A 57223-nucleotide genomic window follows, 5' to 3' on the forward strand; every position below is an offset into this window, starting at 1 on the left:
TCGTCGCTCTTCAGCCAGCGCTGCGCGCCGCCCCAGGCGACGAGCTGCGCGCCCGGCAACGCGTCGAGCGGCGCGGCAGCCGGCACCGACACGCGCCACAGCGGGCGCGGATCGTCGAAGAACGGCAGCGCAAGGTCGCGCAACCGTGCCCAGAACGCGTCCCCGGCGTCGTCCATCGGATCGCCGCCGATCGTGTCGCGCGCGGCCTTGACCGAGCCGTCGCCACCCTCGATGCGCACGCGCAGCACGCCGTCCGCGTGGCACGCGCCCGCGAGCGGCAGCCCCGCGCGCCGCCATGCGGCGACGCGCTGAACGGCTTCGCCGGCCGCGAGCGTCAACGCGAGATCGCCGGTCGCGCGCGGTTTCGGCAGCACCTTCAGCGACACCTCGGTCACGACGCCGAGACAGCCGAAGCTGCCCGCGAGCAGCCGCGACACGTCGTAGCCCGCGACGTTCTTCATCACTTCGCCGCCGAACCGCAGGTGCTTCGCGTGGCCGGTGATCACGCGGCAGCCGAGCACGAAGTCGCGTACCGCGCCGGCCCACGGGCGGCGCGGTCCCGACAGCGCCGCCGCGAACATCCCGCCGACCGTCGCCGCGCCGCCGAACGACGGCGGCTCGCACGGCAGCATCTGGCCGGCCGTGTCGAGCATTGCTTCGAGATCGGCGAGCGGCGTGCCCGCGCGCGCGGTGACGACGAGCTCGGTCGGGTCGTACGAGACGACGCCGCGATGCATGCGTACGTCGAGCGTGCGGCCTTCGACGGGGCGGCCGAGGCACGCCTTCGTGCCGGCGCCGCGGATGTGCAGCGGCTGGCGATCGTGGATCGCCGCGTCGACCTGCGCGACGAGCGCCGCGCTGTCGTCGATCGATTCGATGTCGCGTCGCATCAGAAGCGCTCCAGTTCGGGAAACGGCAGCTGGCCGTGATGGACGTGCATCGCGCCGAATTCGGCACAGCGGTGCAGCGTCGGGATGTTCTTGCCGGGATTGAGCAGCCCCTGCGGGTCGAACGCGGCCTTCACCGCGTGGAAGAACGTGATTTCGTCGGCGTTGAACTGCACGCACATCTGGTTGATCTTCTCGCGCCCGACGCCGTGCTCGCCGGTGATGCTGCCGCCCGCCGCGACGCACAGCTCGAGGATCCTGCCGCCGAGCGCTTCCGCGCGATCGAGCTCGCCGGGCCGGTTCGCATCGAACAGGATCAGCGGGTGCATGTTGCCGTCACCCGCGTGGAACACGTTCGCGACCGGCAGCCCGTATTCGGCCGACAGCGCGGCGATCCCTTCGAGCACGCGCGGCAGCTCGCGACGCGGGATCGTGCCGTCCATGCAGTAGTAGTCGGGCGACATGCGGCCGACCGCGGGAAACGCGTTCTTGCGGCCGGCCCAGAAGCGCTGGCGCTCGGCCTCGTCGCGCGCGACGCGGATCTCGGTGGCGCCCGCGTCGCGCAGCAGCGCGGCGACGCGCTCGGCATCCTCGTCGACGTCGCTCGCCGCGCCGTCGAGTTCGCACAGCAGGATCGCCTGCGCATCGACCGGGTAGCCCGCATGGATGAAATCCTCGGCCGCGCGGATCGCGAGGTTGTCCATCATCTCGAGGCCGCCGGGAATCACGCCCGCGCCGATGATTCGCGCGACCGCGACGCCGGCCTCGGCGACGTCGTCGAAGCTCGCCATCAGCACCTTCACGCTCGGCGGCTTCGGCAGCAGCTTCACGGTCACTTCGGTGACGATGCCGAGCATGCCTTCGGAGCCGGTGAACAGCGCGAGCAGGTCGAAGCCGGGCGCGTCGAGCGCATCGGCGCCGAGCGTGAGCGTGTCGCCGTCGATCGTCAGGATCTCGACCTTCAGGATGTTGTGCACCGTGAGCCCGTATTTCAGGCAGTGCACGCCGCCCGCGTTTTCGGCGACGTTGCCGCCGATCGAGCATGCGATTTGCGACGACGGATCGGGCGCGTAGTAAAGGCCGTGCGGCGCGGCCGCCTGCGAGATCGCGAGATTGCGCACGCCGGGCTGCACGCGCGCAATGCCGGCATCGGGGTCGATGTCGAGAATCCGGTTGAACTTCGCCATCACCAGCAGGAGGCCTTTTTCGAGCGGCATCGCGCCGCCCGACAGCCCCGTGCCCGCGCCGCGCGCGACGACCGGCACGCCGTGCGCGGCCGCGACGCGCAGCACCGCGCGCACCTGGTCGACCGTGTCGGGCAGCACGACCGCGAGCGGTACCGTGCGGTACGCGGCGAGGCCGTCGCATTCGAACGGCTTGAGCGCCTCGCGTTCGTGCAGCACGTCGAGGCCGGGCGCCGCCGCATGCAGCGCGGCGACGAGCGTGTCACGGTCGACGGTCACCAGCGCGCCGTCGATCCGTTCGTCGTAGATGAAACTCATCGGTCTGTCTCCACCATGCAGGCGGCCGCGCGATGCGCGGCACGCCGGAAGGAAGGGATTCTTGGCGGGCCGCGCGGGCGTGTCCAGATGTCTTCAAGGTGGTCGTACCAGTTTTTCGATCGAGCCTTTTGAGATAGTCGTGGCGGGCCAGGAAAAACCAGTAGGAACAAGGCTTTGTGAGAAAATCGGCGATATCCGTCCAAAGTGGTCATACCAGTATGGGAATGCAGGATCGAGAAGGGCCGGCGCGGCGCGTGGCCGATGTCGTCGCCGAGCGGATCGAACAGCTGATCGTCGACGGCGTGCTGAAGGCCGGGCAGGCGTTGCCGTCCGAACGGCGGCTGACCGAGAAGCTCGGCGTGTCGCGTACGGCCGTGCGCGAAGGGATGAAGCTGCTGCACGCGCGCGGGATCATCGACACGGCGCACGGCAAGGGCTCGTTCGTTGCGAGCCTGACCCCGCAGCGCGAGGTCACGCCGATGATGCATCTGCTCGGCTCGCAGCCGCGCACGCTGTACGACCTGTTCGAGGTGCGCGGGATGCTCGAGGCCGAGGCCGCGCGGCTTGCGGCGCTGCGCGGCACGCCGGCCGATTTCATCCTGATCCGGCGCCGCTACGAGGAAATGACGGCGGCCGACGCGCAGGATCTCGACCCCGCCGCGCGCGCGAAGCTCGATCACGCGTTCCATCTCGCGATCTGCGAGGCGTCGCACAACCCCGTGCTCGTCAATACGCTGCAGTCGCTGACCGACCTGCTGCTCAGTTCGGTGTTCGCGTCGGTGAACAACCTCTATCACCGCGAGCCGTTGAAGAAGCAGATCGACCGCCAGCATGCGCGGCTCTACAACGCGGTTACCGGGCGGTTGCCCGACCAGGCACGCAAGGCCGCGAGCGAACATATCCGCCAGTGCGTCGAGTATCTGCGCGAGATCGAGCAGGAGGAACAGCGGCTCGTACGTTCGACGTTGCGGCTCGAAGGGTGGACTTGAGCAAGCGCTGGTGCGTTCGGGCGATGACGTCGATCAAGTGACGTGCGTTGACGACGCGGGTTGACACGCCAATGCATCATGATGTGACGTATCCGGCGAACAGCGCGCGCTGATTGGCACATTCGTGCAATACGCGCCGTGTACCGTCGAGCGTGTTACGCCATCGATCCCGACAGGAGGATGCTGCATGTCGATGCCGACGCATGGCGGCGGCCCTGATACCCACGCCGGCCCGAATCCGCAAGATGACCGCACGGCGTTGCTGGCGACGCTCGACGAACTGCTGGAGGCCGAGCGCGCGAGCGCACGTGTGGCTTCCGAAACGGCGGCCGAGGTAACCGGCGATCCGGAGCTGCATCGGCTGATCGCGCGCATTCGCCAGGACGACGCGCACGGGTGCGGCGTGCTCGTCGACGCGATCCGGTCGCTCGATGCCGTACCGACGCGCGCGACGGGCGCGTTCCACGAGCAGGCGATGGCGATCGACGATCTGGCGCAGCGGCTGGCGTTCCTGAACCGCGGCCAGCGCTGGGTCGTGCGCAAGCTGCAGACGTTGCTGCCGACGCTTGCCGATCGGGACATGCATCACGCGCTGTCGTTGATGCTGGTCGCGCACGAGAAGAATATCGGGGCGGTGGCGGCGTGGCTGCGCGGCGCGGCGCACGGGGCGCAACCCGCGCCGTAACCGCTAGAATTGCGGTTTTAGCCCGGAATACGTCCATGTCTTTTGCCTCGCTTGGCCTGATCGAGCCGCTGCTGCGTAACCTGCAGGGCCTCAATTACCAGACACCTACGCCGGTGCAGGCCAAGGCGATTCCTGCGGTGCTGAACGGCAAGGACGTCATGGCCGCGGCACAAACCGGCACCGGCAAGACGGCAGGGTTTGCGCTGCCGCTGTTGCAACGGCTCGTGCAACACGGCCCGGCGGTATCCAGCAACCGCGCGCGCGTGCTGGTGCTGGTGCCCACGCGCGAACTGGCCGAACAGGTGCTGCAAAGCTTCGTCGAGTACGGCAAGGGCCTCGATCTGCGTTTCCTGGCCGCCTACGGCGGCGTGAGCATCAACCCGCAGATGATGAAGTTGCGCAAGGGCGTGGACGTGCTCGTTGCCACGCCGGGCCGCCTGCTCGACCTCAATCGCCAGAACGCGGTGCAGTTCGATCAGGTGCAGACGCTGGTGCTGGATGAAGCCGATCGCATGCTGGATCTCGGCTTTGCGCGCGAGCTCAATGCCGTCTTCGCCGCGTTGCCGACGCGGCGCCAGACACTGCTGTTCTCCGCCACGTTTACCGACGATATCCGCGCGATGGCGGCGGGCATCCTGCGTAATCCGGTCGATATCAGCGTCAGCCCGCCCAACGTCACGGCCAGCAAGATCAAGCAGTGGGTGGTGACGGTCGACAAGCGGAACAAGCCCGATCTGTTCATGCACCTGGTGGCCGAGAACAACTGGGAGCACGCGCTGGTATTCGTCAAGACCCGCAATGGCGTCGACTATCTGGCGGCCATGCTGGATGAAGCCGGCTATGCGGTCGACACCATCCACGGCGACAAGCCGCAACCCGCGCGCCTGCGGGCGCTGGAGCGCTTCAAGGCACGCGAAGTACAGATGCTGGTCGCCACCGATGTGGCGGCGCGCGGGCTGGATATCGACGATCTGCCGCTGGTGATCAACGTCGATCTGCCGATCGTCGCGCAGGACTACGTGCACCGCATCGGCCGGACCGGCCGCGCGGGTGCCAGCGGGGTGGCCGTGTCGCTCGTGTGTGCCGATGAAGCGCCGCAACTGGCCGCGATCGAAGCGTTGATCCGGCAAACGCTGCGGCGCGAGGAAGAGCCGGGTTTCGAAGCCGAACACCGCGTGCCGGAGACGAGCGCGACGGGGCAGATCATCAAGAAACCTAAAAAACCGAAGAAGCCCAAGGTGCAGCACGCCGCGCCGGTTGCCAAGCCGGCGCCCGGCAAGAAGCCGCGATCGCCGGGCGGCGAAGGGCAGCGCAAGCCTGCGGCGCAGCATGCGAAGCCGGCCGACAGCGGGCCGGACTACACCATCGGCAGTCCGTTCAGCGTGAAAAAGCCGCCCGGCAAACCTGGCGGCAAGCCAGCGGGCAAGCCTGCCGGCGGCCGGGGCAAACCGTCCAGGTAATCCGGATCGGTCCTTTCAAAGTCGGTCAGCCGATCCGGCTGCATCCGGCAACTGCGGCCTGTTCGGCGTGCGTCGACGTTTGCTGAAACAGGTCGTGCGTACGTCGCGCGCGGACAGGCGTAGCCATGGCCGACGGCCACGATCAACCGTCAGGCGGTGGACGTGCTTGAAACCCGTCGTTGCATGCGTGCCATGACGCGCGTTGCTCGACCCGTTGTCCAGGCCGTCACTTCGGCCATCGCCAGGTCGGATCGCTCAGATGTTCGGCGAAGTAATCGGACAGCGCCGCGACCTTCGCCGGTCGCGCGCGCGCCGACGGCGTCACGAAGTAAAGACCGCCCTTCGTCAGCGACCAGTCGGTGAGGATCGCTTCGAGACGCCCGTCGGCCAGATATTCGCCGGCGATGAACTCGGGCAGTTCGGCAATCGCCAGGCCCTCGAGCAGCGTGGGCAGCAGCGCATCGGCGTTCGTCACGCGCAGCGGGCCCGCCGGCATCACCGGTTCCTCCTCGCCCGCGTCGTTCGTGAAGCGCCACACGGCGCTGCGTGCACGGTACGCGTACGAGAGACACGGACGGTTCGCCAGTTCGCGCGGATGCGCGGGCCGCCCTTCGCGCCGCAGATACTCCGGCGACGCCACCACGTATTGCGTGACCGCGCACAGCCGCCGGGCGACCAGCGACGAATCCGGCAGCGCGGCGATACGCAGGGCGGCGTCGAACCCGTCGCCGACCAGATCGACCGACGCGTCCGACAGATGCAGGTCGATCGACACCTCCGGGTATGCGCGAAAGAAGCCGGGCAGCAACGGCGCGACCCAGCGCAGCCCGTACGACATCGGCACGGCCAGCCGCACCAGCCCGCGCGGCTGTACCGACATTTCGCGCGCCGAGCTTTCCGCCTCCTCGGCCTGGCGATAGATCTCGCCGGCTTTCTCGCTGATCGTCCGGCCGAACTCGGTGAGCGAGAGCTGACGCGACGTGCGATTGAACAGCCGCGCGCCCAGCCGGTCCTCCAGGCGGGCCACGCCGCGCGAGACCGTGGCGACCGACACGCCGGTCGCGCGCGCCGCGGCTGCGAACGATCCGTGCTCGGCCACCTTCGCGAACATCGCGAGCCCTTCGAAATCGGGAAGTTGAGCCATGTCCTTGTCTTTTCATTTATGCAACGTTTGATTGCAATCAATTCTATTTCGAAAAGATAAGGCCGTCGATATTCTCCTCACATCGCAGCAAGCCGCTGCGACGCAAACATCACCGACTCATCGAAAGGAGCACTACCATGGCACGCAAACTCGACAACAAGATCGCACTCGTCACCGGCGCAACCAGCGGCATCGGCCTCGCCACCGCGCAACGCTTCGCGGCGGAAGGCGCGCACGTCTATCTCACGGGCCGCCGACAGGCGGAACTCGATGCCGCCGTGAAAGGCATTCGCGAAGCCGGCGGCAACGCGACCGGCGTCCGTTCGGATTCCACCCGGCTCGATGAACTCGACGCGCTGTATGCGCAAATCAAGGAAGAACAGGGCCGCCTCGACGTGCTGTTCGTGAACGCCGGCGGCGGCTCGATGCTGCCGCTTGGCAACATCACCGAAGCGCACTACGACGACACCTTCGACCGCAACGTGAAGGGCGTGCTGTTCACGGTGCAAAAAGCGCTGCCGCTGCTTGCCGAGGGCGGATCGGTGATTCTCACCGGCTCGACGGCCGGTAGCGCGGGCACTGCCGCGTTCAGCGTGTACTCGGCTTCGAAGGCGGCGGTGCGGGCGTTTGCGCGCAGCTGGATTCTCGACCTCAAGGACCGCCGTGTGCGCGTGAACACGATCAGCCCGGGCGCGACCCGTACGCCGGGCCTGCTGGATCTTGCCGGCGACGACGCCGCGCAGCGCCAGGGGCTGGCCGATTATCTGGCTGCGCAGATCCCGATGGGGCGGCTCGGCGAGCCCGGCGAGATCGCGAGCGCGGCGCTGTTCCTGGCCTCGGACGACGCGAGCTTCGTGAACGGCATCGAACTGTTCGTCGATGGCGGTCAGCAGCAGATCTGAGCGTTGCCGGGGCGCCCGGGGTGTGGGGGACGCGGTCTTCGACGATCGCGATCCGCACCCGGCGTACCCGAATCGAGCTTCATCATGATCGAACATCGGCCTTTTCTTGCGCTGGGCGTGCTGCGGCGCGGCGGTGTCGACGCCCGCCGGCATTTCCGCGAGGGCGTCGACCCTGCGCTGCCCGGCCCGCTCTACGGATGGGACGACGTCGAATTCGCGCCGCACTCGGGCCTCGGCATGCAGGTTCACCGCGACGTCGAGATCGTCACATGGGTGCGTTCGGGCGCCATCACGCACGAGGACGACGCGGGCAATCGCGTGCGTCTGGTCGCCGATTCCGTCCATGTGACGAGTGCCGGCGCGGCGTTTCATCACGCCGAGCGCAACGAGGAAAACGTACCCGCGCGGCAGTTCCGAATCTGGCTGCGTCCGCGCACACCGGCCGGCACCGCGCGCTGCGCGACGCGCGTCTGTTCGCCCGGATGTCGCGACGGCCGATTCGTGACGGTGGCGAGCGGCGATCCAGACGATGTTCGCGCCGGCGCGCTGCCCCTTCACGCCGACGCACGTGTGCGTATCGCGATGCTGCGCGAAGGCACGACGATGCAGCACGGGTTGCCGCTACCGGGCGCCGCCTATCTGGTTGCGGATCACGGGCGGCTGGACGTCGGGCCGATCAGGCTGGCGCAACGCGACGGCATCGCCGTTCGCGATGAAACGTGGCTCGCGTTGCGGGCGCGAGACGACACGGAGGTCGTGATCGTCGAGCGCCTGCGCCGGGGCAGGCGCGCCGACAGGTGACATCGAGCGGCATCGCCTTCCAATCCGCACGGCATGAAAAAAGCCCGCCGAAGCGGGCAACCTCACGATGCGGAGGGGGAGATACGAAAAACGCTTGCGGCGCGCGTTCAGCCTTTCGTTGCGCCGAACGTGAGCCCCGCGACGAAATGCTTCTGCATCGCGAAGAACATCGCGACCGACGGCAGCGCGGCGAGAATCGACCCGGCCGACACGAGATTCCACGACGTCGTCCATTGCCCCTTCAGCGCCGCGACGCCGGCGGTGATCGGCGCGGCCTCGTCGCCCTGCGTGAGACACAGCGCCCAGAAGTAGTCGTTCCACACGAACGTAAACACGAGAATCGCCAGCGCGGCCAGCGCGGGCCGGATCAGCGGCAGCACGATGCGCCAGAACACCGTCCATTCGCCCGCGCCTTCGATGCGCGCCGCCTCGATCAGCTCGAACGGCAACTGCTTGATGAAGTTGCGCAGGAACAGCGTGCAGAACCCGGTCTGGAACGCGACGTGAAACAGGATCAGCGCTTCGACCGTATTGAACACGCCGAGCCTCAGCGACAGGTCGCGCACCGGAATCATCAGCACCTGCACCGGCACGAAGTTGCCGGCGACGAACGTGCCGAACAGCGCGGTATTGCCGCGGAACCGGTAGGTCGCGAGCGCGAAGCCGGCCATCGCCGCGAGCGCGATCGAGCCGATCACGGACGGCACCGTGATCTGCACGCTGTTCCAGAAGTAATGCAGCATTGGCGACGTCGTCAGCGCGTCGCGGTAGTTCTCGACCATCGCGAAGCGGCGCGGCCAGCCCCAGTAGTGGCCTTCGACGAGTTCTTCGGTCGAGCGCACCGACGTGACGAACACGGCGATCATCGGCATCAGCCAGATCAGCAGCGCGACGGGCAGCGACAGCTTGTACAGCCGGCGCGAGACGGGCTTCCATTGGGCAACGGGCGTCGGAAACATGATGAAGCCTCTCCGGTGGGTCACTGCTCGTTGCGCAGCATGCGGCGCAACTGGAACACGATGTAGACGAGCATGATCGCGAACAGCACGGCGGCGATCGACGCGGAATAGCCCAGCCGGTAATACTTGATCGCCTGGTCGTACATGTAATACGCGAGCACGGTCGAACTCTCGAACGGGCCGCCGCTCGTCATCACCGAGATCAGGTCGAAGCTGCGCAGCGCGCCGATTACCGTGACGACGATCGCCATGAAGGTGGTCGGCCGCAACTGCGGCAGCACGACGTGCCACAGCAGCGCGAAGCCGCGCGCGCCTTCCATCCGCGCGGCCTCGATCTGTTCCGGGTTGACCGACGTGAGGCCGGTCAGGTACAGGATCATGCAGTACGCCGTCTGCGGCCACAGCGCGGCGAACACGACGCCGAGCGTCGCGTAGCGTGCGTCGCCGAGTACCGGGATGCCGTGCCCGACGATCAACGCGAGCAGCCCGAAGGTCGGATCGTAGAACCACGAGAAGTTCAGGCCGACGACCACGCCGGACAGCACGAACGGCGCGAAGAACAGCGATTTCACGAGGCGGATGCCGCCGACCGCCTGGTTCAGGTACAGCGCGAGCGCGAGGCCGAGCGGCGGCGCGAGCATGAAGAGCGCGAGCCAGATCACGTTGTTGCGCAGCGCCGTGTAGAAGGTCGGCGCCTGCAGCAGTTCGGCATAGTTCGCGAGACCGACGAACGTGCGCTCGGTCATCCCGTCCCAGTTGTACAGGCTCAGCCACAGCGTCGACAGGATCGGCCAGATCACATAGACGGCCACCATCGCGCAGGCCGGCGCGAGAAACAGCCACGCGGCGCGCCGTTGCCGCCGCACGGCGGGCGACGGGCGGCGCGCGGGCAACGCGGCGGCGGATGTCCCGCGCGGCGGCGGCGCGGTGCCGCCGCGCGGGGGGGACGTGATCGGACTGGACACGGCAAGCCTCCTGAACGGACAGGGCGGCGCGCGGCCGCCGGTTGGGTCACGCGGTCACTTCTTGTAGATCCGCTTGCGGGTCTGTTCGAGTTGCGCGAGCACCGTATCGAGCTGCGCGGGATTCGCGAGGAACTGCTGCATGCCTTTCATCCCTTCGTCGGCCATTTCCTTCGTCATGTCGCGATCGTAGAACTGCGCGACGCCGCCCTTCGTGTCGGCGAGAATCCGGAACCCGATGCGCGAGACCGGATCGGCCGGCTCGGGCGACTTGCTGTTGGCCGACAGCGAGCCGAGCCCTTCCGCGAGCTTCGCGCCCATCTCGGGCGTTTCGACGAATGCGAGGAACGTGCGCGCATCGGCCTTGTTCTTCGCCTTGGTCGGGATGTGCAGCGATTCGACCGGGCCGTCCTCGGCGGTCGGCACCTTCGGGTCGATGATCGGGAAGCGGTAGTAGCCCATTTCCGGTTTCACGTTCGGCGGAAAGCCCGCCGCGATGAAGGTGCCCATCAGCATCATCGCGGCCTTGCCCTGGAACAGGAACGGCTGCGCGCCGTCGAGATCGTAGGACAGCGCGTTGTCGATGAAGTAGCCGGCGTCGATCAGCGACTTCCACGTCGTGTAGACCTTCTTCACGCGCGGGTCGGTGTACGGCACGTCGCCGGCCATCAGTTGCTGGTGGAACGCGTTGCCGTTCAGGCGCAGGTCGAGATAGTCGAACCAGCCGGCAAGCGTCCACGCGTCGCGGCCGCCGATCGCGACCGGCGTGATGCCGGCCGCCTTCAGCTTCTTGCACGCGTCGAGAAACTGGTCCCACGTCTTCGGCTCGTCGGCGATGCCGACCTTGCGGAACAGGTCCTTGCGGTAGAACAGCCCCCACGAGTAGTAGACGGTGGGCGCCGCATACTGCTTGCCGTTGTACGACGAGGCATCGCGCGTCGACGCGTACATCGCGCCCCAGCCGTTCTTGGTCCAGTCGCCGCTCAGGTCCTCGAACAGCCCGCGCTTCGCGTAGTACGCCATCCGCTCGCCCGCGTGCCAGTTCACGACGTCCGGTGCGACGGTCGTCAGCCACGCGGGGAGTTGCACCTTGTACGCTTCCTCGTCGACGAAGGTCGCCTTCACGTCGATGTCGGGATGCGCCTTGTGGAACGCGTCGAGCGTCGATTGCCAGACCGCGCGCTGGCTCGCGCCCTTGAACGCGATATTGATGGTCAGCGTGCCGGCATCGGCGGGCGCCGTCGCGCCGAGCGATGCGAACGCGATGGTGGCGGCCGCGGCGAGCCGGGCGGCGGCGCGAAGGGGGCGATGTGTCATGCGTGTCTCCATTCCAGTGTGTCGTCTTGTGCGTGACCGGCGCGTCGCGGCGCCGGTGGCGGGGGGGCTACGAACGGCTGCGATACACGGCCACGTCCTGCGGCCCGACTTGCGCGGCGCCGAGCACGAACGCCGACGGCGGCACCGCATCGATCGTGTGCGGCGCGTTGCCGTAGTTGAAAACGTAGGTCAGGCCGCCGCGCCGGCTCACCCGCACGCCGTCGCCGAGCGGCGTCGGCGCGAGGCCCGCGTCGGTCGCGACGTCGGCGAACAGCTTCGCGGTGGTCGCGGCGTCGAACAGCGCGGCCCAGTAGTGCAGCGCGCCATGCGACACGCAGGCCGGATGACCGTCGGCGAAACGCGCATGCACGACGCTGCGCGTTTCGTCGTGGAGCTCGACGAAGTCGCGCCAGTGGCGCGCGTCGCCCGCGAGCGGCGAGCCGTCGCGCAACGTGCCGTCGATCCGCTCGGTCACGTTCGGCCGCAGCGATTCGACGCGCCACACGCGCACCGGCAGGATCGACGCGAGCGGGCCGGGCGGCAGCGTCGGCGGAATCTGCAGGTCGACGGTCTTCGAACCCGTACGCGGCCCGAATACCGCATGCGCGCCCGAGGCGGCGAGCCGTGCCGCGAAATCGTCCGGCACGACGGGCAGCGGCGGCACGACGACGAGGCGATAGCCGTCGAGCGGCGCGTGCGGCGACACGATGTCGACGTCCAGGCCGAGCGAGCGCAGCGCCGAGTAGTAGTCGAACGCGACGCGCGGGTAGTGGAAATCGGCGCCTTGCGGCTGCACTTCGAACAGCCACTTCGCTTCATAGTCGAACACGAGCGCGACCGGGGCGCGCACCGTGCCGTTCGCGTCGGCATCGGCGCCGGCATCGAGCACGGTGGCGATTTCGCGTGCGACGCGCTGCGCCTCGCGGCCGCCTTCGTCGAGCCGGTTGTCCGGCGTATTGAGGCCCGCATGCATCTGCTCCTGCGCGAACGGCGCCTGCCGCCAGCGGAAGTAGGACACGCAGCCGGCGCCATGCGCGAACGCTTCCCAGCTCCACAGGCGCACCATGCCCGGCAGCGGCGCGGGGTTCCACTGGGCCCAGTTCACGGGTCCCGGCTGCTGTTCCATCACCCAGAACGGCAGCTTCGACATCCCGCGATACAGATCGTGATTGAACGACGCGAAATCCGGATGGCCGGTGCGCAGCCAGCGCGCCTTCACGTCGGGCGCGAACCAGAGCTCCTCGAGCGCGCCGAGCGGGTAGCTGTCCCACGTCGCGATGTCGAGGTCGCGCGCCACCTCGTAGTGATCGAACTCGGTGAACAGCTGCATGAAGTTGTGCGCGACCGCCCGGCCCGGCGAATGCGCGCGGATCACGTCGACCTGCATCCGGTGATAGCGCGCGACTTCGTCGGATGCGAAGCGCCGGTAATCGAGACGATGCGACGGATGGGCTTCGGTCACGGTGCCGACGGGCGCGTCGATTTCGTCGAAACGGCGATACTCCATGCTCCAGAACACGGTGCCCCATGCGCGGTTCAGCGCGTCGATCGTGCCGTAGCGCGCCTTCAGCCACGCACGGAAGCGCACGAGCGCGGCCGGCGAGTAGCTGACGACGGTCTGGTGGCAGCCGAGTTCGTTGTCGGTCTGCCAGTGGCGCACGGCGGGATGGCGGCCGTAGCGTTCGGCGACGGCCGTGCAGATCTGCCGCGACGCTTCCAGATAGGTCGGCGACGAGAAGTCGTAGTGGCGGCGCGAGCCGAACGCGCGCGGCCGGCCGTCGGCACCGATCGCTAGGATGTCGGGATGGCGGTCGACCAGCCATTTCGGCGGCGTCGCGGTCGGCGTGCACATCACGATCTCGAGGCCGGCCGCGCCGAGCACGTCGACCGCGCGGTCGAGCCAGCCCCAGTCGTATTCGCCCGGCGACGGCTCGATGCGGCTCCACGCGAATTCGGCGATCCGCACCTGCTCGATACCGAGCGCTTTCATCCGGCGGGCGTCATCGGCCCACATCGATTCCGGCCAGTGTTCCGGGTAGTAGCAGACTCCGAGGCGCATGCCGATCCTTATGCGTAGTGGTGGACGTGGACGTCGGCGCACGCGGGCACCGCGCGGCCGTCTTCGGTGAAGAGATGGCAGGCCGCGGCCGGCGCATGCAGGTGCACGCGCTCGCCGGTGCGCACCTGCGCGTCGCCGGGCACCTTCGCGATCAGCGGTGCGCCGCCGGGCCCGTCGAGGTGCACGTAGGTCTGTTCGCCGAGGCGTTCGACGAGCGCGACGTCGCGCGCGAGCGTCGTGGCGTCGAGCGCGACGCCGAGCGTCAGGTGTTCGGGGCGAATGCCGAGCGTCACGGCGGCGCCGGCGCCAAGTGCCGAGCCGTCGCGCGGCAGCGCGAAGGTCTCGCCGGACGGCACGAGCGTGACGGTCGTGCGATGCGCGTCGCACGCGGTCACGACGGCCGGCAGGAAGTTCATGCGCGGCGACCCGATGAAACCCGCGACGAAGCGGCTGACCGGATGGTGGTAGAGGTCGAGCGGCGCGCCGACCTGCGCGATGCTGCCGTGCTGCGCGGTATCCGCGCCGGCGTGCAGCAGCACGATCTTGTCGGCGAGCGTCATCGCTTCGGTCTGGTCGTGCGTCACGTAGACGACGCTCGCGCGTTCGAACTGCCGGTGCAGCCGCGCGATCTCGATGCGGGTCTGGCCGCGCAGCGCCGCGTCGAGATTCGACAGCGGTTCGTCGAACAGGAACACGCCGGGCTCGCGCACGATCGCGCGGCCGATCGCGACGCGCTGCCGCTGACCGCCGGACAGCGCCTTCGGCTTGCGGTCGAGCAGCGTGTCGAGCTGCAGGATGCGCGCGGCGTCGCGCACCTTGCGGTCGATCTCGGCTTTCGGCACCCGTGCGAGCTTCAGCCCGAACGCCATGTTCTCGTACACCGTCATGTGCGGAAACAGCGCGTAGCTCTGGAACACCATCGCGACGCCGCGCTCGGCGGCCGGCACGTCGTCGACGCGGCGGCCGTCGATCGACAGTTCGCCCGCGCTCAGGTCCTCGAGCCCGGCGATCATGCGCAGCAGCGTCGACTTGCCGCAACCGGACGGCCCGAGGAACACGCAGAACTCGTGCGCACCGATCTCCAGATCGACGTCGCGTATCACCGGCGCGTGATCGCCGTAGGCTTTCTGCACGCGCCGCATCGAGATGCTCGCCATTGTCTCCGCTCCATGTTTTAATGCGCCGTACTGCATGATTAAGCGCTTAATCATCGCGATCAAAAAAAGAGGCGATGCGATCGCGTCCGAGTCGCGCCCGTCGGGCGGCGGCAAGGTGTGCGGCGATAGTGCGCCGCTTCGGTGAGCGAAGCAAATATTGGATCGACGTCTCATATAGTGAGCAAACGATGGCAACCCTGGATGAAGTGGCGCGTCGCGCCGGCGTGACGGCCGCGACGGTGTCGAACGTGCTGCGCGGCCGCGGCCGGGTGGGCGAGGCGACGCGGGCGCGCGTGCTGGAAGCCGTCGAGGCGCTCGGGTACCGGCCGCATCTCGCCGCGCGGGCGCTGGCGGAAGGGCGCGCGCCGACGGTCGCGCTGATGGTGTCGAGCATCGCGAACCCGTTCTACCCGGAATTCGCGCTGGCGGTCGAACGGGCGGTGCGCCGCAACGGGCAGTTCCTGATCGTCTGCAATACGAATGAGGATCCGTTGCAGGGGCGCGCGTATCTCGACCAGATCGCCGGCACGATCTCGGAAGGGATTCTCGTGACCAACGCGAACCTGCACCTGCCGGATCTGCTCGACGTCGCGCGGCGCGGCGTGCCGGTCGTGCTGTGCCTGTGGGAGCGGCCCGAGGCGCCGCCCGACGGCCTGCCGTGCGTGGCGATCGATTTCCGCGAGGCGGGACGGATCGCGACACGGCATCTGCTCGAACTCGGCCACCGGCGGATTGGCGTGATCGTCGGCGGGTCGGCAAGCGGCGTGCAGGCGGCGCGCTACGACGGGTTCGTCGACGTGATGCGCGAGGCCGGGCTCGACGCGTCGGTCGTCGCGGCCGAGCCCGATTCGATCGAAGGCGGCGTGCGCGCGGCGGGGCGGCTGCTCGATGCGCATCCGAGCCTGACCGCGCTGGTGGCCACCAACGACCTGCCGGCGATCGGCGCGATGCATGCGGCGGCCGACCGTGGCAGGCGCGTGCCCGACGATCTGTCGATCGTCGGGATGACCGACATTCATCTGGCCAGCGACACGCGCCCGACGCTGACGACCGTCGCGATCCCGACTGCCGAGGCGGCCGGCCTCGCGGTCGAACTGCTCAATACATTGCGCGAGGCGGGCGGATGGAGCGACGAGGCGCCGCGCATGCGTGTCGCGTCGTTGCCGAAACTGAGGGTGCGCGGCACGACCGGGCAGGCGCCGCGCGCGGCATAGCGCGGGGCGAACCGGCGCGCACCGGTCTCAAGCGCCTTCGACGAGCCGCATCACGATGCGTCTCGCCGACTCGAGATGCGCGACCGTCATCGAGCGTGCCGCCCGCGCATCGCGTGCGCGGCACGCCTGCAGAATCGCTTCGTGCTCGACCTGGAACGACGGCGTATCGGCGAGCAGCGTCGTCTGCAGGCGCTCGTAACGTTCGACCTGGCTGCGCAGTTCGGCAATCGACTTCAGCTGCCGCGCATTGCCGCAACCCGCATACAGCAACGCGTGGAATTCGCGATTCAGTTCGCCCTGCCGGCGCGGCACGCTCGCGTCGCCGAGCAGGCGATGCACGAGTTCGGCGCGCGCGAGCGCCTCGTCGTCCAGACGTTTCACGCTCCGGTAGATCGCGTCGCCTTCGAGCAGCACGCGAAGATCGTAGATGTCCTGCACGTCGGACACACTCAGCATCCGCACGACGGCGCCGCGATTCCTGAAGATATCCAGCAATCCTTCGCGTTCCAGCCGCTGGATCGCCTCGCGCATCGGAATCCGGCTGATGCCGAACCGTTCGGCGAGATCGCGCTCGACCAGCCGTTCGCCGGCCGAAAGCTCGCCGTTGATGATCATGTCGCGCAGCGACGCTGCGACCGCGTCCGCCGTGGAGTCGAGTTTGGCTTCCATGCCTGCGTGTTTCGTCGATTTGGAATAATGGTATACCAAATGGCCATCCAGTGCCACAATGGCGGCCAGGCAGGCGGATGCTGCAAAACGGCATCCGACACGGTCGAGGCAACCGACATCAATGGAGAGCGAGATGGCAGCAGGCGAGCACAAATATCGCGTCGCGGTGGAGTGGACGGGCAATCGCGGCACCGGCACGTCGGGGTATCGCGAGTACGGGCGCGATCACGTGATCCGGGCGGGCTCGAAGCCGGATATTCCCGGTTCGTCGGATCCGGCGTTCCGCGGCGACGCGTCGCGCTGGAACCCCGAAGACCTGCTGCTTGCGTCGGCATCGGCGTGCCACAAGCTCTGGTATCTGCATCTGTGTTCCGAGGCCGGCATTCGCGTGCTGGCCTATGCCGACAACGCCGAAGGCACGATGCTCGACGGCGCCGGGGAAGGCCGTTTCACCGAAATCGTGCTGCGCCCGCACGTGACCATCCGGGCCGGCGACGATCGTGAGCTGGCCGGGCATCTGCATCACGATGCGCATGCGAAGTGCTATATCGCGAACTCGGTCAATTTCCCGATCCGCTGCGAACCGGTGATCGAGTCCGCCGCGGCGTAGGGAACCCCCGCCGCATCGTCACGGCGCGACGCCGTACACCTCCCGCGCAGCCGCGCGAATCGCGTCGGCCATCACCGCGACGGCCGGCGAATGGAGCCGGTCGGTGCGCGTGATGATCCCGAAATCGTCCATCCGGCAATCCATTTCCAGCGGCAGCACCGTGACGATCCCGTGCCGCGCGTAGTAGTGCGCGACGTCCTCGGCCAGCACCGCGATCATGTCGCTCTGTTCGAGCAACTGCGTGATGAACAGCAGCGCCGCCGTCTCGACGAGGTTCGCGGGCGGCGCAAGGCTCGCGCGCTGGAACACGAGCTCGAAGCGGTGGCGCAGCACGCTGCCGGCCGGCGGCACGACCCACGCGGCGCGCTGCACGTCGGCGAGCGACAGCGGCGCGTGCGCGAGCAGCGGGTGGCCGGGCCGCACGACGGCGGCCACCGACTCGCCGGTCAGCGGCTCGTAGCGCAGGCGCAGCTTGTCGTGTTCGGCGGAGAGCCGGCCGAGCACGATGTCGATCTTTTCCTGCGCGAGATGTTCGAGCAGCACGTTGCTGGTGTCGATCTCGACCGACACGTGCAGGCCCGCATGCGTGCCCTTCACCGCGGCGACGGCCGGCGGCACGAGCCGCAGCCCGGGCGACGTGATCGCGCCGACCGCCACGTGGCCGAGATGGCCGGCCTTCAGCGCGGCCAGCTCCTCGTGCGCCTGGTCGAGGCTGCCGAGCGCCGCGCGCGCATGGCGGATCAGCGCGTCGCCGTAGAGCGTCGGCCGCATCCCGCGCGGCAGCCGCTCGAACAGCACCGCGCCGATCGATTCCTCGAGTTCGCGCAGCAGCTTCGACGCGGCCGGCTGCGTCATGTTCAGCGCGGCGGCCGCGCGATGAATGCTGCCTTCGTCGGCGAGCGCGACGACCAGCAGGAGCTGGCGCGTCTTCAGGCGGCCGCGGTTTCCCCACGGACTGGCTTCGGGCATCGTACGGGTTTATATCGATATTGGAATCGATATCGTAATCGCCAAAAACGTCATTAGCCAGTTATCAAAATTCTGCCTAGACTGCGCCGGTATCCCGTCACCACAGGACTGACGATGTCGGCAACAAAACCCAGGCTGCGCTCCGCGCAATGGTTCGGCACGAACGACAAGAACGGCTTCATGTACCGGAGCTGGATGAAGAACCAGGGCATTCCCGATCACGAGTTCGACGGCCGGCCGATCATCGGCATCTGCAACACGTGGTCCGAACTGACGCCGTGCAACGCGCACTTCCGCAAGCTCGCCGAGCACGTGAAGCGCGGGATCTCCGAGGCGGGCGGCTTCCCGGTCGAGTTCCCGGTGTTCTCGAACGGCGAATCGAACCTGCGGCCGTCGGCGATGCTCACGCGCAACCTCGCGTCGATGGACGTCGAGGAGGCGATCCGCGGCAACCCGATCGACGCGGTCGTGCTGCTCGCCGGCTGCGACAAGACGACGCCCGCGCTGCTGATGGGCGCGGCGAGCTGCGACGTGCCGGCGATCGTCGTGTCGGGTGGCCCGATGCTGAACGGCAAGCTGGAAGGCAAGAACATCGGGTCGGGCACGGCCGTATGGCAGCTGCACGAAGCGCTGAAGGCCGGCGAGATCGACCTCCATCACTTCCTGTCGGCCGAAGCCGGCATGTCGCGCTCGGCCGGCACCTGCAACACGATGGGCACCGCGTCGACGATGGCGTGCATGGCCGAGGCGCTCGGCGTCGCGCTGCCGCACAACGCGGCGATTCCGGCCGTCGATTCGCGTCGCTACGTGCTCGCGCACATGTCGGGCATCCGCATTGTCGAGATGGCGCTCGAAGGGCTCGTGCTGTCGAAGGTGCTGACGCGCGCGGCGTTCGAGAATGCGATCCGCGCGAACGCGGCGATCGGCGGCTCGACCAATGCGGTGATCCACCTGAAGGCGATCGCGGGCCGCATCGGCGTGCCGCTCGAACTGGAAGACTGGATGCGCATCGGCCGCGACACGCCGACGATCGTCGACCTGATGCCGTCGGGGCGCTTCCTGATGGAGGAGTTCTATTACGCGGGCGGGCTGCCGGCCGTGCTGCGCCGCCTCGGCGAAGGCGGGCTGCTGCCGCATCCGGACGCGCTGACGGTGAACGGCAAGTCGCTGTGGGACAACGTGCGCGAAGCGCCGAACTACGACGACGAAGTGATCCGCCCGCTCGACCGGCCGCTGATCGAGGACGGCGGCATCCGCATCCTGCGCGGCAACCTCGCGCCGCGCGGCGCGGTGCTGAAACCGTCGGCGGCGAGCCCCGAACTGCTCAAGCATCGCGGCCGCGCGGTGGTGTTCGAGAACCTCGACCACTACAAGGCGACGATCAACGACGAAGCGCTCGACATCGATGCGAGCTCGGTGATGGTGCTGAAGAACTGCGGGCCGCGCGGTTATCCGGGCATGGCCGAGGTCGGCAACATGGGACTGCCGCCGAAGCTGCTGCGCCAGGGCGTGAAGGACATGGTGCGGATTTCCGATGCGCGGATGAGCGGCACCGCATACGGCACGGTCGTGCTGCACGTCGCGCCGGAAGCGGCCGCCGGCGGGCCGCTCGCGGCGGTGCGCAACGGCGACTGGATCGAGCTCGACTGCGAGGCCGGCACGCTGCATCTCGACATTCCGGACGACGAACTGCAGCGCCGCCTGTCGGACGTCGATCCGACCGCCGCGCCGGGCGTGGCCGGCCAACTCGGCAAGGGCGGTTACGCGCGGCTGTATATCGATCACGTGCTGCAGGCCGACGAGGGGTGCGACCTCGACTTCCTGGTCGGCACGCGCGGCGCGGACGTGCCGAGCCATTCGCATTGAGCGGCAGGCGGCGCGACGTGCGCCGCCGGTTGCGGACCTTCCCGGTCCGCGCTTCGTGAAACCGTGAACGCAAGACGGCCGGTCGCTACCAGGGCCGGCGCAGGACGCGAAACATGACATCGAGCAGCACGCCGCGTTACCGCGGCATCTTCCCCGTCGTCCCGACGACGTTTACCGATACCGGCGAGCTCGATCTCGCGAGCCAGAAGCGTGCGGTCGACTTCATGATCGATGCCGGCTCCGACGGGCTGTGCATCCTCGCGAACTTCTCCGAGCAGTTCGCGATCACCGACGACGAACGCGACGTGCTCACGCGCACGATCCTCGAACACGTCGCGGGCCGCGTGCCGGTGATCGTCACGACGTCGCACTACAGCACGCAGGTGTGCGCGGCACGCAGCCTGCGCGCGCGGCAGCTCGGCGCGGCGATGGTGATGACGATGCCGCCGTATCACGGCGCGACGTTCCGCGTGCCGGAAGCGCAGATCTTCGACTTCTATGCGCGCGTGTCCGACGCGATCTCGATCCCGATCATGATCCAGGACGCGCCCGCGAGCGGCACCGCGCTGTCCGCGCCGTTCCTCGCGCGGATGGCGCGCGAGATCGAGCAGGTCGCGTACTTCAAGATCGAGACGCCGGGCGCGGCGAACAAGCTGCGCGAGCTGATCCGGCTCGGCGGCGACGCGGTTGAGGGGCCGTGGGACGGCGAGGAGGCGATCACGCTGCTGGCCGATCTTCACGCGGGCGCGACCGGCGCGATGACGGGCGGCGGCTTTCCGGACGGCATCCGGCCGATCCTCGAAGCCTTCCGCGAAGGGCGGCACGACGACGCGTTCGCGCATTACCAGACATGGCTGCCGCTGATCAATCACGAGAACCGCCAGTCCGGGATCCTCACCGCGAAGGCGCTGATGCGCGAAGGCGGCGTGATCGCGTGCGAGCGGCCGCGGCATCCGATGCCGGAACTGCACCCGGACACGCGCGCGGAACTGCTCGCGATCGCGCGGCGGCTCGATCCGCTCGTGCTGCGCTGGGCGCACTGAGCGATTCGCGAAGGAGACACGCACGATGAGTGATCGGATTTCGCTGGGCGTCGTCGGGATCGGCAAGATCGCGCGCGACCAGCATCTGCCGGCGATTGCCGCCGAACCGGGCTTTGCGTTGACCGCGTGCGCGAGCCGCCACGCGGAAGTCGCGGGCGTCCGCAACTATCAGGACCTGCGCGCGCTGCTGGCCGCCGAGCGCGAGCTCGACGCCGTGTCGCTGTGCGCGCCGCCCCAGGTGCGCTACGCACAGGCCCGCGCCGCGCTCGAAGCCGGCAAGCACGTGATGCTCGAGAAACCGCCGGGCGCGACGCTCGGCGAAGTGGCCGCGCTGGACGCGCTCGCGCGCGAACGCGGCCTCACGCTGTTCGCGACCTGGCATTCGCGCTGCGCGAGCGCGGTCGAGCCCGCGCGCGCATGGCTCGCGACGCGCACGATCCGCGCGGTGCAGGTGCGCTGGAAGGAGGACGTGCGGCGCTGGCATCCGGGGCAGCAGTGGATCTGGGAGCCGGGCGGCCTCGGCGTGTTCGACCCCGGCATCAACGCGCTGTCGATCGTCACGCGGATCCTGCCGCGCGAGCTCGTGCTGCGCGAGGCGACGCTGTTCGTGCCGAGCGACGTGCAGACGCCGATCGCGGCCGACCTCGACTGCGCGGATACCGACGGCGTGCCGGTACGCGCGGAATTCGACTGGCGGCACGGCCCCGTCGAGCAATGGGAGATCGCGGTCGACACGGCCGACGGCGTGCTCGCGATCAGCCGCGGCGGCGCGCAATTGTCGATCGCGGGCGAGCCGATCGAGATCGGGCCGGAACGCGAGTATCCGGCGCTGTATGCGCACTTCCATGCATTGATCGCGCGCGGCGAAAGCGACGTCGACGTGCGGCCGCTGCGGCTCGTCGCCGACGCCTTCCTGTTCGGCCGGCGCGTGCAGACCGACGCGTTCGGCCGCTGAACCCGCGCGCGTCGGCACGACGCGCGTCCGACGAATCTTTACGGCACACATCACGGCACCCGCCGATACCAAGGAGACATCCCATGAACCGCACGACTCACACGATTCGCCGACATACCCTGCGCGCGCTCCTCGCCGCGCTCTGCATCGCGCCGCTCGGCATGCAGGGCGCCGCGCGCGCCGACGCGCCGCTGAAGATCGGTTTCCTCGTGAAGATGCCCGAGCAGGCGTGGTTCATCAACGAGCAGAACGCGGCGTCCGCGCTCGGCCAGAAGGAGAACTTCTCGGTCGTGAAGATCGGCACGCCGGACGGCGAGAAGGTGCTGGCCGCGATCGACAACCTCGGCTCGCAAGGCGCGCAGGGCTTCGTGATCTGCGCGCCGGACGTGCGTCTCGGGCCGGCGATCGCGTCGCGCGCGAAGCGCTACAACATGAAGTTCGTGACGGTCGACGACCAGCTCGTCGATTCGAGCGGCAAGCCGCTGCCGAACGTGCCGCACCTCGGGATGTCGGCGACCAAGATCGGCAACCAGGTCGGCCAGGCGATCGCCGACGAGATGAAGCGGCGCGGCTGGAAGCCCGAGGAAGTCGGCGCGCTGCGGATCACCAACTACGAACTGCCGACCGCGAAGCTGCGCACCGACGGCGCGACGCAGGCGCTGCTCGCGAACGGCTTCCGCAAGGAGAACATCTTCGATGCGCCGCAGAAGACGACCGACGACGAAGGCGGCTTCAGCGCGGCGGCGCCGGTGCTCGCACGCCATCCGAACGTGAAGAAATGGGTCGTCTACGCGCTGAACGAGGAAACCGTGCTCGGCGCGGTGCGCGCGACCGAGCAGCTGCACATCCCGGCGGCCGACGTGATCGGCGTCGGCATCAACGGCGCGGGCGAGGCGTTCGCCGAATTCCAGAAGAAAGAGCCGACCGGTTTCTACGGGACGATCGCGGTCAGCTCGACCAACCACGGCAAGGACAGCACGCAGAACCTCGTCGACTGGATCCGCAACGGCAAGACGCCGCCGGCCGACACGCAGACGAGCGGCAAGCTGATGACGCGTGCGAACTGGCAGGCCGTGCGCGCCGAACTCGGTATCTGAGCGGGCGAGGCGAGAACGCGATGACGATGCAGACGATGACGGCCGTGCCCGGCCACGACGCCGAAGCGGGCACGCCGCCGGACGGCCCGCTGCTCGCGCTCGACGGCATCACCGTGACGTTCCCGGGCGTACGTGCGCTCGATGCGGTGTCGCTGTCGGTGCGCGCGGGCGAAGTGCACGGGCTGATGGGCGAGAACGGCGCGGGCAAGTCGACGCTGCTGAAGGTGCTGTCCGGCGTGAACCAGCCGCAGGCCGGCACGCTGACGCTGAACGGCACCGTCCAGCGCTTCGCGTCGACGCGCGCGGCGCTCGAGGCCGGCATCGCGATCATCTACCAGGAGCTGCATCTGGTGCCCGAGCTGACGGTCGCGGAGAACCTGATGCTCGGGCAATTGCCGAGCCGGCTCGGCGTGGTCGACGAGCGCACGCTCGCCGCGCGCGCGCTCGATGCGCTGGAGCGGCTCGGCGAGCGCATCGACCCGGGCATTCCGGTGAAGTATCTGTCGATCGGTCAGCGGCAGATGATCGAGATCGGCAAGGCGCTGATGCGCGATGCGCGCGTGATCGCGTTCGACGAGCCGACGAGTTCGCTGTCCGCGCGCGAAACCACGCAACTGTTCCGGATCATCCGTGCGCTGCGCGCGGAAGGGCGCGCGATCATCTACGTCACGCACCGGATGGAAGAGGTATACGAGCTGTGCGACCGCGTGACCGTGTTTCGCGACGGCCGCCGCATCGACACGTTCGATTCCGTCGCCGATCTCGACCGCGACCGGCTGATCGGCTGCATGGTCGGCCGCGCGATCGAGGACGTCTACGGCTATCGCCCGCGCACGGCCGGCGACGTGCTGATCGAGGCGAAAGGGCTGGCGGGGCCCGGCCTGGCGGAACCCGTGTCGTTTACCGCGCGGCGCGGCGAGATCGTCGGCTTCTTCGGGCTCGTCGGCGCGGGCCGCTCGGAGCTGATGAAGCTGCTGTACGGCGCGGTGCGCCCGAGCGCGGGGCACGTCGAGCTGAACGGGAAGCGCGTCGCATTCGGGAGCCCGCGCGACGCGGTGCGCGCCGGCATCGCGCTGTGCCCGGAAGACCGCAAGCAGGAAGGCATCGTCGCGATCGCGTCGGTGGCCGACAACCTGAACATCAGCGCGCGCCGCCATTTCAGCCCGGCACGCGTGCTGCTCGACGGGCGGCGCGAGCGCGAGCTTGCACAAAGCTACATCGAGCGGCTCGCGATCAAGACCCGCGACGGCGACACGCCGATCGGCGCGCTGTCGGGCGGCAACCAGCAGAAGGTCGTGCTCGCGCGCTGGCTGGCCGAGCGCATCGACGTGTTCCTGATGGACGAGCCGACGCGCGGCATCGACGTCGGCGCGCGCGCGGAAATCTACAACCTGTTCTACGAACTCGCGGAAGCGGGCCGCACGGTGATCCTCGTGTCGAGCGATCTGGCCGAGGTGATCGGCGTGTCGGACCGCATCGTCGTGATGAAGGAAGGACGGATCGCGGGCGAGGTCGCGAAGGCGCATGCGACGCCCGACACGCTGATCAAGCTCGCGCTGCCGCGCTAGCGGCGAGCAGTCAACCGGAAAGCAACCGATATGAGCCAGGCAATGCAACCCCAACGCACTTCCCCGTCCCCCGATGCCGCCGCCGTGCCCGCACGCGCGCGCGGCGGCGTGTGGCAACTGATCAACCGCTCCGGCATCGTGATGGTGTTTCTCGTGCTGTTCGCGGTGCTGTCGTTGACCGTGCCGGACTTTCTCACGCCGCGCAACATCCAGGGTCTCCTGCTGTCGGTCACGCTGATCGGTTCGATCGCGGTGACGATGATGTTCGTGCTCGCGCTCGGCGAGGTCGACCTATCGGTCGCGTCGATCGTCGCGTTTTCCGGCGTCGTCGCGTCGACGCTGATCACCGCGACGCACAGCGTCGTGCTCGGTATCGCGGCCGGCGTGCTCGCGGGCGGCGCGGTCGGGCTCGTGAACGGCGTGCTGATCGCGCGCTACAGGATCAATTCGCTGATCGTCACGCTCGCGATGATGGAAGTCGTGCGCGGGCTCGCGTTCATCACGTCGAACGGCGATGCGGTGATGATCTCCGAGGAGCGCTTCTTCGATCTCGGCGGCGGGTCGTTCCTCGGCATCTCGTATCCGATCTGGAGCAACATCGTCGGTTTCGTCGTGTTCGGCTTCCTGCTGCGCAAGACGGTGTTCGGCAAGAACGTGCTGGCCGTCGGCGGCAACGGCGAGGCCGCGCTGCTCGCGGGGCTGCCGGTGATGCGCATCAAGATCACGGTGTTCGTGCTGCAGGGGCTCGTGACCGGCTTCGCCGGCGTGATGCTCGCGTCGCGCATGAGCCTCGGCGACCCGAAGACGTCGGTCGGCCTCGAACTCGGCGTGATATCCGCGTGCGTGCTCGGCGGCGTGTCGCTGACGGGCGGCGTCGCGACGATCTCCGGCGTGCTGGTCGGCGTGCTGATCATGGGCGCGGTGCAGGATGCGATGAGCCTGCTGAACGTGCCGACCTTTTACCAATATCTGATACGCGGCGGAATTCTGTTGCTCGCGGTGCTGTTCGACCAGTATCGTCGCAACCAGCGGCGCGCGATGAAGATCTGACCGGCAGCGCGGCCGCCCGCGAACGCGACGGTCATTCGCGACAGATATCGGGAGACGGCATGCAACAGACTCATCCGGCCGCGCACGCGACGCTGCTGGCAGACACCCGCAACACGCTCGGCGAAGGCGCGACGTGGTGCGACAAGGCCCGCGCGCTGTACTGGGTGGACATCGAAGGCGCGCAACTGTGGCGCTGCCGCGCGGACGGCACCGACCTCACGCCGTGGGCGATGCCCGAGCGGCTCGCGTGCTTCGCGCTGACCGACGATCCGGACGTGCTGCTCGTCGGGCTCGCCACGCATCTCGCGTTCTTCGACCTGCGCAGCGGCGCGTTCACGCGGATCGTCGACGTCGAGCCCGATCTGCCGACGCGCCTGAACGACGGGCGCTGCGATCCGTCCGGCGCGTTCGTGTTCGGGATGAAGGACGAAGGCGCCGAGCCGCCGCGCGCGGTCGGCGGATTCTACCGGCTCAATGCGGACCTCACGCTCGAACGGCTCGCGTTGCCGCCGGCCGCGATCGCGAACAGCATCGCGTTTTCGCCGGACGGCTCGACGATGTACTTCTGCGATTCGCTGGTGCGCGAGATTTTCGCGTGCGATTACCGTGCGGGCGGCGACGTTGCGAACGTGCGGCCGTTCGCGCGGCTGACCGATGCGGACGGCGACCCGGACGGCTCGACGACCGATCGCGACGGCGGGCTGTGGAACGCGCAGTGGGGCGGCCGGCGGGTGGTGCGCTACGGGTCGGACGGGATCGAGACCGATCGCGTCGACGTGCCGACCGCGCAGCCGAGCTGCGTCGCCATCGACGGTGAAGGCCGGTTGTACGTGACGAGCGCACGCGTCGGGCTCGGCGACGATGCGCTGGCGAACGATGCCGCCGCCGGCGGCGTGTTCGTCGCCCGGACCGGCTACGCGGGGCTGCCGACCGCGCGGTTCTTGGGCAAGCCCGCGAACTGAGCGCGCCGGTGCGGCTGGGGCGGGCGGCGGCGCGGTCGGTCGGGCCGCCACGCGCTGCCGGCCGCCGTCACGGCCGGACGGGTCACGACTGCCGCGCGGCCTGCAGCCCCAGCAACGCGACCGCGTTGTCTTTCAGAATCAGCGAATGCACGTCGGGCCGGAACCCGGCGCCCTGAAAATCCTCGAGCCAGCGGTCCGGCCGGATCAGCGGAAAGTCGGACGCGAACAGCACCTTGTGCCTGAGCAGCGTGTTCGCGTATTTCACCAGCTCGGGCGAGAAGTACTTCGGCGACCATCCCGACAGGTCGATGTAGACGCTCGGCTTGTGCAGCGCGATCGACAGCGCCTGCTCCTGCCATGGCCATGAAGGGTGCGCGATCACGATCTTCATGTCCGGGAAGTCGACCGCGACGTCGTCGAGGTGAATCGGTTCGGAATACTTCAGACGCAGCCCGCCGCCGCCGTGCATCCCCGATCCCATCCCCGAATGCCCGCTGTGGAATACGGCCGGCAATCCGTATTCCGCGATCACCTCGTAGATCGGATAGGCGAGCCTGTCGTTCGGGAAGCATCCCTGCATCGTCGGGTGGAACTTGAAGCCCTTCACGCCGTGCTCGTCGATCAGGCGGCGCGCCTCGCGCGCGCCGAAGCGGCCCTTGTGCGGGTCGATGCTCGCGAACGCGATCATCACGTCGGCGTTGTCCCGCGCGAATTGCGCGATTTCCTCGTTCGGAATCCGCCGCCGGCCGATGTTCGTCTCGCAGTCGACGGTGAACATCACGAAGCCGATCCGGCGCTCGCGGTAATACGCGATCGTCTCCGGAATGGTCGGCCGACGGCCCTGCTTCAGCACGGTGCCGAAGTACTTGTCGGCCGCGTCGTCGAATGCCTTCGCGAACAGGTCCGGCGGCTGGCAGCACGACACCTCGGCATGCACGTGCGTGTCGATGGCGATCAGGTTGTCGATGTCCAAGCGTGTCTCCTCATGTCGTGATTCGTCGGCCGGCACGGCGCGAAATCGGCTGTCCGGGCCCGTTTAGGGGTTTGTCCGGAGCCGCTTCCATTCTACTTTACATATCAGGTTACCTGATAGTAAATTGGTCGCGAGTCGCACAGGGCGGCATCGTCATTGGAGAACGAAAATGGGTTACGAAGGGCGCTGGAAAACGGTGAAGGTCGAGGTCGAGGGCGGGATCGCATGGGTGACGCTGAACCGTCCGGACAAGCGCAACGCGATGAGCCCGACGCTGAACGCGGAGATGATCGACGTGCTGGAGGCGATCGAACTCGATGCCGAGGCGCAGGTGCTCGTGCTGACCGGCGAGGGCGACGCCTGGACGGCCGGGATGGACCTGAAGGAATATTTCCGCGAAGTCGACGCGGGCCCGGAAATCCTGCAGGAAAAGATTCGCCGCGACGCGAGCCGCTGGCAGTGGCAATTGCTGCGCATGTATGCGAAGCCGACGATCGCGATGGTCAACGGCTGGTGCTTCGGCGGCGGCTTCTCGCCGCTCGTCGCGTGCGACCTCGCGATCGCGGCCGACGAAGCGGTGTTCGGCCTGTCGGAAATCAACTGGGGCATCCCGCCGGGCAACCTCGTCAGCAAGGCGATGGCCGACACCGTGGGCCATCGCCAGGCGCTCTACTACATCATGACCGGCGACACCTTCACCGGCCCGCAGGCCGCGCAGATGGGGCTCGTCAACAAGAGCGTGCCGCGCGCGCAGCTGCGCGACGAGGTGCGCGCGCTGGCCGCGAAGCTGCTCGACAAGAACCCGGTCGTGATCCGTAACGCGAAGCACGGCTTCAAGCGTTGCCGCGAGCTGACCTGGGAGCAGAACGAAGACTACCTGTACGCGAAGCTCGACCAGGCGAACTACCGCGATCCGGAAGGCGGGCGCGAGCAGGGCCTCAAGCAGTTCCTCGACGACAAGAGCATCAAGCCGGGCCTGCAGGCGTACAAGCGCTGACGCGCGCCGCCGCACGCAACCGGATCCGAGTGGAGACACGGAAATGCACGAAGTGAGTTTGTTGATCGACGGCGTGTCGCGCGGCGCGTCGGACGGCGGGACCTTCGACCGGATCGATCCGGCGACGGGACAGGTGGCGTCGCGCGCCGCCGCGGCGACGCTTGCCGACGCGGACGCCGCGGTCGCGGCAGCGGCGCGCGCATTCCCCGCATGGGCCGCGCTCGCGCCGACCGAGCGCCGTCGGCGGCTGCTCGCGGCGGCCGACCGGATGGACGCGCGCGCGGGCGAATTCATCGAAACCGGCCGCGCGGAAACCGGTGCGATGGCGAACTGGTACGGCTTCAACGTGATGCTCGCGGCGAACATGCTGCGCGAGGCGGCCGCGATGACCACGCAGATCGACGGCGCGGTGATCCCGTCGGACGTGCCCGGCAGCCTCGCGATGGCCGTGCGCCAGCCGTGCGGTGTCGTGCTCGGGATCGCGCCGTGGAATGCGCCGGTGATTCTCGCGACCCGTGCGCTCGCGATGCCGCTCGCCTGCGGCAACACGGTGGTGCTGAAGGCGTCGGAGGGGTGTCCGGGCGTGCACCGGCTGATCGGCAGCGTGCTGCACGACGCAGGGCTCGGCGACGGCGTGGTCAACGTGATCACGCATGCGCCGCGGGACGCGCCGGCGATCGTCGAGCGGCTGATCGCGAACCCGGCGGTGCGCCGCGTGAACTTCACCGGTTCGACACGCGTCGGCCGCATCGTCGCGACGCTCGCCGCGCAGCACCTGAAGCCGGCGCTGCTTGAACTCGGCGGCAAGGCGCCGGTGCTCGTGCTCGACGACGCCGATCTCGACGCGGCGGTCGAGGCGGTCGCGTTCGGCGCGTTCTTCAACCAGGGGCAGATCTGCATGTCGACCGAGCGCGTGATCGTCGATCGCAAGGTTGCCGATGCGTTCGTCGAACGGCTCGTCGCGAAGGCACGCACGCTGAAGGCCGGCAACCCGGCCGCGCCGGGCGTCGTGCTGGGCACGCTCGAAAGCGCGGCCGCCGCGCGGCGGATCGCGGCGATGGTGGACGACGCGCGCGCGCACGGCGCCGCGCTGCCGCTCGGCTGTGAAGTCGACGGCGCGGTGATGCAGCCGACGATCGTCGACGGTGTCACGCGCGACATGCAGCTGTATGCGGACGAATCGTTCGGGCCGGTGGTGACCGTGCAGCGCGTCGACGGCGACGCCGCCGCGCTCGCGGCCGCGAACGACAGCGAGTACGGGCTGTCGGCGGCGGTGTTCAGCCGCGATATCGCGCGCGCGATGCAGGTCGCGAAGCAGATCGAATCGGGCATCTGCCACATCAACGGGCCGACGGTGCACGACGAGGCGCAGATGCCGTTCGGCGGCGTGAAGGCAAGCGGCTACGGCCGGTTCGGCAGCAAGGCGTCGATCGCCGAGTTTACCGACCTGCGCTGGATCACGGTCCAGACCACGCCGCGTCACTACCCGATCTGAGCAGTCCCGGGCGCCGCGGCGCCCCCGTTAAGACAACGACACAATGAAGTCTCCGCCCGGCGCGCGTACGCGCGCGGGGCGGAACCGACCGGAGACAGAACTTGGATGCGGATCCGACCCAACTGCGCGACGCGGCTGCCGCACAGCGCGTTCCCGCCGGCTATCGCCCCGTGGCGATCGGCACGGCACCGCCGGAGATCGTGCAACGCGACGGCTGCTGGACCTTGCGCGCGACGACCCCGCTCGGCGCGTATCCACACCGGCTGACCGACCGGCTCGCGAGCGGCGCGCGCGCGCATCCGGACCGCTGGCTGGCCGCGCGGCGCGGGCCCGACGGTACGTGGATCGGCATCACGTATGCGCAGATGCTCGAGCGCGCCCGCGCGATCGGCCAGGCGCTGCTCGATCGCGGGCTGTCGGCCGAGCGGCCCGTCGCGATCCTGTCGGGCAACGACCTCGAACATCTGCAACTCGCGTTCGGCGCGATGTGGGCCGGCATTCCGCATGCGCCGCTGTCGCCCGCGTATTCGCTCGTGTCGAGCGATTACGGCAAGCTGCGCCACGCGCTCGCCGTGCTCACGCCGGGGCTGGTCTTCGCGTCGGACGGCGCGGCGTTTCGTGCCGCGCTCGACGCGGCGGTGCCGCCTGATGTCGAGCGCGTGGTCGTGTCGGCACCCGACGGGATGGACGGCGTCACGCGTTTCTCGTCGCTGCTCGACACGACACCGGGCAGCGTCGATGCCGCGCACGGTGCGATCACCGGCGACACGATCGCGAAATTCCTGTTCACGTCGGGGTCGACACGGCTGCCCAAGGCGGTGCCGACCACGCACCGGATGCTGTGCAGCAACCAGCAGATGCTGCTCGAGACGTTTCCGCAGTTCGGTCTGGAGCCGCCGGTACTGGTCGACTGGCTGCCGTGGAATCACACGTTCGGCGGCAGCCATAACGTCGGCATCGCGCTGTACAACGGCGGCACGCTGTACATCGACGACGGCAAGCCGGTCGCCGGCAAGTTCGGTGAGACGCTGCGCAACCTGCGCGACATCGCGCCCACCGTGTATTTCAACGTGCCGAAGGGCTGGGAAGAGCTGACCGCGGCGCTCGAGACGGATGCCGCGCTGCGCGAAACCTTCTTCTCGCGCGTGAAGATGTATTTCTTCGCGGGCGCCGGACTGTCGCAGGCCGCGTGGGACCGGCTCGAGCGCGTGACGCTCGCGCACTGCGGCGAGCGCATCCGGATCATGGCGGGCCTCGGGATGACCGAGGCCGCGCCATCGTGCATGTTCACCACCGGGCCGATGTCGGGAGCCGGCTACATCGGCCTGCCCGCGCCCGGCTGCGACGCGAAGCTGGTGCCGGTCGACGGCAAGCTCGAGGCGCGCTTTCGCGGGCCGAACGTGATGGCCGGTTATTGGCGCGCGAGCGGCGACGACGCGCGCGAGGTATTCGACGAGGAGGGCTACTACCGCAGCGGCGATGCCGTGCGTTTCGTCGATCCCGCGCGACCGGAGATCGGCCTGATGTTCGACGGGCGCATCGCGGAGGATTTCAAACTGTCGTCCGGCACCTTCGTGAGCGTCGGGCCCATGCGCGCGCGGATCGTATCGAACGGCGCGCCGTACGTGCAGGACGCGGTCGTCACGGGGATGAACCGCGACGACGTCGGCGTGATGATCTTCCCGCGCATCGACGATTGCCGTCGCCTGGCCGGCGCGGCACCGGATGCCGATGTGCGCACCGTCCTGCAGGCGCCCGCGGTGCGAGCGTTCTTCGCGGACCTGCTCGAGCGCCTGAACCGCGACGCGACCGGCAGCGCGACGTTCGTCACGCGGCTGTGCGTGCTCGATACGCCGCCTTCGCTCGATCTCGGCGAAGTCACCGACAAGGGCTCGATCAACCAGCGTGCGGTGCTCATGCACCGTGCGGCGGTGGTCGACGGGATGTACGAGCCGGGCGCGGCCGACGCGGGCGTGATCGTCGCCGGCACGGCGTACCGGGCATGAGGTGCGCGCGATGAGCAACGCGTATTGCGCGCCGTTGCGCGACATGCTGTTCGTGATCGGCGAATGGCTCGATGCGCCGGCGCTGTGGCGCCGCGTGCCCGACTGGGCGGAGCTCGACCTGTCGACCGCCGGGCAGGTGCTCGACGAAGCCGCCCGCTTCGTGGTCGAACGCATCGCGCCGCTCGATTCGACCGGCGATCTCGAGGGCTGCCGGTTCGACGGTACCGGAGTGACGATGCCGGCGGGCTTTCGCGATGCGTACCGCGACTACGTCGACGCCGGCTGGCCGACGCTGGCGCTCGACGCCGATTGCGGCGGCCAGGGGCTGCCGCATCTGCTCGACGTCGCGCTGCAGGAGATGCTCGCGGGGGCGAACCATGCGTGGCTGATGTCGCCGGGGCTCACGCACGGCGCGGTGGCGTGCCTGCGCGCGCACGGCGGCGAGCGCCTGAAGCGCGACGTGCTGCCGAGGATCGCGAGCGGCGAGTGGCTGACGACGATGTGCATCACCGAGCCACAGGCGGGCAGCGATCTCGGCCTGCTGCGCACGCAGGCAGTGCCGGACCCGGCCGCCGACGGCTACCGGATCAGCGGCAGCAAGCTGTTCATCACCGGCGGCGAGCACGATCTGACCGACAACATCGTGCACCTCGTGCTCGCGCGGCTGCCCGATGCGCCGGCGGGAACGAAGGGGCTGTCGCTGTTTGTCGTGCCGAAGTGGCTCGACGCGCCGGGCGGCCGCGTGCGCAACGGCGTCTGGTGCGACGGCGTCGAGAAGAAGATGGGGCTGAAGGCAAGCCCGACCTGCACGATGCGTTTCGACGCGGCCGCGGGCTGGCTCGTCGGCGAGCCGCATCGCGGGCTCGCATCGATGTTCGTGATGATGAACGCGGCGCGCCTGCAGGTCGCCATGCAGGGTGTCGGGCATGCGCAGAGCGCATGGCAGGCCGCGTCGGCCTATGCGCGCGAGCGCGTGCAGGGCAGGGCGGCGCCGATCGCGCAACACGCCGCGATCCGCCGCATCCTGCTCGATGCGCAGGCGATCGTCGAAGGCGAGCGCGCGATCGGCTACTGGATCGCGCACTGGCTCGACGTCGCCGCGCACGATCCGCAGCCGCCGGCGCGGCTCGCGGCGTCGCGGCTGGCATCGTTGCTCACGCCGGTTGCCAAGGCGTTCTTCACCGCGAACGGCTTCGCGGCCGCGTCGAACGCGCTGCAGGTATTCGGCGGCTACGGTTACGTTCACGAATACGGGATCGAACAGACGGTGCGCGATTGCCGCGTGTCGATGCTGTACGAAGGGACCAACGAGATCCAGGCGATCGATCTGCTGGTGCGCAAGGTGCTGGGGGATCGCGGCGAGGCGCTGCACGCGCTGCTCGAGTTGATTCGCGCGGAAGCCGCGCAGGGCGTCCAGGCGGCAGCGGACGAGCGGGTGAGGGACGCCGGGGCGCGCGTCGCCATGCTGTGCGCGGAGCTCGAGCGCGTGACGGCCGGCGTGATCCGCGCGAGCGAGCACGATCCGGATCTGCCCTACCGGGTCGCGGACGACTATCTCGCGCTGGTCGGCTGGCTGCTGCTCGCGTTCGCGTGGGCGCGCACGCTGCGCATCGTCGGCGATTCGCCGGGAGACGATTCGTTCCGTGCGGGCAAGCGCGCGGTCGGCACCTACTTCTTCGACTATCCGCTCGCGGCGTTCGCACACCGGCTCGCGCTGGTGGACGCGGGCTGCCGCGCGGCGTTGCCGGTTGCCGCGGCATAAGGTTTGTCCGAGCCGGGCGTGGATGGCCCGGGGCGGCTCGCCGGCCGGCACGAGCCGCCGTGCGGGCCGATATACGGGCCGATAGACGGACCGCGTGAGGTAAGATGGCCCGCGATCCTCCTTCCGACACGTTCATGAGTTCGACACCCGTCAAACCGGCCGGCACGAAACGCACGGCCCGCGCCAGCGAAGCCAGGCCGCGCATGCGTTCGCAGCAGCGGCTTACCTACCTGATCGGCAATCTCGACCGGCTGCTGCGCCGCCAGATGAGCGATGCGCTCGCGCCGCTCGGTGTGACGCTCGCGCAGTACACGGCGCTGTCGGTGCTCGAGGCGCGCGGCGCGCTGTCCAATGCGCAACTCGCGGTGCGCTCGTTCATCACGCCGCAATCCGCGAACGAAGTGATGGTTGCGATGGCCGCCCGCGGCTTCGTGACGCGCGAGGCCGATCCCAGCCATGGCCGCGTGATCCTGCTGCGTCTGACCGACGAGGGCTCGGCAATCCTGCGCGACTGCGAGCGGGTGCTGCGGCCGCTCGAACGCCGGATGCTCGGGGACGACGTGAACGCCGACGACGTCGAGCAGGTTCACCGCACGCTCGAGCTGTTCGTGCGCAACCTGCGCGACTGAGCACGCCGCCGCGTCTTTCGTTCCGGTTTCTCCGGCCGCGCCGGGCCACGCCGCGGCGTGGCCCGGGTTGCGAACGGGTTGCGGGTTAACACCGCGCTCGCGACACTTGAAATATCAGGTTACCTGTTATTAAATCATCCCGTCCCTCGACGGGATTTTCTTTCGGGTTCTTAATCAGGTTACCTGATAAAGTAACGGGACCCGATCACGATAAAGCAAGGACACCGCGCATGCGTTCCGCGTATGCCGCGCGAGTCACGGTTAGGAGACGACATGGATACTTCCGTTGCCGCAAGGCCGGCCGTCGCGACGACGCTCGGCCTGTGTTTCGCGATCGCATTGCTCGAGGGGCTCGACCTGCAGTCGGTCGGCGTCGCGGCACCGCGCATGGCCCACGAATTCGGGCTCTCGGTTTCACAGATGGGACTCGCGTTCAGCGCGGGCACGTTTGGCCTGCTGCCGGGCGCGATGCTCGGCGGCTGGCTGGCCGACCGGATCGGCCGCAAGCACGTGCTGATCGCGTCGGTCTGCCTGTTCGGGCTGCTGTCCATCGCGACCGCGCAGGTGTCGAGCTTCGCGATGCTGGTCGCCGTTCGCGCGCTGACCGGCCTCGGCCTCGGCGGCGCGATGCCGAACCTCATTGCATTGTCGTCGGAAGCGGTCGACGCACGCTCGCGCAGCAGCGCGGTGGCCGTGATGTATTGCGGGATTCCGTTCGGCGGCGTGATCGCGTCGCTGATCGGCGTGCTGCTCGCAGGCGACACCGAATGGCGGCACATTTTCTATGTCGGAGGCGTCGGCCCGCTGCTGCTCGCGCCGCTGCTGCTCGCCCTGCTGCCCGAATCGCGTGCGTTCCTCGACGTCAGCGCATCGGGCGCGGCGCGCCCCAGCGTCGGACAGACGCTGTTCGGCGGCTCGCGCACCGGCACGACGCTGGCGTTGTGGCTCAGCTACTTCTGCACGCTGATCGTGCTGTATTTCCTGCTGAACTGGTTGCCGTCGCTGATGGCCGCGAAGGGGCTCGCGCGCAGCCAGGCCGGGATCGTGCAGATCTTCTTCAACATCGGCAGCGGCCTCGGCGTGCTCGGCATCGGCATGTCGATGGACCGCTTGCGTCCGTCGCGCGTGGTCAGCGGCATGTACGCGGGGATCGTGCTGTCGCTTGCCGCGCTGGCGATCGCGCCCGGACTCCTGTGGCTGTCCGCCGCCGCGTTCGCGGCCGGGATGTTCGTCGTCGGCGGCCAGTCGGTGCTGTATGCGCTGGCCGCGATCTATTACCCCACCGCGATGCGTGGCACCGGCGTCGGCTCCGCCGTTGCCGTTGGCCGCCTCGGCTCGGTGGTCGGGCCGCTCGCCGCCGCCGAGCTGCTCGCAATGGGCCGCAGCGCGTCGGTCGTGATCGGCGCGAGCATTCCCGTCACGCTCGTCGCGGCCGTGGCCGCGCTGCTGCTGATCCGCCGCCCGCAGGCGGAGGACTGAGGTTTCGCTTTTTTCGATACGCGCCGTCAGAGCGCGCCATTCAACATGGTCTGGAGACGCAACGATATGAAGACGAAGACAAGGAACGGCCTGCTGGCCGCCGGCGCATGCTGCGCGCTCGCCGCAACCGGCGCGCACGCGCAGTCGAGCGTGACGCTGTACGGGATCATCGACACGGGCGTGGAGTTCGTGTCGCACGCGAACGCGGCCGGCGATCACGTGGTGCGCATGCCGGGCGTGACGGGCGAGCTGCCGTCGCGCTGGGGGCTGCGCGGCACGGAGGATCTCGGCGGCGGTTATCAGGCGGTGTTCACGCTCGAAAGCGGCTTCAACGTGCGCGGCGGCGATCTCGGCCAGGGCGGCCGGCTGTTCGGCCGGCAGGCGTTCGTCGGGCTGAAGGGCGGCTTCGGCACGCTCGCGTTCGGCCGCCAGTACACGATGACCTACCTCGCGCTGCAGGGCGCGGACATCATCGGCCCCGACATCTACGGGCTCGGCTCGTTCGACGCCTACGTGCCGAACGGCCGCGCCGACAACGCGGTGACCTACCTCGGCACCTATCGAGGCGTGACGCTCGGCGCCGCGTATTCGTTCGGCCGCGACGGCGCGGGCACCGGCAACTCGCCGGGGCAGGGGACGTGCGCCGGGCAGGTGCCGGGAGATGCCACCCAGTGCCGCAACTGGTCGGTGATGCTCAAGTACGACAGCGCGTATTTCGGCGCGGCAGCGTCGTACGAGGAACAGCGCGGCGGCACCGGCGCGGCCGCCAACTTCTTCGACGGCATCGCCCCCGTCGCCTTCACCAGCAGCGGCGGCAAGGATGCCCGCACGCACCTGAGCGCGTACGCGCAGGCCGCCGGCGCGCGGATCGGCGCGGGCTGGATCGGGCGGCGCGTGTCGACCGGTTCGCCGGCCGCGCCCGGCGCGCATTCGGACCTGTTCTTCGTCGGCGCGTCGTATGCGGTGAAGCCCGATTTCGTCGTCGACGGCGAAGGCTACCGGATCGTCAACACCGCGCACGACACGCGCGCGACGATGGCGACGCTGCGCGCGACCTATCTGCTGACCAAGCGCACGGCCGTCTATGCGCAATCGTCGTATCTGTGGAACAGCGCGCACGCACGCTACGCGGTCAGCGGCGGCGGGCCCGGCACGACGCCGGGCGAAGGGATGGGGCAGCTCGGCGCGATGGTCGGCGTGCGGCACATGTTCTGATCCGGCAGCCAGACAAACGGGAGATATCTTGAACAGGAAATCTGCATTCCTCTGCATCGCGCCGCTCTCCGCGGCGGCCATGCTCGCCGGTTGCGGTGGCGACGACTCGGTCAGTTCCACGCCGACCCACCTGAGCGCCGCGACGCCGGCCGCGATGGCGCAGACCTGCGACGCGCTTGCCGCGAAGCTCGCGTATGCGAACACGTCGTTCACGTCGGTGACGACCGCGGCCGCCGGCGCGCTGACGGTGGCCGGCAAGCCGATCGCCGAGCACTGCGTGATCGAAGGGAAGATGAACGAGCGCGTGAGCGCGGTGGACGGCAAGACCTATGCGATCGGCTTCGAGATGCGCTTGCCGAAAGCGTGGAACGGCCGCTTCTTCTACCAGGCGAACGGCGGGCTCGACGGCAACGTCGTGACCGCGACCGGCGAGATCGGCGGCGGCGGGCCCCTGACCGACGCGCTGAACCAGGGTTTCGCGGTGATCAGCTCGGATTCCGGGCACAGCGCCGCGCAGAACCCGCTGTTCGGCCTCGATCCGCAGGCGCGGATCGACTACGGCTACGGCGCGGTCGATGCGCTCACGCCGATGGCGAAGCAGGTGATCCGGCTCGCGTACGGCAAGGCGCCCGATCGCAGCTATTTCGGCGGCTGCTCGAACGGCGGCCGTCACGCGATGGTCACCGCCGTGCGCAACCCGGCCGACTACGACGGCATCATCGCGGGCGATCCGGGTTTCCATCTGCCGAAGGCGGCGATCGGCGAGATGTACGGCGCGCAGCAGTTCGCGAAGATCGCGTCGGCGACCGGCGCGAACGGGCTGCCGGATATCCGCAGCGGCTTCAACGATGCGGAGCGGCAGTTCGTCGGCGCGAAGATCCTCGAGAAATGCGATGCGCTCGACGGCGCGGCCGACGGGATGGTGCAGGACGTCGCCGCGTGCCAGGCGCATTTCAGCGTCGAGGCCGATATCCCGACCTGCGCGAACGGCACCCGCACGGGCGCCTGCCTCACGCCCGCGCAGAAGACCGCGCTGGAGAACGTGTTCACGGGGGCGCGCAACAGCGCGGGCACGGCGCTCTACGCGAGCTTTCCGTACGATCCGGGCGTGGCCGGCGGCGGCTGGGCCGCGTGGAAGCAGTCGAATTCGGTCTCGCTCGATCCGGCCGCGATGGCGTTCACGTTCATGACGCCGCCGAAAACCGCCGCGGCGCTCGCGAACCTGCCTGGTTTCGCGCTCGGCTTCGACATGGACAACGATGCACCGGCGATCTTCGCGACGAACGGCGTGTACACGCAATCTTCATGGTCGTTCATGACGCCGCCCGACGAGACGAACCTGTCCGCGCTGAAGGCGCGCCGCGCGAAGCTGCTCGTCTATCACGGCACGGGCGACCCGGTGTTCTCGTTCAACGATACGCGCGACTGGTATGCGAAGGTCGCGCAGGCGAACGGCGGCGATGCGTCGGATTTCGCGCGTTTCTATCCGGTGCCGGGGATGAACCACTGTTCGGGCGGGCCGGCGGCCGACCAGTTCGACATGCTGACGCCGCTCGTCGCGTGGGTCGAGCAGGGCCAGGCGCCTGCCGCGATCGTGGCCGCCGCGCGCGACACGACCAACGCGGTGCCGAATGCGGACGTGCCCGCCTCGTGGGGCGCGGGACGCACGCGGCCGTTGTGCCCGTATCCGCAGGTCGCGCGCTACAACGGCTCGGGCGACGTGAATTCGGCGGCGAGCTTCAGTTGTCGTTGACGTAGCCGTCGACGGGAAGCGGCCGGCGCGGGCAGTCTCGCGCCGGCCGTTTCATTTTTGCCGGCAGGCGCGTACTTACTCGCCGAGATCGAGCGGCACGTCGAGCCCGACCTTCACGCGGCTCATGCTCACCAGCGTCTTGAACCGCTTCACGTTGTTGTTCGCGAAGAACAGCTCGCGCGTGAGCGCGTTGTACTGATCCATGTTGCGCACCGCGAGGATCAGCACGAAATCCCATTCCCCCGTCACGTAGTAGCACTGCTGGATCTGCGGACAGCGCTCGAACGCGCGCTTCATCGCATCGAGCTGATCGATCTGCTCGCTCTCGACCTCGACGTTCACGACGATCGTCAGCGGATGGTCGACCTTGTCCGGCGCGATCACGGCCGTATAGCGCTCGATCACGCCGTCTTCCGCGAGGCGCTTCAGCCGCCGGTTCACGGCGGCGGTCGACAGGTTGACGCGCGCGCCGAGCTCGGCCTGCGGCGTGTGCGCGTCGCGCTGCAGCTCCGCCAGCAGCTTGCGGTCGAACGCATCGAGTGGGGTCGTCATGATCGCGCGTGAGCCTTCGAAAGAATGAGAAATTTTTGCGTTGAAGCCGTCGATTTGGCGATTTTATTGACCGGCCCGCGCAATATTATTTTTCGAACCGACGGCGAGCGCAACTGGCGCTCGCCCGATCCGACCCACCCGACGGACCGCCCGCGCGGTCCCGCCCCAGGAGCCCTCCGCCATGCTGATCGCCAACCCGCGCGCGTCGCGCACCGCGTACCCGAACGCGCTGCGTCGCGTGATGAACATCGCATCGGCCGACGAAAGCGGCGCATGGCTGTCGCACTGGCCGCTCGTCGGCAACGCGCGCACGCCGCTGCGCGCGCTGCCCGATCTTGCCGCGCGGCTCGGCGTCGCGAGCGTCCGCGTGAAGGACGAGTCGTGCCGCTCGCCGCTCGGCAGCTTCAAGGCGCTCGGCGCGCCGATCGCGCTGGTGCGGCTCGTGAAGCGGCTGCGGCGCACGCGGGATCTCGAGCCACGTGGGCTCGTCACCGGCGCGTACGCGGCGGAGCTGGCCGACCTGACGGTGATCAGCGCGACCGACGGCAACCACGGCCGGGCGCTGGCCGCCGCCGCGCGCGCGATCGGCTGCGGCTGCGTGATCGTGCTGCACGCGAACGTCGACGCCGAGCGCGAACGCGCGATCGCGGCGTACGGCGCGCGGATCGTGCGCATCGCGGGGAACTACGACGAATCGGTCGTCTGCGCGGCGCAGCTCGCGCAGGCGAACGGCTGGCATGTCGTGTCGGACACGTCGTACGACGGCTACGAAGCGATTCCGCGCGACGTGATGCAGGGTTACGGCGTGATCGCCGCCGAAGCGGCCGCGCAGGCGGCGCAGGACGACGGGCGGCCGTTCACGCACGTGTTCCTGCAGGGTGGCGTGGGCGGCCTCGCCGCGGGCGTCGCGAGTTATCTCTGGGAACGCGACGGCGTGCGGCGGCCGCGCTTCGTCGTCGTCGAGCCGCGCCAGGCCGATTGCCTGTACCAGAGCGCGTTGGCCGGCCGTGCGACGAAGGCGACCGGCAGCGTCGATTCGGTGATGGCCGGGCTCGCGTGCGGCGAGGCGTCGCCGCTTGCATGGGATTTCCTCGAGAGGTGCATCGACCACTTCATGCTGATCGACGACGAAGACGCGGTGCAGGCGATGCGCGGCCTTGCGGCCGGCAGCGCCCGCGACGTGCCGGTCGTCGCCGGCGAATCGGGCGCGGCCGGCGTGGCTGGCCTGACGGCACTGATGCGCGACCCGGCGCTCGCGCGGCAGGCCGGGCTCGACGCGAACGCGCATGTGCTGGCGATCAATACCGAAGGCGCGACGGCGCCGTCCGTGTACCGGCACTGCGTCGGCGAAACGGCCGACGCGGTGCGCGCGCGGCAGCGCGACTGGCTGGACCGCGTGGCGGTGGCGGCCTGAACGACATGACGACCGACGAGGCGAACGCAATGGAAACAATCGAGGAAAGCACGCTGCAGGCGCGACTGAAGACCTGGCGCCGCCATCTGCACCAGTATCCTGAAACGGGTTTCGAGGAAGTGAACACGTCGGACTACGTCGCGCGCATCCTGACGACGCTCGGGCTCGACGTGCATCGCGGGATCGGCGGCACCGGGCTCGTCGCGAACCTGACGGCCGGCACCGGCAAGCGCGCGATCGGCATCCGCGCGGACATGGACGCGCTGAACATCGCCGAGCACGCGCCGGGCCGCGAACATGCATCGCGCACGCCGGGCAAGATGCATGCGTGCGGGCACGACGGCCACATGTCGATGGTGCTCGGCGCCGCGCAACTGCTGGCCGAGCGCAAGGATTTCGACGGCACCGTGCGCTTCATCTTCCAGCCGGCGGAGGAGCACGGCCGCGGCGCGAAGGCGATGATGGCCGACGGATTGTTCGAGCGCTTTCCGGTCGACGCGATCTTCGGCGCGCACAACATGCCCGGCATGCGCGCGGGCACGTTCTCGACACGCGCCGGCGGCATCATGGCGAGCGAGGACAATTTCGTGATCCGAATCGATGGGCGCGGCACGCATGCGGCGCGGCCGCACATGGGCATCGATCCGATCGTGATCGGCGCGCAGGTCGTGCTCGCGCTGCAGACGATCGTGTCGCGCAATCTCGACCCGGGCCAGCAGGCGGTGATTTCGTGCACGGAGTTCATCACCGACGGGCTGCGCAACGTGCTGCCGTCAACCGTGACGATCAAGGGCGACACGCGCAGCTATTCGCGGGACGTGCAGGCGCTGCTCGAAACGCGGATGCGCGAGATCAGCGAAGGAATCTGCCGCACGCATGGCGCGACCTGCACGTTCGAGTACACGCACGAGTTCGCGCCGACCGTGAATTCGCCGGAATGGGTCGACACGGCGGTGCGGGCCGCGGCGCAGGTCGCGGGCGCGGAGGCGGTGAATGCCGACGTGCAGCCGATGATGATCTCGGAGGATTTCGGCGCGTTCCTGCAGGCGGTGCCCGGCAATTTCGTGTTCATCGGCAACGGTGAAGCGGGTGGCCACGGCGGCGTGCCGCTGCACAACGCGACGTACGACTTCAACGACGCGATCCTGCCGGTGGGCGCGCGGTATTTCGCGGAAGTGGCGCGGCGGGCGTTGCGGGCCGCGTAGCGCGTGCTGCGGGACGGTACGCGCTCGCGCGAGCACCGTCCCGCGCGTCGTCACGTCACACCAGTTCGCCGAGGCACGCGTCGAACTGCGCGACGAGCCGGTCGACATCGTCGGCCGTCGTCTGCGGACACACGAGCATCATGTTGTGGAACGGCGTGATCAGCACGCCGCGATTCAGCAGGTACAGGTGCACGATGTGCTCGAGTTCGCTGTCGAGTTGCGCGCCGGCCAGCGTGCCGTTGCGCGGCGGCGCGGACGCGAACTGGAATTCGGTGCGCGCGCCGATGCGCGTCACGCACCACGGCAGCCGGTGTTTCGCGATCGCCTGCTCGAGCCCCGTCGCCAGCCGCGCGGCGAGTTCGAACATGTGTGCATACGCGGCGTCGGTCGCGACGTCGGCCAGCGTCGCGCGCATCGCATGCATCGCGAGCATGTTCGCGGTAAGCGTCGTGCCGATGCCCGAATGGCCGGGCGGCGCGTTCAGCTTGGCCTGCTTCGCGCGTTCCGCGAATTCGGCGCTGAAGCCGTATACCGCGCACGGCACGCCGCCCGCGATGGGCTTGCCGACCACCAGCATGTCCGGTTCGAGAGCGTGCGCGACCGCATAGCCGCCGGGGCCGCTGCTGATCGTGTGCGTCTCGTCGATCACGAGCAGCGTGCCGTAGCGGCGCGTCAGTTCGCGCGCGGCCGCCCAGAAGCCCGGGTCGGGCAGCACCATCCCGATGTTCGTCATCGCGGGCTCGGCCAGCACGCACGCGACGTCGCCATCCTTCAATGCGGCTTTGAGCGCGGCCAGGTCGTTGAATTCGACGACGCGCGTGTTGGCGAGCAGGTCGTAGGATTGCCCGAGCAGGCTGTCGCGCTGAACCGGGCGGCCGTCGACGAGATCGACGAATACGTCGTCGACCGTGCCGTGATAGCAGCCGTTGAACACGACGATCGTGTTGCGGCCGGTGGCCGCGCGTGCCCAGCGCAGCACGAAGCGGTTCGCGTCGCTCGCGCTCAGCGCGAATTGCCAGACCGGCAGCTTGAAGCGGCGCGCGAGTTCGCGCGACACCCATGCGGCGTCTTCGCTCGGCAGCATCGTCGTATAACCGCGCGTGGCCTGTTCGACGAGCGCGCGGGCGACCGGTTCGGGCGCGTGGCCGAACATCGCGCCCGTATCGCCGAGGCAGAAATCGACATAGCGATGGCCGTCGACGTCGGTGAACGTCGCACCGCGCGCCTCCTTCACATACAGCGAGAACGGTGTCGACCAGTCTTGCATCCAGTGCAACGGCACGCCGAACAGCAGGTGCTCGGACGCTTCCGCGGACAGCGCGCGGGAGACCGGCATGGCTTCGGTGAACGCTTGGCGCTCGCGATCGAACAAGGCGCGGGCGCGGATGAGGTCGACTCCGTGGCGGGAAGGCAAAGGCAGCTCCTGGGCTGTGAACAAGGAGAAACGATAGCGCGGGCGGCAGGGGGCTGAACAGGGGCGGAATTCCCGAGGCGTGATGGCGGGGGAACGCCCGGGCGCGTCCTGTTCGATTTCAAGATGGCGCGAGTGAATCGAAGCTGTGCCGGATACTGACCGGCGCGCGAATTGGCGCGGGAGGCGATCGAATCCGACGAGGATTTTTAGCTAAAGTTTTTGCGCATAAAGGTACGACAACGTATCTTTAGAGACGGTCTGTCAGAAGTGAGTGTGCGCACACATTCATAGCATCGAACCAATGAGAGTGCAGTCGAAGACAGGAATCTGCCTTGATATGATCCTGCCTGGATGGTGTTATGTGGTACGACGACGTATGAATTGACGCCGAACGGCGGGACCCACCACGCTTCCAGGCGATCGTCGCGCAGGGGCCGGGGCGCGTCCGACTGCAACGGCACGCCGCCCCCGCCTGCCGTGCGGCCGATCCCCGGCGCGACGACGGGCAACTGCGACTTCGGCACGCCCGTCGCAATGGGCACGCCGACAGTCACGTCGCCGGGGCCGGTCCAAACGTTCAACATGAAGCGCGATGACGCCGACGAACGTGACGATCACCGACAAGCGGCGATGCCATGAGGCGAGGGGGGCATTCGCGTGCGGCGTGGTCGGCCGATGCACGCGAACGCAACGGCAAATACGGAAGCGGACGAACGTGAACGCGTTACGCGAGCGTCTTGATCATGTAGTGCTCGTCGTAGAACCGGCCGTCGACGAACATCGAGCGCGGCTCCGTGCCGAACCGCACGAACCCTTGCGACGCATACAGCCGCTCCGCGTTGCCGTTGACCTCGTTTACGCACAGCATCAGCTGCTTGCACTGCCACGCCTGCGCGGCATGCTCGGTCGCGCTTTCGAGCAGCGCCTGCGCGATGCCGCGGCCGCGATACGCGGGCTCGACGAACACGCCCCAGATCGTCGCCTTGTGCGCGATCTTCGCGCGCGCATCGCGGCGTACACCGGTGATGCCGACGAGCGTATCGCCGTCGAACGCGCCGAACACCGCGCGCTCGTGGTTCGGCGTGAGGCGCGTCGCGAATTCGTCGACCGGCACCTGGGATTCCTCGTCGAGCGTCGGCAGGAAGGACGTGGGCGCGGTATCGACCGCACGTAGGCGAACGGTCTGGAAACGGGCGGCGTCGGCCGCATCGAGCAGGCGGGTCGTGATCGTCATCGGCGGGATTCCGGTTGAGAGGCGTGCATGCCGGCGCGGGCTGCCGTAGCCGCGGGATGCATCGTCCTCATCCTAATGGGAATTCGGATGTCGCGTGGCGCCGTTCGGCGCGTTGCGCATTTCGGCGGCGCCGGAGCGTGGCGGCCGTGCGCGCATGGCGGGTCACGCGGCCGTGCCGGCGTGACGGAAGGGACGACGTGCGCGCGATCAGATCACGCGCACGCAACGGGCATCAATCAATACCGCGACAGCTGATTGCCGTTGATCTGCACGCGGTCACCCGGACGCAGGTTGCCGGGCGACTGCACGTCGAACGAGCGCATCGAGCCGTCGCTGACCTGCACGTCGATCCGGTAGCTGCTCGGGCCCTGCGCGGCACCCATCTGCTGACCGATCTGGTTGCCCGCCACCGCGCCGCCGAGCGCGCCGATGACGGTCGCCGCATCGCGGCCGTGACCGCGGCCGACCTGGTTGCCGAGCACGCCGCCGATGAGCGCGCCGACGACGGTACCGGCCACGCCCGACGGGCCGACCGAGCCGTTGACCGGCTGGATGTTCGCGACGGTGCCGTATTGCGTGCCGTACGGATTCGCGTATTGCTGTTGCGGGTTGCCGTACTGGTCATACGGCTGCGAGCCGTATTGCGACGGGTTGCCGTATTGATCGTACGGCTGCGGCGCCGGGTTCGGATACGCCGGTTGCTGCTGCACGTAGCCCGGCTGCGAATACGCGGGCTGCGCGTAGCCGGGCGTCGCGTATTGCTGCTGCTGCGGATAGCCCGGCTGCGCGCCGTAGTAGCCGGGTGCGACGCAGGCGGTCAGGGGAAGCGCCGCCACGGCGACGAGCGAGGCGAACAGAACGGTCTTCGTGGAGGGCATGCGCATCATGATGTTTCCTGCATCGGCAACGTGTCCGCCGATGGATTCCCGTCATGGGTGGCGAACTCGGCGTGAGTATAAGGAATGGCCGGATGCGCGTCCGGTGCGGCCGGGTAACAACGTGTAAAGTCTGTTGCCGCGTAAATCGCTGCGCCGGCGCGGCGTTCGAGCCAGGCCCGACAACGGCGCGAAGCGGTTTCCAGTCATCCGCGTGCCGGTGATGCGGCCCGCTTGTTTCATGCGGCGTGTCGGCCCTCCGTTGCGATCGAACCCCTGCGTCACGCGAGACCCGGCGGGCGTGTGCGGCACACATCGCGAAATCGAATGCGCGGCATCGCGACATTTAATTGGCCGCGGGCGGCAGCGTCCGATATCGTGGCCGGATTCTCTGCCAGCGGTCGCGTCGCGCCGGCTACGGATCCTTCCCTGTCCGCGCCGGCGGCGCGCCGCGACCGCCCCACCTTCCAGGCCATGACCGAACGATTCTTCATCAATGCCGTCGATGCCGGCGGCCAGCCCGTCAACCTCGTCGTCCGCGACGGCCGCTTCACGGCGATCGGCGCCGATTGCGCAGCCGCGCCCGGCGCGGAGACCATCGACCTCGACGGCCGCGTCGTGCTGCCCGGCTTCGTCGACGGCCACATCCACCTCGACAAGAGCTTCGTCGGCGCTCGCTGGGTGCCGCACGAATCGGTCGGTTCGCTGCGCGAGCGGCTCGCGGTCGAGAAGCGCCAGCTTGCCGCCGCACCGCCGATCGTCGAGCGCGCGAACGCGCTGATCGCGCAGGCCGCCGCATTCGGCACGATCGCGATGCGCAGCCACGTCGACGTCGATGCGACGACGGGCCTGTCGAACCTGCAGGCCGTGATGGCCGCGCGCGAGCAATGGCGCGGGATCGTCGACATCGAACTGGTCGCGTTTCCGCAGGCCGGCGTCGTGACGTGCCCGGGCACGGCCGCGATGCTCGACGCGGCCGTGCGCGAGGGTGCGGACGTCGTGGGCGGGATAGATCCGACGACGCTCGACGGCGACGCGGACGGCCAGCTCGACATCGTGTTCGGCATCGCGGAGAAACGCGGCGCGAAGATCGACATCCACCTGCACGAGCCGGGCGAGATCGGCATCGCGCAACTGCTGCGGATCGCGGCGCGCACGCGTGCGGCCGGGCTCGGCGGGCGCGTGAACGTGAGCCATGCGTACGCGCTCGGCCAGGTGAGCGATGACGATGTCCGGCGCACCGCGGCGGCGCTGGCCGAAGCGGGCGTATCGATCCTGACGAATGCGCCGGGCGATTGCGCGTTTCCGCCGGTGCGGTTGTTGCGCGACGCGGGCGTGCACGTGTTCGCGGGCAACGACAACATTCGCGACGCGTGGTGGCCGTACGGCAACGGCGACATGCTGCAGCGCGCGATGATGGTCGGCTACCGGTCGGGTTTCTACACCGACGAAGCGCTCGGCATCGCGCTCGACATGGCGACGTACGCCGGCGCGCGCGTGATCGGCAACGCGCACTACGGCATCGCGGTGGGCTGCGATGCGAGTTTCGTCGCGGTGCGCGCGCCGAACGCGGCGGCGGCCGTCGCCGGCGTGCCGGCCGAACGCTGGGTGTTCCGCCGCGGCGAAAGCGATACGGGGGCGCCGTTCGCGCCGTCGCTGCGCTTCACGCGCTGACCCACCGGCCGGCGGCACGGCATGCGCCGTGCCGGCCTTGCACTGACCGACTTCACCGGAATCGACATGACGAACCTGCTGATCCGCAACGTCCGCACGAGCGCCGACACCGCACTCGACATCCTGATCGAAGGCGACCGCATCGCGCGTGTCGGCCCGTCGCTCGACGCGCCCGCCGGCTGCGTGATCGAGGACGGCGCGGGCGCGCTCGCGCTGCCCGGCCTCGTCGAAGGCCACACGCATCTCGACAAGACGCACTGGGGGATGCCGTGGTATCGCAACCAGGTCGGGCCGCGTCTCGTCGACCGCATCGAGAACGAACGCCACTATCGCGCGACGAGCGGCCACGACGCGGGCGCCGCGTCGCTCGCGCTGGCACGAGCCTTCCTCGCGGCCGGCACGACGCGCATCCGCACGCACGTCGACGTCGATACCGAAGCGGGCCTGCGCCACCTGCACGGCGTGCTCGCGACGCGCGAGACGCTGCGCGGGCAAGTCGACATCCAGATCGTCGCGTTTCCGCAGTCGGGCGTACTCAAGCGGCCGGGCACCGATGTGCTGCTGTCCGATGCGCTCGGCGCCGGCGCCGACCTGCTCGGCGGACTCGATCTGTGCGCGATCGAAGGCGATCCGGTCGAGGCGGTGGACGTGCTGTTCGCGATCGCGGAGCGTCACGGCCGCGGGCTCGATATCCATCTGCACGAGCGCGGGTCGATGGGCGCGTATTCGCTCGACCTGATCCTGCAGCGCACGGCCGCGCACGGCATGCAGGGGAAGGTCACGATCAGTCATGGTTTCTGCCTGGGCGATCTCGCCGAACGCGAGCGCGATGCATTGCTCGCGCGAATGGCCGCGCTCGGGGTGGCGATCGTCACGACCGCGCCGGCGGCGGTGCCGGTGCCGCCGGTCGCCGCGTGCCGCGCGGCGGGCGTGATCGTGATCGGCGGCAACGACGGCATACGCGACACGTGGACGCCGTACGGTTCGCCCGACATGCTCGAACGCGCGATGCTGATCGGCATGCGCAACGATTTCCGCCGCGACGATGCGCTCGAAGTCGCGCTCGACTGCGTGACGCACGGTGCGGCGCACGGCTGCGGTTTCGCGGATTACGGGCTGCAGCCGGGCAGCCGTGCGGACGTCGTGCTCGTCGACGCGCTGACGTTCGCCGAGGCCGTCGTCGCGCGGCCGGTGCGGCGTCTCGTCGTATCGTCGGGGGCGATCGTCGCGCGCGACGGCGCACTCGTCTGAGCATGGCGTCGCGCCGGTATGATCGGGTTTTCAGCCGGATTTCCGGGGAGACGACGATGCGACGCACGACAGCGGCACGGGCCGCACGATGGACGGCGGCGGCCTTGTTCGCCGTGACGGCCGCGCACGCGGTGGCGGCCGATCCGGCCGATGCGCGGCAGGAAGCCAACCGGCGGACGGTGCTCGCGTTCTACGAGAAAGGCCTCAACGAAAAGGATGCGGAGGCCGCGCTCGCGTATGTCGGCGATCGCTACGTGCAGCACAACCCGAACGCGGCCGACGGCCGCGACGGTTTCCGCAAGTTCGTCGCCTTTCTGCGCGACACCTATCCGCAGTCGCACAGCGAGATCAAGCGTTCGTTCGTCGACGGCGACTACGTGATCCTGCACGTGCACGCGGTGCGCGAACCCGGCACGCGCGGCAGCGCGATCATGGACATCTTCCGGCTCGAGCACGGCAAGATCGTCGAGCACTGGGACGTGAACCAGCCGGTGCCCGAGCAGGCCGCGAACGGCAACACGATGTTCTGACATGTCCGGGGCAGTGAGCCTCGTGCGTTGCCCCTGGATGAAACCCGCGCGGCTTATCGCCCCTCGAGTTCCAGCATTGCCGCGAGCGCTTTCGTCAGCTCGCTGACCATCGGGTCGGCCGTCGGCCGGTGCAGGATCGCGATATCCATGTTCTCGATCGGCGCGAAGCCCTGCTTCGCGGTCAGCACGACGTGCTCGTCGGTCACCACGCGCGCGGGCAGCACGCTGATGCCGAGCCCGTCCGCGACGGCCGCCTGGATGCCGCTCAGGCTCGACGTCGTGAAGCTGATGCGCCAGCGGCGGCCGCGCTCCTCGATCGCCTTGATCATGTCGTCGCGGTAGAGCCCGCGCGGCGGAAACACGACGATCGGCACCGGGTCGAGATCGATCGACGGATGCTTCGCGCTGTCGATCCAGCGCAGCTTCTCGGGCCAGCGCACGACGGCCTCGCGGCTGTCGCGCCGCTGCTTGATCAGCACGAGATCGAGTTCGCCGCGATCGTACGCGGCGCAGATGTCGCGGCTCAGCCCGCACGTCACTTCGAGCTTGACCTGCGGATGCTCGCGCTTGAATGCCGCGAGCGCGTGCGTCGTGCGGCCCGCCGCGAAATCGTCGGGCACGCCGAGCCGGATCGTCAGCGCGACCGTGGCGCCCGACAACGCTTCCAGCATTTCGTCGTTCAACGCAAGCATGCGCCGCGCATAGCTGAGCACCGTCACGCCCGCATCGGTCGGCCGGACATCGCGCGTGCCGCGATCGAGCAGGCGGTGGCCGGCGATTTCCTCGAGCCGGCGCACCTTCTGACTGACCGTCGACTGCGTCGAATGCAGGCGCGCGGAAGCCGTCGTGAAGCTGCCGCAGTCGGCGACCATCACGAGCGCGCGCAGCAGGTCGAGGTCGAACAGGGGTCTATTCATTTTTGCACTTTTGCAGATTCGAGCATTGCATTTCCACATGCATGCGACGACTTTTAACATGCGCGGACGGCGCGGGCAATCGCGGTTTGGCCGGACTTGGGGCGGCGCGTTTCGCGGGCTTTTGAGGCGCCTGACGACATCCTGCGGATGACGCTCGCGCCCGGCGCCGACCTGCGCGGCACGCACCGGTATCGCGACACCGCATTGAATCCGGCGGCCGAACGCGGTCGTGTCGAGACGGTGCGCAGGCTGATCGATGCGGGCGTGGCCGGGGTTAGCGGCGGCGCGATTTGGGCTCGGGCGTGCCGCCGGGGAGTTTTCGCAGGAAGGCGTCGGCGAGTTCAACACAAGAGTCGAACGACGGCGTGTAGCCGAGTGTCCGGATGTCGTCGAACCGCGGCCGTACGAACGTGCGAGGCTCGTTGAGCAAACGCAGAAACGTGTCGCGATGCCGAACGGGAAACGCAGCGGTTTCGATCAAGCTTGCCGGCTCCCGATCGATGACCAGGCACAAGTCGAACAGGTCCCGCGCGGTTGGACGATCGCCGCGGAAGTCCACTGCGGTATGGAGCGAGTGACCGGCAGGTTCGATGAAACATCGGGCAATCTATCGCCACGGCTACCGGTATAGACCGCTATCTCTTGCGTTTCGTCGCGGACGGGTGTCGCGCACGGGAGCACCTGAATTCCGCATAGAAATGCGTTGAATCGAAGACTCCCCTGCCTCCCTGGTCCTCATCTCCCGTCGGTCCATCGCGCTCCCTTGTTTCCCTGCTTGCACTCGAAATTTATGCGGTCTAGACTGCATCCCAGTCTCATCGAAGTCCCGCCTTTCGCGCACCGCGCCGGCTCTCCGGCGCGGCGCCTCCACCGGACGCCGGCGTCGCCCGCCGCGTCGAGACCTGCAAGGACCCGCCATGAACTGCACTGCAACGCTCCTCGTTACCGCGCTGGCATTCGCGCCGCTCGTGTCGTTCGCCCAGGACACGTCGACGATCCGCTGGGGCATCGACCCCACGTATCCGCCGTTCGAGGCGAAGCAGCCCGACGGCTCGCTCGCCGGTTTCGACATCGACCTGCGCAATGCGATCTGCGAGCAGCTGCATGCGAAGTGCGTGTGGGTCGAGCAGGGCTTCGACGGGATGATTCCGGCGCTGCGCGCGCGCAAGTTCGACGTGATCATGTCGGCGATGACGGCCACCGACGAGCGGCTCAAGCAGATCGACTTCTCGAACAAGCTGTATGCGTCGCCGGGTGCGCTCGTCGCGCCGGTCGGCTCGAAGCTGCTGCCGACCGCCGCGTCGCTCGCGGGCAAGCGCATCGGGATCGACCAGGGCACGACCCAGGAGGCGTACGCGAAGGCCGAATGGGCGACCCGGGGCGTGACGATCGTCTCTTACCAGAATCAGGACCAGGTGTACCAGGATCTCGTCAACGGCCGCCTCGACGCGACCTTCCAGGACAAGACGCAAGCCGGCTACTCGTTCCTGAAGACGCCGCGCGGCAAGGGCTACGCGTTCGCCGGCCCCGACGTGACCGACGCACGGATCACCGGCTACGGCGTCGCGATGGGCGTGCGCAAGGGCGACGCGGACATGAAGAAGCGGCTGAACGACGCGATCGTCGCGATCCGCGCGAACGGCACATACCAGAAGATCGCCGCGAAATATTTCGACTTCGACATCTACGGCGCGAAGCAGCAGCTGACTTCGGCGCCGTGACCCGGTGATTCATTCAATGGACAGGCACACCATGACGAGTATCCAGGATCGAGTCGCGCAAGCCGTGACGCCCGAACTGATTGCCGCGTTCCGCGAGGAAGGCGCGGTCTGCATCAAGGGCATCTTTTCACCCGACGAAGTGGCCGCGCTGCGGGCCGGCATCGACGTGAATCTTGCCCGGCCGAGCGCGCGCGCGAAAGTCGCGAGCCGGCCCGACGATCCCGGCTGGTTCTTCGAGGATTTCTGCAACTGGCAGCACAACGACGCGTATCGCGACTTCATCGTGCGCTCGCCGGCGCCGTCGGTCGCCGCCGCGCTGATGGGAACCGGGCGCGTGCGACTGCATCACGACCACCTGCTCGTGAAGGAGCCCGGCACGCGGCAGCGCACGCCGTGGCACCAGGACCAGCCGTACTACAACATCGAAGGCGACGACAACGTCAGCATGTGGATTCCGGTCGATCCGGTGCCGCTCGAATCGACGCTGGAATTCGTCGCGGGCTCGCATCGCGGGCCGTGGCTGATGCCGCGCACGTTCATGGACAAGGAAGCGAAGTGGTTCCCGGAAGGCAGCCTGGCCGACCTGCCCGATATCGAAGCCGACCGCGCGGCGTTCCCGATCCGCCGCTGGGCGCTCGAGCCCGGCGACATGGTGTGCTTCCGGATGCTCACGCTGCATGCGTCGGGCGGCACGCGGAACCGCCGGCGCGCGTTCTCGATCCGCTTCGTCGGCGACGATATCCGTCACGCGCCGCGCCGCTGGAAAACGTCGCCCGACTTCCCCGGGCTCGCGGAGCAGCTGGCCGACGGCGCACCGCTCGACCATCCGCTGTTTCCGGTCGTGTGGTCGCGCGGCGCGGGGCAGGTCGGCGCGATCTGACCGGCGCGGCGAACGAACGCGGCGGCCGTTTCGTCATGAAACGGCCGCCGTGTCCATTGGCGCGTACGGGGAAAGATCAGGTCGGGTGGCGCCCGGCGCCCGGCTTGAAGCGCGAGCCGAGCCGGTAGCGGTTGCCCGGATGCAGGAAATGCACGAACGTGACGGGCAGCCCGTCGGTCCACGTGCGGCGCGTGAGCGTGAGGCACGGCTCGTCGGCGCGCATGTCGAGCAGCCGCGCCTGCTCGACGGTCGGCAGCGACGCGTCGACGACGTGCTCGATTTCCAGTTCGTAGTGCGACACGTTGTTGTACAGGTACTCGGACGGCGGCTCGGTCTGGAAATCCTGGTCGATGAAGCCGGGCGCCGCGGCCGGGTTCACGTAGCGGTCCTCGAGCTGGATCGGGCGGCCGTTTTCCTCGTGCACGCACACCACATGAAAGACCGGCGTATTGACCGGCAGCCCGAACGCGGCCGCCACGTCGAACGATGCCGGCTCGCTCGCCCGGCTCAGCACGCGACAGCGATATTCGTGGCCGCGCGCGCGGATTTCGTCGCGGATGTGCGCGATCATCAGCAGGTTCGACTGCGGCTTCACCTCGGCGACGAAGGTGCCGACGCCCGCGATGCGCTTCAGCACGCCTTCCTCGGTCAGCTCGCGCAGCGCGCGGTTGACCGTCATGCGCGCGACGCCGAACTGCGCGGCGAGATCGAGCTCGGACGGGATGCGGTCGCCCGGGCGCCAGTCGCCGGACTCGACGTTCTGGCGAACGAGCGTCTTGATCTGCTGGAACGGTGCGGCGGCCTTCGTGACCATCAAGGAGGTTTCCGTGGGTGAAATACCAGCGGGATTCTATCGTCTTTGCCCGGTGGCGCTCCGGACGCGGCCTTGCGGGCGGCCGCTGATCCGACGACTCCTTTCCGTCCGTCGACAGGGGGGCGATGTCGATTACAGGTTCCGCACGTCGGCCGTCGGCTCGGCGCCGAACGCATCGCTCAGCGCATAGCCGATCAGCTGGCGTGCGGCGGCCTCGGGCGTCGCGAGCGCGCCGCTCGATTTCAATTCGTCGAACTTCTCGCGCATCGGGAAGTTGTCTTCGCTGGTCGAGCGGATCGTCGCCTGCATGCCCGTGTCGACGACGCCCGGCGCCACGCTGCAGATCCGCAGCGGGCCGTTCGCATCGAGCGTGACCGCGCGTGCATGGTGATCGAGCGCGGCCTTGGTCGCGCAGTAAACGCTCCAGCCCGCGTATGCGTTGCGGGCCGCGCCGCTCGACAGGTGCAGGATCCGGCATTCGGTCGCGACCGAAGCCGCTTGCGCGAGCGCGGCCGACAGCATCAGCGGCGCCGCGACGTTCAGGCCGACTGCACGCGCGACGATCGCCGGATCCTGCGTGGCGAGCGGGCCGATCGGATCGACGATGCCTGCGTTGTTGAACAGCAGCACGAGCGACGCGCCGTCGACGAAGCGGCGCAGCGTGTCGCCAGCGAGCCAGGCTGCGACGGCCGTGGTGTCGGACAGGTCGATCTCGACTTCGGAGAAGCGGTCGCCGGCTTGCGACGCGAGCGACGGATGGCGGCTGCGCGACACGCCGAGCACGGCGACGCCTTCCAGCAGCAGTTGTTCGGCGAGCGACGCGCCGAGGCCGCGCGTGTGTCCGGTGACGATGGCGCGCACGTGCGGCGCGGAAGAGGATGCAGTCATGGCAGTGAACCGGTGAAGGCGTGAACGGTGTTGACGGGCGGCGTGCATGCGCGGCGGCAGCACGATAAGGACGGGCGACGCGTGGCATCGGCGGGCGAAGACGATCGTGTGCGGCGCCACGGATACCGGGGTGAACGCATATCGTAGCGCCGGCATGTGTATCGCGCAAATGCCGGTGCGTGCGCGCAGGCAGTGCCGCGCGGTATCGGGCGCGCCGACAGGCTGGACGACAGCCCGCTGCGGCAAGTGCGCGCGCCGGCGCAGCGCGCGCCGCCGGGCCGTGCGTCGCGAGCTATCATATGGCTCGCCCGTGCGCGATGCCGGACGGGCCGCGATCGTTTCCCTTCACCTGCTGCACGCTGCGACGCCACTCATGAACACCACGCCGGATACGCCCACGCCACGCGCCCTTCGCGAACTCACGCCCCTCGAGGCCCGCATTCTCGGCGTGCTCGTCGAGAAACAGCACACGGTGCCGGATACGTACCCGCTGTCGCTGAACGCGCTGACCGCGGGCTGCAACCAGAAAACCGCGCGCGCGCCGGTGATGAACGTCAGCGAGGACGAGGTCACGACCGCGCTCGACGGGCTGAAGCACCTGAGCCTCGTGATGGAGGGCAGCAGCAGCCGCGTGCCGCGTTTCGAACACAACATGAACCGCGTGCTGGGCATCCCGAGCCAGGCGATCGCGCTGCTGACGATCCTGCTGCTCCGCGGCCCGCAGACGGCCGCCGAGCTGCGCCTGAACAGCGCGCGCCTGCACGGCTTCGCGGATATCTCGTCGGTCGAGGCGTTCCTCGACGAACTCGCGGCGCGCGCGCCGGCGCTCGTCGTCCGGCTGCCGCGCGCACCGGGCGCGCGCGAGAACCGCTGGATGCACCTGATGTGCGGCGAGGTGAACGTGGCCGATTTCGCCAGCGCGGAGGCCGGCGGCGCGGATGCGGTGCCGCCTTCCGAGTTCGAGGCGCTGAAGGCCGAGCAGAAGCGACTCGCGGATGAAGTGGCGCGACTGAATGCGCTGGTTCAGCGGATGGCGAGCGAACTCGGCATCGACGTCGACGCGCCGGGCGACGCCGGCTGACCGACAGCCTGCAACGCGCTCCTCGCTACCAGCGGCGCCCCGATTTCGCCGAAGCGTCGATATCCGGCGCCCACGCGAAATCGGTTTTCCTGCCCGTGCGCGCGTTTGTGTAGGGGATCGAATAGACCATCGCACCCTGGCTCATCATTTCGTATTCGCCGTCGATCGTGCCGTCGACCATTCCCCACCACGTCGTCGTGTATTGATACGACCGGTCGGCTGCCAGCATTTCCGCGTCCCGGTGCTTGAACGGCAACGGAATGGCCGTGTTCGATTTCGCATGACGGACGATGCCACCTGACCATTTCGCGACGTCGTCGTGGTACATGCGCGGTTCGACGCGCACGGGTTGGCCGCCGGCTGTCCGGAAGCACGGCACTTTCGTGCTCACTTCGGCCGAGGCGGGCAATGCGATGCAAAGCATCAGCAGCGCGAGCGCTTTCTTCATGAGCGTATGTGAACGACGATGCGCCATTTCAACCCACGCTGATCCGCGTCGCACCTGCATCGACGAGCCGGAACAGCAGATCCTCGACGGCCGTCTCGGGCGCCGAGCCGAGATCCGCATTGACGCGCCACCCGTGTTCCGTGCGAACCGGTTCCGACAGGTAATGCACGATGCCGTGCAGCCCGTCTTCGGCCGGATCGTTCTCGTCGTCGACATCGAACCACGCGAGGAACCACGTCTTGAACGCATCGGCCGCCGCGCTTTCGTCGAGACCGTCGGCCTCGATCACGACCCAGTCCCATACGAACGGGCGGACTGACACGGCTGCCGTTTCGAGGTCGAACTCGAACGGGTCGAAATCGAGTTGCGTGGTCGAATCGATCATCACGGGCCGGCCGGCCGCTTCGCCTTCGGCCGCGATGGTGTCGGCGCGGCACGGCAGCGCGAGCGGCCCTTCAGTGGCGAGCGTGCCGTCGGCCTTCCGGTAGGCCGGCTCGACGATCACCGACGGTCGCGTGGCCGCTTTCGCGAGCAGGTCGGCGTAGGGTTGGCGGATGGCACTGAGCAGTTCGGATACGGTCATCGTGGCGAGTCCGTGGGGCGGGGAGCGAACGGTTGCAGAGCAGGCGGTGGACGGCGCGGACCGCCTCCTGCGACGGGCGGTTTCGTTACCGGACAGCGCCGATCGTACGGTACCCCGGCAAAACGCGAACAGTCGGCCGAACGGCCGGTGCGCATGCGTCGGCCGGCGAGGGTTTTAGACGTTTACCTTCAAACAATCGAAAACGCGCGTCGAACGCGTTCGCGTTGTGCTTCAATGAATCCGGTTTGTACTCCTACTAAAAAGACAGGTTCAGAACAGGCCGGATCATTCACTCACAGGAGACAGTCGATGGCACGGAAACGGTTTTGATGCGGCAGGCACGATGGTCTGCAATACCGCCGAACTTCCTTCGATGAAAGCAGGTTATCCCAGAGGCCCCCACCCATGTCCTCCAGACGACTCATGACCGTCGCGGCCGCCGTGTGCGCCGCGCTGGCCATCGCCGCACCGTCGGCCGGCGCCGCCGCGCCGACCGTGTCCGATCCGTTCTACACGTACACCGGCACCACGCCGCTGGCGTCGATTCCGCCGGGCACGGTGCTCAAGACGCGCAACGTCACCTATCACGTGGCCGGCATTCCGACC

51 protein-coding genes and 3 pseudogenes (1 of these 54 cut by a window edge) are annotated in these 57223 nt (G+C 68.6%); 33 read left to right on the forward strand and 21 right to left on the reverse strand.

The genetic code is table 11. The features are described 5' to 3' along the window. Positions 1-890 (reverse strand): glycolate oxidase subunit GlcE (gene glcE / locus G3N62_RS09075; RefSeq protein WP_206141226.1); only part of this gene is annotated, 890 nt, incomplete at its 3' end. Beyond that, positions 890-2389, reverse strand: coding sequence for a glycolate oxidase subunit GlcD (gene glcD / locus G3N62_RS09080; protein ID WP_124670767.1), 1500 nt, complete (start codon positions 2387-2389; stop codon positions 890-892). The genes glcD and glcE, both read right to left, overlap by 1 nt. Before the next feature lie 218 nt (positions 2390-2607). On the opposite strand from glcD, the gene glcC reads away from it, so the two are divergent. From glcC to G3N62_RS09095, 3 genes and pseudogenes are all read left to right on the forward strand, one after another. Next, positions 2608-3378, forward strand: coding sequence for a transcriptional regulator GlcC (glcC, locus tag G3N62_RS09085; protein WP_049030349.1), 771 nt, complete (start codon positions 2608-2610; stop codon positions 3376-3378). Positions 3379-3628: 250 nt separating this feature from the next. Then, positions 3629-4063, forward strand: a pseudogene (locus G3N62_RS09090) (DUF6306 domain-containing protein); the annotation flags it as partial. Between the two features lie 35 nt (positions 4064-4098). Continuing rightward, complete coding sequence (locus G3N62_RS09095; RefSeq protein WP_124670766.1) at positions 4099-5523, forward strand: DEAD/DEAH box helicase; 1425 nt, start codon at positions 4099-4101, stop codon at positions 5521-5523. A 226-nt stretch (positions 5524-5749) separates the two neighbouring features. On the opposite strand, the gene G3N62_RS09100 is transcribed toward G3N62_RS09095, so the two are convergent. Continuing rightward, the gene (locus G3N62_RS09100; protein WP_059559239.1) at positions 5750-6667 is read right to left on the reverse strand and encodes a LysR family transcriptional regulator; all 918 of its coding nucleotides are present in this window, start codon (positions 6665-6667) and stop codon (positions 5750-5752) included. Between the two features lie 137 nt (positions 6668-6804). On the opposite strand from G3N62_RS09100, the gene G3N62_RS09105 reads away from it, so the two are divergent. Continuing rightward, entirely contained in the window at positions 6805-7569 is a 765-nt protein-coding gene (locus tag G3N62_RS09105) for an SDR family oxidoreductase (RefSeq protein WP_124670765.1), read from the forward strand. Between the two features lie 84 nt (positions 7570-7653). Continuing rightward, positions 7654-8370: a pirin family protein gene (locus G3N62_RS09110; protein ID WP_059559234.1), complete on the forward strand. Its 717-nt coding sequence runs from the start codon at positions 7654-7656 to the stop codon at positions 8368-8370. A 107-nt stretch (positions 8371-8477) separates the two neighbouring features. Here G3N62_RS09110 and G3N62_RS09115 read toward each other — a convergent pair whose 3' ends face one another. The 5 genes from G3N62_RS09115 to ugpC form a co-directional block, all read right to left on the reverse strand. Beyond that, on the reverse strand, positions 8478-9329 hold the full coding sequence (locus tag G3N62_RS09115) for a carbohydrate ABC transporter permease (RefSeq protein WP_034187583.1): 852 nt from the start codon (positions 9327-9329) through the stop codon (positions 8478-8480). Between the two features lie 20 nt (positions 9330-9349). Next, positions 9350-10294: a sugar ABC transporter permease gene (locus tag G3N62_RS09120; RefSeq protein WP_124670764.1), complete on the reverse strand. Its 945-nt coding sequence runs from the start codon at positions 10292-10294 to the stop codon at positions 9350-9352. Between the two features lie 54 nt (positions 10295-10348). Continuing rightward, positions 10349-11608 (reverse strand): extracellular solute-binding protein, encoded by a 1260-nt coding sequence (locus tag G3N62_RS09125; protein ID WP_124670763.1) that lies wholly within the window; start codon positions 11606-11608, stop codon positions 10349-10351. Positions 11609-11675: 67 nt separating this feature from the next. Further along, complete coding sequence (locus G3N62_RS09130) at positions 11676-13667, reverse strand: beta-galactosidase (RefSeq protein ID WP_124670762.1); 1992 nt, start codon at positions 13665-13667, stop codon at positions 11676-11678. A gap of 8 nt (positions 13668-13675) precedes the next feature. Further along, entirely contained in the window at positions 13676-14824 is a 1149-nt protein-coding gene (gene ugpC / locus G3N62_RS09135; RefSeq protein WP_124670761.1) for a sn-glycerol-3-phosphate ABC transporter ATP-binding protein UgpC, read from the reverse strand. 188 nt (positions 14825-15012) lie between these two features. Between ugpC and G3N62_RS09140 the strand changes: the two genes are divergently transcribed. Further along, positions 15013-16038, forward strand: a complete 1026-nt coding sequence (locus tag G3N62_RS09140; RefSeq protein WP_124608477.1) for a LacI family DNA-binding transcriptional regulator — start codon at positions 15013-15015, stop codon at positions 16036-16038. 27 nt (positions 16039-16065) lie between these two features. On the opposite strand, the gene G3N62_RS09145 is transcribed toward G3N62_RS09140, so the two are convergent. Continuing rightward, on the reverse strand, positions 16066-16707 hold the full coding sequence (locus G3N62_RS09145) for a GntR family transcriptional regulator (protein ID WP_034187589.1): 642 nt from the start codon (positions 16705-16707) through the stop codon (positions 16066-16068). Between the two features lie 133 nt (positions 16708-16840). On the opposite strand from G3N62_RS09145, the gene G3N62_RS09150 reads away from it, so the two are divergent. After that, on the forward strand, positions 16841-17317 hold the full coding sequence (locus tag G3N62_RS09150; RefSeq protein ID WP_034187590.1) for an OsmC family protein: 477 nt from the start codon (positions 16841-16843) through the stop codon (positions 17315-17317). A gap of 18 nt (positions 17318-17335) precedes the next feature. Here G3N62_RS09150 and G3N62_RS09155 read toward each other — a convergent pair whose 3' ends face one another. Further along, complete coding sequence (locus G3N62_RS09155; protein ID WP_034187591.1) at positions 17336-18286, reverse strand: LysR family transcriptional regulator; 951 nt, start codon at positions 18284-18286, stop codon at positions 17336-17338. A 114-nt stretch (positions 18287-18400) separates the two neighbouring features. Between G3N62_RS09155 and G3N62_RS09160 the strand changes: the two genes are divergently transcribed. The 7 genes from G3N62_RS09160 to G3N62_RS09190 all read left to right on the forward strand — a co-directional run bounded on the left by G3N62_RS09160 (position 18401) and on the right by G3N62_RS09190 (position 26827). Next, positions 18401-20152, forward strand: coding sequence for an IlvD/Edd family dehydratase (locus G3N62_RS09160; RefSeq protein WP_034187592.1), 1752 nt, complete (start codon positions 18401-18403; stop codon positions 20150-20152). Positions 20153-20265: 113 nt separating this feature from the next. Then, a complete protein-coding gene (locus tag G3N62_RS09165; protein WP_034187593.1) occupies positions 20266-21195 on the forward strand; it encodes a dihydrodipicolinate synthase family protein in 930 nt (309 codons plus the stop codon). Positions 21196-21220: 25 nt separating this feature from the next. Beyond that, positions 21221-22150 (forward strand): Gfo/Idh/MocA family oxidoreductase, encoded by a 930-nt coding sequence (locus G3N62_RS09170; RefSeq protein WP_124670760.1) that lies wholly within the window; start codon positions 21221-21223, stop codon positions 22148-22150. A gap of 83 nt (positions 22151-22233) precedes the next feature. Beyond that, positions 22234-23247, forward strand: a complete 1014-nt coding sequence (locus G3N62_RS09175) for an arabinose ABC transporter substrate-binding protein (protein WP_034187595.1) — start codon at positions 22234-22236, stop codon at positions 23245-23247. Positions 23248-23267: 20 nt separating this feature from the next. Beyond that, positions 23268-24815 carry an L-arabinose ABC transporter ATP-binding protein AraG gene (araG, locus tag G3N62_RS09180; protein WP_034187596.1) on the forward strand — a complete coding sequence of 516 codons (1548 nt, stop codon included), beginning with the start codon at positions 23268-23270 and terminating at the stop codon, positions 24813-24815. Positions 24816-24845: 30 nt separating this feature from the next. Continuing rightward, positions 24846-25865 (forward strand): L-arabinose ABC transporter permease AraH, encoded by a 1020-nt coding sequence (gene araH / locus G3N62_RS09185; RefSeq protein WP_034187597.1) that lies wholly within the window; start codon positions 24846-24848, stop codon positions 25863-25865. A 59-nt stretch (positions 25866-25924) separates the two neighbouring features. After that, positions 25925-26827 (forward strand): SMP-30/gluconolactonase/LRE family protein, encoded by a 903-nt coding sequence (locus G3N62_RS09190; RefSeq protein WP_124670759.1) that lies wholly within the window; start codon positions 25925-25927, stop codon positions 26825-26827. An 82-nt stretch (positions 26828-26909) separates the two neighbouring features. Here G3N62_RS09190 and G3N62_RS09195 read toward each other — a convergent pair whose 3' ends face one another. Beyond that, a complete protein-coding gene (locus tag G3N62_RS09195) occupies positions 26910-27800 on the reverse strand; it encodes an amidohydrolase family protein (protein WP_124670758.1) in 891 nt (296 codons plus the stop codon). 169 nt (positions 27801-27969) lie between these two features. Between G3N62_RS09195 and G3N62_RS09200 the strand changes: the two genes are divergently transcribed. The 8 genes from G3N62_RS09200 (at position 27970) to G3N62_RS09235 (ending at position 39136) form a co-directional block, all read left to right on the forward strand. Continuing rightward, positions 27970-28797, forward strand: coding sequence for a p-hydroxycinnamoyl CoA hydratase/lyase (locus tag G3N62_RS09200; protein WP_021163522.1), 828 nt, complete (start codon positions 27970-27972; stop codon positions 28795-28797). A 43-nt stretch (positions 28798-28840) separates the two neighbouring features. Beyond that, positions 28841-30292, forward strand: coding sequence for an aldehyde dehydrogenase (locus tag G3N62_RS09205; RefSeq protein ID WP_034187600.1), 1452 nt, complete (start codon positions 28841-28843; stop codon positions 30290-30292). Positions 30293-30393: 101 nt separating this feature from the next. Beyond that, positions 30394-32298, forward strand: a complete 1905-nt coding sequence (locus G3N62_RS09210; protein ID WP_124670757.1) for a feruloyl-CoA synthase — start codon at positions 30394-30396, stop codon at positions 32296-32298. A gap of 10 nt (positions 32299-32308) precedes the next feature. Continuing rightward, entirely contained in the window at positions 32309-34060 is a 1752-nt protein-coding gene (locus G3N62_RS09215) for an acyl-CoA dehydrogenase (protein WP_124670756.1), read from the forward strand. A gap of 134 nt (positions 34061-34194) precedes the next feature. Further along, positions 34195-34689, forward strand: a complete 495-nt coding sequence (locus G3N62_RS09220) for a MarR family transcriptional regulator (RefSeq protein WP_034187602.1) — start codon at positions 34195-34197, stop codon at positions 34687-34689. 273 nt (positions 34690-34962) lie between these two features. Beyond that, positions 34963-36168, forward strand: a complete 1206-nt coding sequence (gene mhpT, locus G3N62_RS09225; protein ID WP_124670755.1) for a 3-(3-hydroxy-phenyl)propionate transporter MhpT — start codon at positions 34963-34965, stop codon at positions 36166-36168. Between the two features lie 66 nt (positions 36169-36234). After that, complete coding sequence (locus G3N62_RS09230; RefSeq protein WP_124670754.1) at positions 36235-37383, forward strand: porin; 1149 nt, start codon at positions 36235-36237, stop codon at positions 37381-37383. Between the two features lie 28 nt (positions 37384-37411). Beyond that, positions 37412-39136: a tannase/feruloyl esterase family alpha/beta hydrolase gene (locus tag G3N62_RS09235; RefSeq protein ID WP_049033783.1), complete on the forward strand. Its 1725-nt coding sequence runs from the start codon at positions 37412-37414 to the stop codon at positions 39134-39136. A gap of 75 nt (positions 39137-39211) precedes the next feature. Here G3N62_RS09235 and G3N62_RS09240 read toward each other — a convergent pair whose 3' ends face one another. Continuing rightward, positions 39212-39688 carry an Lrp/AsnC family transcriptional regulator gene (locus G3N62_RS09240; RefSeq protein ID WP_059559204.1) on the reverse strand — a complete coding sequence of 159 codons (477 nt, stop codon included), beginning with the start codon at positions 39686-39688 and terminating at the stop codon, positions 39212-39214. Positions 39689-39869: 181 nt separating this feature from the next. Between G3N62_RS09240 and G3N62_RS09245 the strand changes: the two genes are divergently transcribed. Both G3N62_RS09245 and G3N62_RS09250 read left to right on the forward strand, forming a co-directional pair. Next, entirely contained in the window at positions 39870-41102 is a 1233-nt protein-coding gene (locus tag G3N62_RS09245; RefSeq protein ID WP_124608483.1) for a diaminopropionate ammonia-lyase, read from the forward strand. 29 nt (positions 41103-41131) lie between these two features. Next, positions 41132-42307, forward strand: a complete 1176-nt coding sequence (locus G3N62_RS09250) for a M20 aminoacylase family protein (protein WP_124670753.1) — start codon at positions 41132-41134, stop codon at positions 42305-42307. Between the two features lie 55 nt (positions 42308-42362). On the opposite strand, the gene G3N62_RS09255 is transcribed toward G3N62_RS09250, so the two are convergent. Then, entirely contained in the window at positions 42363-43721 is a 1359-nt protein-coding gene (locus G3N62_RS09255) for an aspartate aminotransferase family protein (protein WP_124670752.1), read from the reverse strand. Positions 43722-44150: 429 nt separating this feature from the next. On the opposite strand from G3N62_RS09255, the pseudogene G3N62_RS35920 reads away from it, so the two are divergent. After that, a pseudogene (locus G3N62_RS35920) lies at positions 44151-44331 on the forward strand (hypothetical protein); the annotation flags it as partial. 114 nt (positions 44332-44445) lie between these two features. On the opposite strand, the gene G3N62_RS09260 reads toward G3N62_RS35920, so the two are convergent. Together G3N62_RS09260 and G3N62_RS09265 are read right to left on the reverse strand one after the other, a co-directional pair. Beyond that, positions 44446-44955, reverse strand: a complete 510-nt coding sequence (locus tag G3N62_RS09260; RefSeq protein WP_049031242.1) for a GNAT family N-acetyltransferase — start codon at positions 44953-44955, stop codon at positions 44446-44448. Between the two features lie 236 nt (positions 44956-45191). Further along, entirely contained in the window at positions 45192-45842 is a 651-nt protein-coding gene (locus G3N62_RS09265) for a glycine zipper 2TM domain-containing protein (RefSeq protein WP_034187609.1), read from the reverse strand. Positions 45843-46304: 462 nt separating this feature from the next. Here G3N62_RS09265 and G3N62_RS09270 point away from each other — a divergent pair, with 462 nt between their 5' ends. The 3 genes from G3N62_RS09270 to G3N62_RS09280 all read left to right on the forward strand — a co-directional run bounded on the left by G3N62_RS09270 (position 46305) and on the right by G3N62_RS09280 (position 49285). Further along, positions 46305-47504, forward strand: a complete 1200-nt coding sequence (locus G3N62_RS09270) for an amidohydrolase family protein (protein ID WP_124670751.1) — start codon at positions 46305-46307, stop codon at positions 47502-47504. Between the two features lie 66 nt (positions 47505-47570). Further along, the gene (locus G3N62_RS09275; RefSeq protein WP_124670750.1) at positions 47571-48755 is read left to right on the forward strand and encodes an amidohydrolase family protein; all 1185 of its coding nucleotides are present in this window, start codon (positions 47571-47573) and stop codon (positions 48753-48755) included. A 56-nt stretch (positions 48756-48811) separates the two neighbouring features. Then, positions 48812-49285, forward strand: coding sequence for a nuclear transport factor 2 family protein (locus G3N62_RS09280; protein WP_124608488.1), 474 nt, complete (start codon positions 48812-48814; stop codon positions 49283-49285). A 53-nt stretch (positions 49286-49338) separates the two neighbouring features. Here the strand turns inward: G3N62_RS09280 and G3N62_RS09285 are convergent, their stop codons facing one another. After that, positions 49339-50202, reverse strand: a complete 864-nt coding sequence (locus tag G3N62_RS09285) for a LysR family transcriptional regulator (RefSeq protein WP_059559191.1) — start codon at positions 50200-50202, stop codon at positions 49339-49341. 135 nt (positions 50203-50337) lie between these two features. On the opposite strand from G3N62_RS09285, the pseudogene G3N62_RS35925 reads away from it, so the two are divergent. Beyond that, positions 50338-50472, forward strand: a pseudogene (locus tag G3N62_RS35925) (ankyrin repeat domain-containing protein); the annotation flags it as partial. A 4-nt stretch (positions 50473-50476) separates the two neighbouring features. Here the strand turns inward: G3N62_RS35925 and G3N62_RS09290 are convergent. Beyond that, positions 50477-50761 (reverse strand): hypothetical protein, encoded by a 285-nt coding sequence (locus G3N62_RS09290; RefSeq protein ID WP_080287798.1) that lies wholly within the window; start codon positions 50759-50761, stop codon positions 50477-50479. Between the two features lie 358 nt (positions 50762-51119). On the opposite strand from G3N62_RS09290, the gene G3N62_RS09295 reads away from it, so the two are divergent. Both G3N62_RS09295 and G3N62_RS09300 read left to right on the forward strand, forming a co-directional pair. After that, positions 51120-51923: an ABC transporter substrate-binding protein gene (locus G3N62_RS09295; protein ID WP_059559189.1), complete on the forward strand. Its 804-nt coding sequence runs from the start codon at positions 51120-51122 to the stop codon at positions 51921-51923. Between the two features lie 31 nt (positions 51924-51954). Beyond that, positions 51955-52803, forward strand: coding sequence for a phytanoyl-CoA dioxygenase family protein (locus tag G3N62_RS09300; protein WP_034187614.1), 849 nt, complete (start codon positions 51955-51957; stop codon positions 52801-52803). Between the two features lie 76 nt (positions 52804-52879). Here the strand turns inward: G3N62_RS09300 and hutC are convergent, their stop codons facing one another. Together hutC and G3N62_RS09310 are read right to left on the reverse strand one after the other, a co-directional pair. Beyond that, on the reverse strand, positions 52880-53617 hold the full coding sequence (gene hutC / locus G3N62_RS09305; RefSeq protein ID WP_034187615.1) for a histidine utilization repressor: 738 nt from the start codon (positions 53615-53617) through the stop codon (positions 52880-52882). A gap of 132 nt (positions 53618-53749) precedes the next feature. Continuing rightward, positions 53750-54505 (reverse strand): SDR family oxidoreductase, encoded by a 756-nt coding sequence (locus tag G3N62_RS09310; protein ID WP_124670749.1) that lies wholly within the window; start codon positions 54503-54505, stop codon positions 53750-53752. 373 nt (positions 54506-54878) lie between these two features. On the opposite strand from G3N62_RS09310, the gene G3N62_RS09315 reads away from it, so the two are divergent. Beyond that, entirely contained in the window at positions 54879-55586 is a 708-nt protein-coding gene (locus G3N62_RS09315) for a YceH family protein (protein WP_124670748.1), read from the forward strand. Positions 55587-55611: 25 nt separating this feature from the next. On the opposite strand, the gene G3N62_RS09320 is transcribed toward G3N62_RS09315, so the two are convergent. Both G3N62_RS09320 and G3N62_RS09325 read right to left on the reverse strand, forming a co-directional pair. After that, a complete protein-coding gene (locus G3N62_RS09320; RefSeq protein ID WP_049036790.1) occupies positions 55612-56034 on the reverse strand; it encodes a hypothetical protein in 423 nt (140 codons plus the stop codon). Positions 56035-56062: 28 nt separating this feature from the next. Beyond that, on the reverse strand, positions 56063-56617 hold the full coding sequence (locus G3N62_RS09325) for a hypothetical protein (RefSeq protein ID WP_069705666.1): 555 nt from the start codon (positions 56615-56617) through the stop codon (positions 56063-56065). A gap of 405 nt (positions 56618-57022) precedes the next feature. Between G3N62_RS09325 and G3N62_RS09330 the strand changes: the two genes are divergently transcribed. Next, a protein-coding gene (locus G3N62_RS09330) for a lipase family protein (RefSeq protein WP_124670747.1) crosses the window boundary here: on the forward strand, positions 57023-57223 show its beginning. 1116 nt of this gene lie beyond the right edge of the window; 201 of the gene's 1317 nt are visible here — the first part of the coding sequence; its start codon is at positions 57023-57025; the stop codon falls past the right edge of the window.

The organism is Burkholderia sp. Tr-20355, from assembly GCF_017104685.1.
Taxonomy (GTDB): Bacteria; Pseudomonadota; Gammaproteobacteria; order Burkholderiales; family Burkholderiaceae; genus Burkholderia; species Burkholderia seminalis.

What these genes read in the sequence shown, in the direction of transcription:
- G3N62_RS09170 (WP_124670760.1), top strand. Translation starts at nt 21,221, where the DNA reads ATGAGTGATCGGATTTCGCTGGGCGTCGTCGGGATCGGCAAGATCGCG.
- G3N62_RS09160 (WP_034187592.1), top strand. Translation starts at nt 18,401, where the DNA reads ATGTCGGCAACAAAACCCAGGCTGCGCTCCGCGCAATGGTTCGGCACG.
- mhpT (WP_124670755.1), top strand. Translation starts at nt 34,963, where the DNA reads ATGGATACTTCCGTTGCCGCAAGGCCGGCCGTCGCGACGACGCTCGGC.
- G3N62_RS09270 (WP_124670751.1), top strand. Translation starts at nt 46,305, where the DNA reads ATGACCGAACGATTCTTCATCAATGCCGTCGATGCCGGCGGCCAGCCC.
- G3N62_RS09150 (WP_034187590.1), top strand. Translation starts at nt 16,841, where the DNA reads ATGGCAGCAGGCGAGCACAAATATCGCGTCGCGGTGGAGTGGACGGGC.
- G3N62_RS09265 (WP_034187609.1), bottom strand. Translation starts at nt 45,842, where the DNA reads ATGATGCGCATGCCCTCCACGAAGACCGTTCTGTTCGCCTCGCTCGTC.
- G3N62_RS09130 (WP_124670762.1), bottom strand. Translation starts at nt 13,667, where the DNA reads ATGCGCCTCGGAGTCTGCTACTACCCGGAACACTGGCCGGAATCGATG.
- ugpC (WP_124670761.1), bottom strand. Translation starts at nt 14,824, where the DNA reads ATGGCGAGCATCTCGATGCGGCGCGTGCAGAAAGCCTACGGCGATCAC.
- G3N62_RS09315 (WP_124670748.1), top strand. Translation starts at nt 54,879, where the DNA reads ATGAACACCACGCCGGATACGCCCACGCCACGCGCCCTTCGCGAACTC.
- G3N62_RS09320 (WP_049036790.1), bottom strand. Translation starts at nt 56,034, where the DNA reads ATGAAGAAAGCGCTCGCGCTGCTGATGCTTTGCATCGCATTGCCCGCC.
- G3N62_RS09110 (WP_059559234.1), top strand. Translation starts at nt 7,654, where the DNA reads ATGATCGAACATCGGCCTTTTCTTGCGCTGGGCGTGCTGCGGCGCGGC.
- glcC (WP_049030349.1), top strand. Translation starts at nt 2,608, where the DNA reads ATGGGAATGCAGGATCGAGAAGGGCCGGCGCGGCGCGTGGCCGATGTC.
- G3N62_RS09175 (WP_034187595.1), top strand. Translation starts at nt 22,234, where the DNA reads ATGAACCGCACGACTCACACGATTCGCCGACATACCCTGCGCGCGCTC.
- G3N62_RS09165 (WP_034187593.1), top strand. Translation starts at nt 20,266, where the DNA reads ATGACATCGAGCAGCACGCCGCGTTACCGCGGCATCTTCCCCGTCGTC.
- G3N62_RS09115 (WP_034187583.1), bottom strand. Translation starts at nt 9,329, where the DNA reads ATGTTTCCGACGCCCGTTGCCCAATGGAAGCCCGTCTCGCGCCGGCTG.
- G3N62_RS09245 (WP_124608483.1), top strand. Translation starts at nt 39,870, where the DNA reads ATGCTGATCGCCAACCCGCGCGCGTCGCGCACCGCGTACCCGAACGCG.
- araG (WP_034187596.1), top strand. Translation starts at nt 23,268, where the DNA reads ATGACGATGCAGACGATGACGGCCGTGCCCGGCCACGACGCCGAAGCG.
- G3N62_RS09125 (WP_124670763.1), bottom strand. Translation starts at nt 11,608, where the DNA reads ATGACACATCGCCCCCTTCGCGCCGCCGCCCGGCTCGCCGCGGCCGCC.
- G3N62_RS09220 (WP_034187602.1), top strand. Translation starts at nt 34,195, where the DNA reads ATGAGTTCGACACCCGTCAAACCGGCCGGCACGAAACGCACGGCCCGC.
- glcD (WP_124670767.1), bottom strand. Translation starts at nt 2,389, where the DNA reads ATGAGTTTCATCTACGACGAACGGATCGACGGCGCGCTGGTGACCGTC.
- G3N62_RS09140 (WP_124608477.1), top strand. Translation starts at nt 15,013, where the DNA reads ATGGCAACCCTGGATGAAGTGGCGCGTCGCGCCGGCGTGACGGCCGCG.
- G3N62_RS09105 (WP_124670765.1), top strand. Translation starts at nt 6,805, where the DNA reads ATGGCACGCAAACTCGACAACAAGATCGCACTCGTCACCGGCGCAACC.
- G3N62_RS09155 (WP_034187591.1), bottom strand. Translation starts at nt 18,286, where the DNA reads ATGCCCGAAGCCAGTCCGTGGGGAAACCGCGGCCGCCTGAAGACGCGC.
- G3N62_RS09280 (WP_124608488.1), top strand. Translation starts at nt 48,812, where the DNA reads ATGCGACGCACGACAGCGGCACGGGCCGCACGATGGACGGCGGCGGCC.
- G3N62_RS09095 (WP_124670766.1), top strand. Translation starts at nt 4,099, where the DNA reads ATGTCTTTTGCCTCGCTTGGCCTGATCGAGCCGCTGCTGCGTAACCTG.
- G3N62_RS09205 (WP_034187600.1), top strand. Translation starts at nt 28,841, where the DNA reads ATGCACGAAGTGAGTTTGTTGATCGACGGCGTGTCGCGCGGCGCGTCG.
- G3N62_RS09260 (WP_049031242.1), bottom strand. Translation starts at nt 44,955, where the DNA reads ATGACGATCACGACCCGCCTGCTCGATGCGGCCGACGCCGCCCGTTTC.
- G3N62_RS09300 (WP_034187614.1), top strand. Translation starts at nt 51,955, where the DNA reads ATGACGAGTATCCAGGATCGAGTCGCGCAAGCCGTGACGCCCGAACTG.
- araH (WP_034187597.1), top strand. Translation starts at nt 24,846, where the DNA reads ATGAGCCAGGCAATGCAACCCCAACGCACTTCCCCGTCCCCCGATGCC.
- G3N62_RS09250 (WP_124670753.1), top strand. Translation starts at nt 41,132, where the DNA reads ATGGAAACAATCGAGGAAAGCACGCTGCAGGCGCGACTGAAGACCTGG.
- G3N62_RS09275 (WP_124670750.1), top strand. Translation starts at nt 47,571, where the DNA reads ATGACGAACCTGCTGATCCGCAACGTCCGCACGAGCGCCGACACCGCA.
- G3N62_RS09145 (WP_034187589.1), bottom strand. Translation starts at nt 16,707, where the DNA reads ATGGAAGCCAAACTCGACTCCACGGCGGACGCGGTCGCAGCGTCGCTG.
- G3N62_RS09310 (WP_124670749.1), bottom strand. Translation starts at nt 54,505, where the DNA reads ATGACTGCATCCTCTTCCGCGCCGCACGTGCGCGCCATCGTCACCGGA.
- G3N62_RS09240 (WP_059559204.1), bottom strand. Translation starts at nt 39,688, where the DNA reads ATGACGACCCCACTCGATGCGTTCGACCGCAAGCTGCTGGCGGAGCTG.
- G3N62_RS09100 (WP_059559239.1), bottom strand. Translation starts at nt 6,667, where the DNA reads ATGGCTCAACTTCCCGATTTCGAAGGGCTCGCGATGTTCGCGAAGGTG.
- G3N62_RS09190 (WP_124670759.1), top strand. Translation starts at nt 25,925, where the DNA reads ATGCAACAGACTCATCCGGCCGCGCACGCGACGCTGCTGGCAGACACC.
- hutC (WP_034187615.1), bottom strand. Translation starts at nt 53,617, where the DNA reads ATGGTCACGAAGGCCGCCGCACCGTTCCAGCAGATCAAGACGCTCGTT.
- G3N62_RS09215 (WP_124670756.1), top strand. Translation starts at nt 32,309, where the DNA reads ATGAGCAACGCGTATTGCGCGCCGTTGCGCGACATGCTGTTCGTGATC.
- G3N62_RS09325 (WP_069705666.1), bottom strand. Translation starts at nt 56,617, where the DNA reads ATGACCGTATCCGAACTGCTCAGTGCCATCCGCCAACCCTACGCCGAC.
- G3N62_RS09295 (WP_059559189.1), top strand. Translation starts at nt 51,120, where the DNA reads ATGAACTGCACTGCAACGCTCCTCGTTACCGCGCTGGCATTCGCGCCG.
- G3N62_RS09230 (WP_124670754.1), top strand. Translation starts at nt 36,235, where the DNA reads ATGAAGACGAAGACAAGGAACGGCCTGCTGGCCGCCGGCGCATGCTGC.
- G3N62_RS09285 (WP_059559191.1), bottom strand. Translation starts at nt 50,202, where the DNA reads ATGAATAGACCCCTGTTCGACCTCGACCTGCTGCGCGCGCTCGTGATG.
- G3N62_RS09200 (WP_021163522.1), top strand. Translation starts at nt 27,970, where the DNA reads ATGGGTTACGAAGGGCGCTGGAAAACGGTGAAGGTCGAGGTCGAGGGC.